This is a genomic window from Paraburkholderia sp. BL10I2N1, assembly GCF_004361815.1.
Taxonomy (GTDB): domain Bacteria; phylum Pseudomonadota; class Gammaproteobacteria; order Burkholderiales; family Burkholderiaceae; genus Paraburkholderia.
The window spans coordinates 1,656,287-1,713,161 of the sequence record NZ_SNWA01000001.1; the positions used below are offsets into that span (position 1 = coordinate 1,656,287).

General features: G+C 63.2%; 49 protein-coding genes and 2 pseudogenes (2 of these 51 cut by a window edge). 10 read left to right on the forward strand and 41 right to left on the reverse strand.

What is annotated here, in order from left to right:
• Positions 1 to 2,788: the 5' portion of an indolepyruvate ferredoxin oxidoreductase family protein gene (locus B0G77_RS07735; RefSeq protein ID WP_133661589.1), read on the reverse strand. The gene continues 833 nt to the left of window position 1, outside the view; 2,788 of the gene's 3,621 nt are visible here — the first part of the coding sequence; its start codon is at positions 2,786 to 2,788; the stop codon falls past the left edge of the window.
• Between the two features lie 232 nt (positions 2,789 to 3,020).
• Here B0G77_RS07735 and B0G77_RS07740 point away from each other — a divergent pair, with 232 nt between their 5' ends.
• Complete coding sequence (locus B0G77_RS07740; RefSeq protein WP_133661590.1) at positions 3,021 to 3,632, forward strand: glutathione S-transferase; 612 nt, start codon at positions 3,021 to 3,023, stop codon at positions 3,630 to 3,632.
• 33 nt (positions 3,633 to 3,665) lie between these two features.
• On the opposite strand, the gene B0G77_RS07745 is transcribed toward B0G77_RS07740, so the two are convergent.
• The 8 genes from B0G77_RS07745 to B0G77_RS07780 all read right to left on the reverse strand — a co-directional run bounded on the left by B0G77_RS07745 (position 3,666) and on the right by B0G77_RS07780 (position 12,252).
• Positions 3,666 to 4,640 carry an ion channel gene (locus B0G77_RS07745; protein WP_133661591.1) on the reverse strand — a complete coding sequence of 325 codons (975 nt, stop codon included), beginning with the start codon at positions 4,638 to 4,640 and terminating at the stop codon, positions 3,666 to 3,668.
• Positions 4,641 to 4,796: 156 nt separating this feature from the next.
• Entirely contained in the window at positions 4,797 to 5,042 is a 246-nt protein-coding gene (locus B0G77_RS07750; RefSeq protein WP_133661592.1) for a hypothetical protein, read from the reverse strand.
• A gap of 107 nt (positions 5,043 to 5,149) precedes the next feature.
• The gene (locus B0G77_RS07755) at positions 5,150 to 5,371 is read right to left on the reverse strand and encodes a hypothetical protein (RefSeq protein WP_133661593.1); all 222 of its coding nucleotides are present in this window, start codon (positions 5,369 to 5,371) and stop codon (positions 5,150 to 5,152) included.
• Between the two features lie 183 nt (positions 5,372 to 5,554).
• Positions 5,555 to 6,469: a carbohydrate kinase gene (locus tag B0G77_RS07760; RefSeq protein ID WP_133661594.1), complete on the reverse strand. Its 915-nt coding sequence runs from the start codon at positions 6,467 to 6,469 to the stop codon at positions 5,555 to 5,557.
• A gap of 5 nt (positions 6,470 to 6,474) precedes the next feature.
• Complete coding sequence (locus B0G77_RS07765) at positions 6,475 to 7,755, reverse strand: AGE family epimerase/isomerase (RefSeq protein WP_133661595.1); 1,281 nt, start codon at positions 7,753 to 7,755, stop codon at positions 6,475 to 6,477.
• The gene (locus tag B0G77_RS07770) at positions 7,752 to 8,738 is read right to left on the reverse strand and encodes a LacI family DNA-binding transcriptional regulator (protein WP_133661596.1); all 987 of its coding nucleotides are present in this window, start codon (positions 8,736 to 8,738) and stop codon (positions 7,752 to 7,754) included. Before B0G77_RS07770 ends, B0G77_RS07765 begins: the two co-directional genes overlap by 4 nt.
• Before the next feature lie 409 nt (positions 8,739 to 9,147).
• Entirely contained in the window at positions 9,148 to 10,995 is a 1,848-nt protein-coding gene (locus tag B0G77_RS07775) for a phosphodiesterase (protein ID WP_133661597.1), read from the reverse strand.
• Positions 10,996 to 11,226: 231 nt separating this feature from the next.
• Positions 11,227 to 12,252, reverse strand: coding sequence for a bile acid:sodium symporter family protein (locus B0G77_RS07780; protein WP_133661598.1), 1,026 nt, complete (start codon positions 12,250 to 12,252; stop codon positions 11,227 to 11,229).
• 1,687 nt (positions 12,253 to 13,939) lie between these two features.
• Here B0G77_RS07780 and B0G77_RS07790 point away from each other — a divergent pair.
• The 3 genes from B0G77_RS07790 (at position 13,940) to icmF (ending at position 19,663) form a co-directional block, all read left to right on the forward strand.
• Positions 13,940 to 15,016 (forward strand): porin, encoded by a 1,077-nt coding sequence (locus tag B0G77_RS07790; RefSeq protein ID WP_133661600.1) that lies wholly within the window; start codon positions 13,940 to 13,942, stop codon positions 15,014 to 15,016.
• Between the two features lie 198 nt (positions 15,017 to 15,214).
• Entirely contained in the window at positions 15,215 to 16,153 is a 939-nt protein-coding gene (locus B0G77_RS07795; protein ID WP_133661601.1) for a LysR family transcriptional regulator, read from the forward strand.
• Between the two features lie 156 nt (positions 16,154 to 16,309).
• Positions 16,310 to 19,663, forward strand: coding sequence for a fused isobutyryl-CoA mutase/GTPase IcmF (gene icmF, locus B0G77_RS07800; protein ID WP_133661602.1), 3,354 nt, complete (start codon positions 16,310 to 16,312; stop codon positions 19,661 to 19,663).
• 57 nt (positions 19,664 to 19,720) lie between these two features.
• Here icmF and B0G77_RS07805 read toward each other — a convergent pair whose 3' ends face one another.
• A complete protein-coding gene (locus tag B0G77_RS07805) occupies positions 19,721 to 20,674 on the reverse strand; it encodes a nitronate monooxygenase family protein (RefSeq protein WP_133661603.1) in 954 nt (317 codons plus the stop codon).
• A gap of 297 nt (positions 20,675 to 20,971) precedes the next feature.
• On the opposite strand from B0G77_RS07805, the gene B0G77_RS07810 reads away from it, so the two are divergent.
• The gene (locus B0G77_RS07810; RefSeq protein ID WP_133661604.1) at positions 20,972 to 21,859 is read left to right on the forward strand and encodes an alpha/beta hydrolase; all 888 of its coding nucleotides are present in this window, start codon (positions 20,972 to 20,974) and stop codon (positions 21,857 to 21,859) included.
• 27 nt (positions 21,860 to 21,886) lie between these two features.
• On the opposite strand, the gene B0G77_RS07815 is transcribed toward B0G77_RS07810, so the two are convergent.
• Positions 21,887 to 22,363, reverse strand: a complete 477-nt coding sequence (locus B0G77_RS07815; protein ID WP_133661605.1) for an Lrp/AsnC family transcriptional regulator — start codon at positions 22,361 to 22,363, stop codon at positions 21,887 to 21,889.
• Positions 22,364 to 22,483: 120 nt separating this feature from the next.
• On the opposite strand from B0G77_RS07815, the pseudogene B0G77_RS07820 reads away from it, so the two are divergent.
• Positions 22,484 to 23,179, forward strand: a pseudogene (locus B0G77_RS07820) (DMT family transporter); the annotation flags it as partial.
• 32 nt (positions 23,180 to 23,211) lie between these two features.
• On the opposite strand, the gene B0G77_RS07825 reads toward B0G77_RS07820, so the two are convergent.
• Entirely contained in the window at positions 23,212 to 24,111 is a 900-nt protein-coding gene (locus tag B0G77_RS07825) for an integrase core domain-containing protein (protein WP_133661607.1), read from the reverse strand.
• Positions 24,108 to 24,497 carry a transposase gene (locus tag B0G77_RS07830; RefSeq protein ID WP_133661608.1) on the reverse strand — a complete coding sequence of 130 codons (390 nt, stop codon included), beginning with the start codon at positions 24,495 to 24,497 and terminating at the stop codon, positions 24,108 to 24,110. The genes B0G77_RS07825 and B0G77_RS07830 overlap by 4 nt, the downstream gene beginning before the upstream one ends.
• 68 nt (positions 24,498 to 24,565) lie before the next feature.
• On the opposite strand from B0G77_RS07830, the pseudogene B0G77_RS07835 reads away from it, so the two are divergent.
• Positions 24,566 to 24,790 (forward strand): annotated as a pseudogene (locus B0G77_RS07835) (EamA family transporter); the annotation flags it as partial.
• Positions 24,791 to 25,132: 342 nt separating this feature from the next.
• Here the strand turns inward: B0G77_RS07835 and B0G77_RS07840 are convergent.
• From B0G77_RS07840 to B0G77_RS07870, 7 genes are read right to left on the reverse strand one after another with little or no spacing between them, the layout of a single operon-like run.
• A complete protein-coding gene (locus B0G77_RS07840) occupies positions 25,133 to 26,050 on the reverse strand; it encodes an MBL fold metallo-hydrolase (protein ID WP_133661609.1) in 918 nt (305 codons plus the stop codon).
• Positions 26,047 to 26,496, reverse strand: a complete 450-nt coding sequence (locus B0G77_RS07845; RefSeq protein ID WP_133661610.1) for a MaoC family dehydratase — start codon at positions 26,494 to 26,496, stop codon at positions 26,047 to 26,049. The genes B0G77_RS07840 and B0G77_RS07845 overlap by 4 nt, the downstream gene beginning before the upstream one ends.
• The gene (locus tag B0G77_RS07850; RefSeq protein WP_133661611.1) at positions 26,493 to 26,729 is read right to left on the reverse strand and encodes a DUF1289 domain-containing protein; all 237 of its coding nucleotides are present in this window, start codon (positions 26,727 to 26,729) and stop codon (positions 26,493 to 26,495) included. The genes B0G77_RS07845 and B0G77_RS07850 overlap by 4 nt, the downstream gene beginning before the upstream one ends.
• Positions 26,726 to 27,256 carry a YbaK/EbsC family protein gene (locus tag B0G77_RS07855; protein WP_133661612.1) on the reverse strand — a complete coding sequence of 177 codons (531 nt, stop codon included), beginning with the start codon at positions 27,254 to 27,256 and terminating at the stop codon, positions 26,726 to 26,728. The genes B0G77_RS07850 and B0G77_RS07855 overlap by 4 nt, the downstream gene beginning before the upstream one ends.
• A gap of 53 nt (positions 27,257 to 27,309) precedes the next feature.
• Positions 27,310 to 28,236, reverse strand: coding sequence for a hydroxymethylglutaryl-CoA lyase (locus B0G77_RS07860; protein WP_133661613.1), 927 nt, complete (start codon positions 28,234 to 28,236; stop codon positions 27,310 to 27,312).
• Positions 28,237 to 28,276: 40 nt separating this feature from the next.
• Entirely contained in the window at positions 28,277 to 29,218 is a 942-nt protein-coding gene (locus B0G77_RS07865) for a glyoxylate/hydroxypyruvate reductase A (protein ID WP_133661614.1), read from the reverse strand.
• 31 nt (positions 29,219 to 29,249) lie between these two features.
• Entirely contained in the window at positions 29,250 to 29,696 is a 447-nt protein-coding gene (locus B0G77_RS07870; protein ID WP_133661615.1) for a VOC family protein, read from the reverse strand.
• A gap of 289 nt (positions 29,697 to 29,985) precedes the next feature.
• On the opposite strand from B0G77_RS07870, the gene B0G77_RS07875 reads away from it, so the two are divergent.
• Positions 29,986 to 30,588: an alpha/beta hydrolase gene (locus B0G77_RS07875; protein WP_133661616.1), complete on the forward strand. Its 603-nt coding sequence runs from the start codon at positions 29,986 to 29,988 to the stop codon at positions 30,586 to 30,588.
• Between the two features lie 83 nt (positions 30,589 to 30,671).
• Here B0G77_RS07875 and B0G77_RS07880 read toward each other — a convergent pair whose 3' ends face one another.
• From B0G77_RS07880 to B0G77_RS07940, 13 genes are all read right to left on the reverse strand, one after another.
• Positions 30,672 to 30,902 (reverse strand): hypothetical protein, encoded by a 231-nt coding sequence (locus B0G77_RS07880; protein ID WP_133661617.1) that lies wholly within the window; start codon positions 30,900 to 30,902, stop codon positions 30,672 to 30,674.
• Between the two features lie 374 nt (positions 30,903 to 31,276).
• Positions 31,277 to 32,359 (reverse strand): biotin synthase BioB, encoded by a 1,083-nt coding sequence (gene bioB / locus B0G77_RS07885; protein WP_133661618.1) that lies wholly within the window; start codon positions 32,357 to 32,359, stop codon positions 31,277 to 31,279.
• Positions 32,360 to 32,395: 36 nt separating this feature from the next.
• Positions 32,396 to 33,115: a dethiobiotin synthase gene (gene bioD, locus B0G77_RS07890; protein WP_133661619.1), complete on the reverse strand. Its 720-nt coding sequence runs from the start codon at positions 33,113 to 33,115 to the stop codon at positions 32,396 to 32,398.
• Positions 33,112 to 34,302: an 8-amino-7-oxononanoate synthase gene (bioF, locus tag B0G77_RS07895; RefSeq protein WP_133661620.1), complete on the reverse strand. Its 1,191-nt coding sequence runs from the start codon at positions 34,300 to 34,302 to the stop codon at positions 33,112 to 33,114. Before bioF ends, bioD begins: the two co-directional genes overlap by 4 nt.
• Positions 34,293 to 35,657, reverse strand: coding sequence for an adenosylmethionine--8-amino-7-oxononanoate transaminase (gene bioA, locus B0G77_RS07900; protein ID WP_133661621.1), 1,365 nt, complete (start codon positions 35,655 to 35,657; stop codon positions 34,293 to 34,295). Before bioA ends, bioF begins: the two co-directional genes overlap by 10 nt.
• A gap of 853 nt (positions 35,658 to 36,510) precedes the next feature.
• Complete coding sequence (locus B0G77_RS07905) at positions 36,511 to 37,821, reverse strand: CocE/NonD family hydrolase (protein ID WP_133661622.1); 1,311 nt, start codon at positions 37,819 to 37,821, stop codon at positions 36,511 to 36,513.
• A gap of 449 nt (positions 37,822 to 38,270) precedes the next feature.
• Positions 38,271 to 38,726: a YchJ family protein gene (locus tag B0G77_RS07910; protein ID WP_133661623.1), complete on the reverse strand. Its 456-nt coding sequence runs from the start codon at positions 38,724 to 38,726 to the stop codon at positions 38,271 to 38,273.
• 7 nt (positions 38,727 to 38,733) lie between these two features.
• Positions 38,734 to 39,864, reverse strand: a complete 1,131-nt coding sequence (locus tag B0G77_RS07915; RefSeq protein WP_133661624.1) for an acyl-CoA dehydrogenase family protein — start codon at positions 39,862 to 39,864, stop codon at positions 38,734 to 38,736.
• Between the two features lie 15 nt (positions 39,865 to 39,879).
• The gene (locus B0G77_RS07920; RefSeq protein ID WP_133661625.1) at positions 39,880 to 40,557 is read right to left on the reverse strand and encodes an SDR family oxidoreductase; all 678 of its coding nucleotides are present in this window, start codon (positions 40,555 to 40,557) and stop codon (positions 39,880 to 39,882) included.
• 121 nt (positions 40,558 to 40,678) lie between these two features.
• On the reverse strand, positions 40,679 to 41,872 hold the full coding sequence (locus B0G77_RS07925; RefSeq protein ID WP_133661626.1) for an acetyl-CoA C-acetyltransferase: 1,194 nt from the start codon (positions 41,870 to 41,872) through the stop codon (positions 40,679 to 40,681).
• On the reverse strand, positions 41,865 to 42,641 hold the full coding sequence (gene can / locus B0G77_RS07930; protein WP_133661627.1) for a carbonate dehydratase: 777 nt from the start codon (positions 42,639 to 42,641) through the stop codon (positions 41,865 to 41,867). Before can ends, B0G77_RS07925 begins: the two co-directional genes overlap by 8 nt.
• 91 nt (positions 42,642 to 42,732) lie before the next feature.
• Positions 42,733 to 44,559: a bifunctional isocitrate dehydrogenase kinase/phosphatase gene (aceK, locus tag B0G77_RS07935; RefSeq protein ID WP_133664071.1), complete on the reverse strand. Its 1,827-nt coding sequence runs from the start codon at positions 44,557 to 44,559 to the stop codon at positions 42,733 to 42,735.
• Between the two features lie 193 nt (positions 44,560 to 44,752).
• The gene (locus B0G77_RS07940) at positions 44,753 to 45,205 is read right to left on the reverse strand and encodes a MerR family DNA-binding transcriptional regulator (RefSeq protein WP_133661628.1); all 453 of its coding nucleotides are present in this window, start codon (positions 45,203 to 45,205) and stop codon (positions 44,753 to 44,755) included.
• 182 nt (positions 45,206 to 45,387) lie between these two features.
• On the opposite strand from B0G77_RS07940, the gene B0G77_RS07945 reads away from it, so the two are divergent.
• The gene (locus B0G77_RS07945; protein ID WP_133661629.1) at positions 45,388 to 46,458 is read left to right on the forward strand and encodes an MBL fold metallo-hydrolase; all 1,071 of its coding nucleotides are present in this window, start codon (positions 45,388 to 45,390) and stop codon (positions 46,456 to 46,458) included.
• A gap of 83 nt (positions 46,459 to 46,541) precedes the next feature.
• Here the strand turns inward: B0G77_RS07945 and B0G77_RS07950 are convergent, their stop codons facing one another.
• From B0G77_RS07950 to argS, 6 genes are all read right to left on the reverse strand, one after another.
• Complete coding sequence (locus B0G77_RS07950; RefSeq protein WP_133661630.1) at positions 46,542 to 48,128, reverse strand: ABC transporter substrate-binding protein; 1,587 nt, start codon at positions 48,126 to 48,128, stop codon at positions 46,542 to 46,544.
• A 225-nt stretch (positions 48,129 to 48,353) separates the two neighbouring features.
• On the reverse strand, positions 48,354 to 49,169 hold the full coding sequence (locus tag B0G77_RS07955; RefSeq protein ID WP_133661631.1) for a helical backbone metal receptor: 816 nt from the start codon (positions 49,167 to 49,169) through the stop codon (positions 48,354 to 48,356).
• 3 nt (positions 49,170 to 49,172) lie between these two features.
• On the reverse strand, positions 49,173 to 49,943 hold the full coding sequence (locus tag B0G77_RS07960; RefSeq protein WP_133661632.1) for an SDR family oxidoreductase: 771 nt from the start codon (positions 49,941 to 49,943) through the stop codon (positions 49,173 to 49,175).
• A 19-nt stretch (positions 49,944 to 49,962) separates the two neighbouring features.
• Complete coding sequence (locus tag B0G77_RS07965) at positions 49,963 to 50,592, reverse strand: thiol:disulfide interchange protein DsbA/DsbL (protein WP_133661633.1); 630 nt, start codon at positions 50,590 to 50,592, stop codon at positions 49,963 to 49,965.
• Positions 50,593 to 50,745: 153 nt separating this feature from the next.
• Positions 50,746 to 51,528: an SPOR domain-containing protein gene (locus tag B0G77_RS07970; protein ID WP_133661634.1), complete on the reverse strand. Its 783-nt coding sequence runs from the start codon at positions 51,526 to 51,528 to the stop codon at positions 50,746 to 50,748.
• A gap of 84 nt (positions 51,529 to 51,612) precedes the next feature.
• The gene (gene argS / locus B0G77_RS07975) at positions 51,613 to 53,403 is read right to left on the reverse strand and encodes an arginine--tRNA ligase (protein ID WP_133661635.1); all 1,791 of its coding nucleotides are present in this window, start codon (positions 53,401 to 53,403) and stop codon (positions 51,613 to 51,615) included.
• A 404-nt stretch (positions 53,404 to 53,807) separates the two neighbouring features.
• Between argS and B0G77_RS07980 the strand changes: the two genes are divergently transcribed.
• Positions 53,808 to 54,134, forward strand: a complete 327-nt coding sequence (locus B0G77_RS07980) for a DUF1840 domain-containing protein (RefSeq protein WP_133661636.1) — start codon at positions 53,808 to 53,810, stop codon at positions 54,132 to 54,134.
• A 133-nt stretch (positions 54,135 to 54,267) separates the two neighbouring features.
• On the opposite strand, the gene B0G77_RS07985 is transcribed toward B0G77_RS07980, so the two are convergent.
• The gene (locus B0G77_RS07985; protein ID WP_133661637.1) at positions 54,268 to 54,483 is read right to left on the reverse strand and encodes an acid-shock protein; all 216 of its coding nucleotides are present in this window, start codon (positions 54,481 to 54,483) and stop codon (positions 54,268 to 54,270) included.
• 144 nt (positions 54,484 to 54,627) lie between these two features.
• Positions 54,628 to 56,875 carry the 3' portion of a methionine synthase gene (gene metH, locus B0G77_RS07990; RefSeq protein ID WP_279571346.1) on the reverse strand. It continues 509 nt past the right edge of the window, so the window shows 2,248 of its 2,757 coding nt (coding positions 510-2,757); its start codon lies off the right edge, out of view; its stop codon occupies positions 54,628 to 54,630.

A 56,875-nucleotide genomic window follows, 5' to 3' on the forward strand; every position in this document is an offset into this window, starting at 1 on the left:
CTGCTGCGACGCGACCGATCGCGAATGCCAGCTTGTTCGCTTCGACCGCGACGTTGTTCAGTTCGATCGCCCGCGTCAGCGCCTCGAACGACACCGGCACGAGGCCGAGTTGCCATGCGAAACCGAGCATCAGGATGTTCGCGCCGATTGTGTCGCCGAGGAAGCGGCTGGCGAGCGCCTGCGCATCGCAGGTCGACAGACGATCATCCCCTGCTGCATGACGCATCTTGTCGATCAGCGCGTCCGCGTGCAGGTTCGCGTCAGGGTTCTGCACGAACGACGCGTTCGGAATAGCATGCGTGTTCACGACGATGCGCGTGCGGCCGTGACGCACGGTCTGCAGTGCATCACCGCTCGCGCCGACCACCATGTCGCACGCGAGCAGCACGTCGGCCTGCTGCGTATCGATACGAACCTGATTGAGCCACTCCTCGCGGGCGGCGAAACGCACGAACGACAGCACCGAGCCACCCTTCTGCGCAAAGCCCATGAAGTCCAGCACGGAAGCGCTCTTGCCTTCGAGGTGCGCAGCCATGCTGATCAGCGCACCGACCGTCACGACCCCCGTGCCGCCGACGCCCGTCACGAGGATGTCGTACGGGGCGGCGTCGAGATGCGTCGCCGGCGTGGGTAGTGCCTCGATCTTCTTCGCGAGCGCGGCCGGGTCGAATGCGGCCCCTGCGGCCTTCTTCAGCTTGCCTCCTTCGACCGTCACAAAACTCGGGCAGAAGCCGTTCACGCACGAGTAGTCCTTGTTGCACGACGACTGATCGATGCGGCGCTTGCGGCCGAGCGTCGTCTCGAGCGGCTCGACCGACAGGCAGTTCGATTGCACGCCGCAATCGCCACAGCCTTCGCAGACGGCCTCGTTGATGAAGAGACGCTTGTCCGGATCGGGGAATTCGCCTTTCTTCCTGCGGCGACGCTTTTCCGCCGCGCAGGTCTGGTCGTAGATGAGGACCGTCACGCCGTCGATGTCGCGCAACTGGCGCTGCACGGCGTCGAGCTCGCTGCGATGGTGAAACGTCGTGCCCTTTGGAAAGAGGTCGTGGTGGCCGTCATACTTTTCTGGCTCGTCGCTTACGACGACGAACTTCGACACGCCTTCGGCTTCCACCTGCCGCGCAACCTGCGGCACCGAGATGCTGCCGTCGACCGGCTGGCCGCCCGTCATCGCGACCGCGTCGTTGTAGAGAATCTTGTAGGTGATCGTGGCCTTTGCCGCGACCGCCTGACGGATCGCAAGGATGCCTGAATGGAAGTACGTGCCGTCGCCGAGGTTCTGGAACACGTGGCGCGTCTTCGTGAACATCGAATGCGATGCCCAGTCGACGCCTTCGCCGCCCATCTGGATGAGCCCTGTCGTATCGCGCTCCATCCACGACGCCATGAAGTGACAGCCGATGCCAGCCTGTGCGATCGAACCTTCGGGCACCTTCGTCGATGTGTTGTGCGGGCAACCCGAGCAGAAGTACGGCGTGCGCTTTACTGCGTCGGCCGCGTTCGACAGAATCTGCGGCGCCACCAGATCGACCACACGCTCGCGACGGTCGAGCGCGGGCTTGTGCCGCGCGAGCCAGTTCGCGAACACCGGCAGGATGCGCGATGGCCGCAGTTCGCCTAGCGACGACAGCAGCAACGAGCCGTCTTCGGCATACTTGCCGAGCACGGCGGGACGGGCGCCTTCGCGGCGGTTGTACAGATAGTCCTTGATCTGCTGTTCGATGACGGGGCCTTTCTCCTCGATCACCAGCACTTCCGACAGGCCTTCGACGAACCTGTCGATGCGGGTCATTTCGAGCGGGAACGACAGGCCGACCTTGTAGATCCGCACGCCCGCCGTTTCGAGATCGGCGACGGTGAGGTCGAGCCGCCGCAGCGCTTCCATCAGGTCGAGGTGCGCCTTGCCGCAGGTCACGATGCCGACATTCGCATGCGGGCTGGGGGCGATCCATTTGTCGATGCTGTTGGTGCGCGCAAAGTGGCGCACGGCATTCAGCTTGGCTTCGAGCCGCGCTTCGATCGACAGGCTCGGCAGATCCGGCCAGCGGTTGTGCAGACCATCGGCGGGCGGCTGAAAATCCGCTCGAATGGTCCATTCGGTTTGCAGCGCGTCCAGGTCGACGGTCGAACCCGATTCGACCGTCTCCGAAATCGCCTTGTAGCCGACCCATGCGCCGGAGAAGCGCGACAGCGCCCAGCCATAGAGGCCGAATTCGAGCATGTCTGCGATGTTCGACGGATTCACCACCGGCATGTGCCACGCCATCAAGGCGAAGTCGCTCTGATGCGGCATCGACGAAGACACGCAGCCGTGGTCGTCGCCCGCTACCACCAGTACGCCGCCATGCTGCGATGAGCCGTACGCGTTGCCGTGCTTCAGCGCGTCACCCGCGCGGTCGACGCCCGGGCCTTTGCCGTACCACATCGCAAACACGCCTTCGACGGTGCGTTCCGGGTCCGACTCGACACGTTGCGTGCCGAGCACGGCGGTGCCGCCGAGTTCTTCGTTGATCGCGGGCAGGAAGCGGATGTCGCTGGCGGCGAGCAGTTTCGACGCCTTCCACAACTGCTGGTCGACCATGCCGAGCGGCGAGCCGCGATAGCCGCTGATAAAACCGGCGGTGTTCAGGCCATGCTCACGGTCGAGCGCGCGCTGCATCAACGCGAGGCGCACGAGCGCCTGGGTGCCGGTCAGGAAGATGCGGCCGCGAGTGGCAGTCAGATTGTCGGAAAGTCGGTAATCGGCGAGGGCGGGTGTGCCGTCGACAGGCAGTCGTGCGGTCATCGGGGAAGTCTCCTTGTTTTGTTCTCGCGCGAACGGGGCAACGCCACAGCGGCTTCGCAACGAAAGAGACTCTATTTTTCAGCGCCGATAGGAGAAATTTATTGCTAACTGAAGGGGGCAAGCCACTGATCGCGCGAGCCGCCACGCGATTCGGTGGGGTTTTGAGTGAGTTCTACCGCGGGTGCGGAGGTTGCGCTACGCTGAAGGCGTCCTAACGCATTGGGAGCCGACCATGAAACTCTATTACTGGCCGAAAACGCGCGCCTTCCGCGCGCTGTGGATGCTGGAGGAGATCGGCGCGCCGTACCACATCGAGCACGTCAACATCCGTGCGGGCGAACAGGGCTCCCCGGCGTTCCGGCAACTCAATCCGATGACCAAGCTGCCCGCGCTCGACGACAACGGCGTGCATGTCGCGGAATCCGGCGCGGTGCTGCTGTATCTTGCCGACAAATTCCCGGCGGCCGGTCTCGGCGCGACGCTCGACGATCCGTTGCGCGGCCGTTTCCTGCAGTGGCTCTTTTTCACGCCTGGTTGTCTCGAACCGGCGATGGCCGAAAAAATGACCGGGTCGCCCGGCAATACGTTCAGCTTCGGCTGGGGTGATTTCGATCGCGTGCAGCAAGCGATCGAAACCGCGCTCGAAGAAGGCGAGTGGTTGCTGGGCGAGCGTTTCAGCGCCGCCGATTTGCTGCTCGCCGGCACGTTGCAGATCGCCTTCATGGCGAAGCTGCTGGAGCCGAAGGGCCGCATCGGTGACTATGTGGAACGCGCGGTGTCGCGCGATGGACATGCGCGGGCGCTGGCGGTCGAACAAAGAGAAATCGCCGCGCTCAAGAAGTAGTGGTGGAGCCGGGCGGGCGCGGCGGGTGTGGCCTCAGGGGTGCATTGCCTGCGACTCGTCCGCTGTGCGCATTTCGTGCGGTTCGAGGGGTACGACTTCATCGAAATGCGAGTAGTCGATGTGGCTCACGCCATCCTTTTCGAGCAACACGTCCACGTAGCGATGCTGCCAGCGGATCTCGCTGTTGGGCCAGGAATACCGCGCTGCCATCGTCTGCGACGTGGTTTCGTCCGTGCCTTCGATGGTGATGAGCAGCGATGCGGCGCATTTTTCGAGCGTCTCGGCGGTTTCGCCGAATAACGGGCTTTCTTCGTCGATGATGTGCATCAGGTTCCAGCCCAGCAAAAAAATCGGATGCTGGTCGCGCACGAGCTTCAGGTCGCGGATCTTGCGCATCGAGAAGCCTTCGGACGTCGTCTCATGGCGCATCAGCCGCAGCTTGGCCTGCGCTTCCGCGATCACATTCTGGCGGGCGTTGGCGGCGCGCACCATCAGCGTCATGCGACCGTCTATCGGCCGCACGATGGCAAAGCGGGCGAACATGATTTTCGCGCGCGGCCGCGAGAAGCGGGCGAAGATCAGGCCCGTGGCGAGCGCGATGCCCGACATCCCCATGAAAATCTCCAGCGTGGCAATCAGATGCCCGTAGACGGTTTGCGGATGCATGTCGCCGTATCCGACCGTCGCCAGCGTTTCGACGCTGAAGAAGAACGCGCCTGCGAAGCCTTGCGGCGCCTGGTTGGCAATGGCCGCATGGCCGAGCAGGTAGAGCGTCGCGAAGACGGTATTGAGCAGCAGGAACAGGCAGGCCAGCGACGCAAAGAACACCGGCCAGCTGATCACCAGCGCACGGTGATAGAGATCCTGCCAGAGCGGCACTGGCAGACCATGCGCGATGACGACCCGCGAGCCGGTTAGCAGCCTGCGAGGACGTTCGCGCCCTGGGCGTCGTTGTGCGGCGGCGGTGGACTCCGGGCTGCGTGGGCGGTCTGACGTATCGAGGGCCATCGCGTTTCGGTGGGGTGGACGGTGGGGTGGCAAACGCGCAAAGCGTAGCACGCCAGGGTCCGCGCCGATCAGGCGAGCGCGATGCAGATGTCGGCGGTCTAGCCGTCACCAGCGATCAGTGAGCCGCTCAGCCAGACACGTGGCGAAACGAAACGCTCAGGGAAACGCGCGAGGTTTGGGAATGCCGGCGCCGTGATCGATGTCGGCGACAGCCTGGCGGTGCGCGGACTCGACCGCTTCGGTCGCATCGCCGTAACCGTCGTCGCCGCCGACCGTGGTCCACGTTTGCACTGGCTTGTCGCGATGCCGTATTTCGTATTCCGCGTCCCAGCGCGCGCCCTGTAGTTCGAGCGGGCGCACATGGATCGCATATACGCCATAGAGGAAGAGCTGTTCAGCCATCTTCGCCTCCAGCCGGTTTCGTCCGGGGATGGCGCCGCACGTTGACGTTAGTCGCGGCGCCGTGTCTGCATGAATTTGTGACCGGTACTGGCGCGTGGAGTTCGCGCCTAGAATTCGATTTCGCCGAGGATGCGATGCGCGAGCGCCTTGGCTTCTTCAAGCGCCTCCTCTGGAGTGGCCGAGGTGGCTTCGACCTCGTAGACGGTGTTCTCCTGCTCGTCGCCGTCGTCGCGCGCGAGAGCAACCACGCCCTGGTACAGGCCGTCGTCTACCGGCCGGACCGCCGCGGTTGCGGTGTAGATTCCTTTCGTGTAGGTGACGTCCTCCATGATGCCACTCCTGCAAGGGGGAGATTCCATCGTAGCACGCAGATTGACGGCTTACCGTCGCGCAATAAAGAACGTTTCATGACGTGTGGTGAAGGACGCGCGAGGGGCGCGTCCCGCCGTCGTCAGGGGCAGGAATTCACGCGGTGCCGTAGCCGCTTCCCACTGTGCGAGGTGACGCCGTCTTCACCCTTCCAGCAACGCGACGACCTCATCGAGCGTCGGCGAATGCGCGCCCGAATGACGGCATGCCGCCGCCCCCGCCGCCAGCGCAAACGCGAGATGCTCGGGCCACTTGCGTTGCGGCGCGCTCATCAGGCTGAACAGCAGGCCGCCGATCGACGCATCACCCGCGCCGACCGTGTCCACCACCTCGACACGCGGAGGGCGGCTTTCGAAGGTGCTGTCGCCGACGTATAGCGTCGCCGTCTCCGGGCCGCGCGTGACGAGCACGTTCGCGGCGCGATTCAGCTCACGCAGTTGCGCAAGCGCGCTGGCTTCGTCGGAGGTCTTGAACAGGAGCCGCAGGTCTTCGTCGGATACCTTGATGAGATCGGCGAGCGCGGCCATCCTGCGCAGAATCGGCTCGTAGCCGTGCTCCATGAGGTTGCGGTAATTCGGGTCGAAGCTGATCTTCACGCCGCGCGCGCGCAGGTCGGCGGCGAGTCTGGCAAGCGTATCGCCAAGCGGCTGGCGCACGAGGCTGATACAGCCGAAGTGCGCCCACCTGACCTGGTCCATCCATCCAGCCGGCAGCAGCGACGGATCGAAGGCGAGATCGGCGCTGTTGTCGCCCATGAAGAAGTAGGTCGGCGGATGTGTCTCGTGAACCACAGCGAGAAGCGGCGAACGGTCGACGCGCTGCATGAAGCGCATGTCGAGATCGGCCGCGACGCTGGCGTTCCAGATCGCGTCGGAGAAGTAGTCGCGGCCGAGCGCGCCGACCGAAGCCGTGCGCAGCCCGAGCCGCGCGACGGCGCGTGCGACGTTCCAGCCGGCGCCGCCTGGCACCGATAGCCAGCGCGAATCGTCGGTACGCACGAGGTCGGTGAGGATGTCGCCGGCCGAAACGAAAAGCGGGAATTCAGTGCTTGCGGTCATGTTGGTCACCGTGCGGAGTCAGAAGGGGCGCCCGTGCCCGGCAGTGCATGCAGCAGCACTTCGTAGCATGCGCCCATGGTGTGATAGTCGGTCTTGCCGGCGGGGCTTTTCTCATCGCTGTACTTGCGGTTGTCGCAGGTGAGGATGCGATACCACGCACCGTACCTGTGGTCGACGAAATGCGCCCAGCTATAACCCCAGATCTCGTCGTACCAGTCCCAGAAGCGTTCGTTGCCGGTGCGTTTGCCGAGCAGCGCCGCTGTCGCGAAGGTTTCGGCCTGCACCCAGAAATACTTGTCGTGGTCGCACACGGTGCGGTCCGGGCCGAAGCCGTAGTAGAGGCCGCCGTGGTCCTCGTCCCATGCGTGCGTCATCGCGGCGTCGAACAGTTCGATCGCGCGCGGCAGCAGCCACGGCAATGGACGGTGGCGCTCCAGGATCAGCAGCAGCTTCGCCCATTCGGTCTGGTGGCCCGGCTGGAAACCCCATGGACGGAAGATGTTCGAACTGTCCTCTTCGTTGTAGTGCCAGTCGACTGACCAGTCCGCGTGAAAGTGTTCCCACACGAGCTCTTGCGACAGCTTCGCCTGCCGCAACGTGATGTTCGACGCGACCCGCTCCGCGCGATCCAGGTACACGAGGTGGCCGGTCGCTTCATACGCGGCGAGGAGCGCCTCGGTCGTGTGCATGTTAGCGTTCTGGCCACGATAGCTGGACACGCGCCAGTCGGCGCTTGCCTCGTCGGCGTACAGGCCCGCGGCGGCGTCCCAGAAGCGGTGCTCCATCAGTTCGAAGGTCGCGCCGATCATCGGCCTGGCTTCTTCGATGCCGGCCATCGCCGCATGCGAATACGCGAGCAGCACGAATGCCAGGCCGTAGCAGTGGCGCGTCGAATCGAGCGCGCGCTTGTGGCCGTCGCGCCAGTCGACCTCCCAGTCATAGCCTTCGTGGTGCGCATCCCAGTGCGCATCGTGCAGGAAGCGCAGGCCGTGGCGTGCGTATTCGAGATGCTGCGGGTCGCCGAACTGACGATACGCCATCGCATAGTTGAACACGTAGCGGCAACTGCTGACGAGGTGGCGCGTCGTGCGGTTGTAGATCGAACCGTCGTCGCGGAAGAAGTGGAAGAAGCCGCCGCTCGGGTCCAGCACGTTCGGCGCATAGAAGCGCAGGGTGTCCTGGATGTGCGAGAGCAGGAAGTCGCGCTCGCGGTAACTGGCAACGGGCGGCACGGGTACAGGTTCTCCCGCATTCGGATTGGCGTGATTCAGGTCGGGCTGCTTCATGGCTTTTTCACCGAGGTGCTGGCACGGGCAATGAGACGGACAGGCAGGCGGACTTCTGTTTCGACAGGTGCGTCTTCGAGCAGCAGTTCGACGCCGCGCCGGCCAAGCGCTTCCTTGTCGATGGAGATGGTCGACAGCGGCGGCGTGGAGTGGCTTGCGGCGGGAATATCGTCGAAGCCGATGATGGCGATGTCTTCAGGGACGCGCACGCCGCGCGCGAGGCACACGCGCATGGCGGCGAGCGCGGCGGCGTCGTTGTAGGCGAACACGGCATCCGGGCGCGGCCCGGGGGCGTCGAGCAGACGCGCCATCGCGAGTGCGGCGCCGGCGTCGGGATCGAGGCCAGCGTCGATCGGCACTTCGAGCGACGGGTCGAACAGCAGCCCGGCTTCGAAGAACGCACGCCGGTAACCGAGCGCGCGCTGGGCGATGCTGAAGTGCGCGAGCGAGCCGCCGATGAAGGCAATACGCGTGCGCTTCTGCGCGAACAGATGCTGCATGGCGAGCGCGGCGCCGCCGACGTTGTCGAGATTCACCGACCGCATGCCGGGTGCCCACAGGTCGATCAGCACGAGCGGGCGCTGCATCGCGACGAGCGTCGCGAGCGTTTCCGGCTCGACGAAACCGGCGACGGCCACTGCGTCGGGCGCGTGCAGTCGCATCTGCTGGACGACGTCTTCGGTCGGCCCGGCCGTCAGTACAGACGGCACGATGCCGCGTTCGCGGCAGGCATCCTCGACGCCGTGGAGCACGTGCGAGAAGAACGGGCTGACCGCAAAGTTGTTGTGCTGGCGATGCAGGAGAAACGTGAGGCGGCGGATGCGCGGGCGCAGTTGCGCCGCGTCGTAGCCGAGCCGGCGCGCGGTCTCGACGACGCGCAGACGCGTGGCGTCCGACAGACCGGGCTGGTTCTTTAGTGCTCGTGAGACGGTGCCGATCGACACGCTGGCCGCGCGCGCGACGTCACGGATGGTTGTCCCCATGTATTCGCGTCGGCCGCCGAGGGAGGCCGCAGGTGTTTTCGAGTCCGGTGATTGTATAGTAAAAAAGACCCGAAAAAACCCTCGATACGCTTGTTTGATACGCGTAAATACCCGTACTTAGTGGCTATATTCCGTTATTATTTGTTTAGTAAAATAAACTAAACTGCGCATCGGGACCCGCTTTGTCGCGATTGGAGCGCCCTCTCGCGCATTGCCTTCGCCGCTATCCGGAAAATAGTCACCGCCTCGCGCAATGTCGTGCGGTGGCCGCGAATGGGGCGCAGGAAAGTGGATGTCCACGACCGGCCCCTACGATGCAGGAGAGTCGTGTCAGCTTGATGTTGTTCTGTCGGTCCGATGCGTTCGGCTCAGCGCTGGCGCGTGAAGCTGTCGCGGACACCTGTGCGAATCAATCGATCAGCACGTTGGCAGCGTCGATGCGTCCGCGCAGCAAGGCGTCGCTTTCGCTCTCGTCGATCAGTACGAAACCCGACGGATCCTGCTTCGCGCGGCGCTTCGCGAGCGCCGCAACCGAAGCGATCTCTTCGCTTGTGCAGTGCGCCGTGCTGTTCGTGGGATTCACGCACACACCGCCGATCGCCATCGTGACGAAGCTGAAGAACGTCGCATTGCCGCGCCTGTCTTCGCCGTGAATGCCGCCGGCTAGCCGGTCGGCCGGTGCGTAGAAACGCCGGGCGCCTTCGTTGAAAGCCTGAATCGCGCGCAGCGCGCGTTCCCGCCAGTCGTCGCTCTGGAACAGGATCAGGAAGTCGTCGCCCCCGACGTGACCGAGGAAGTCGCGCGTCGGATCGCACACGTCGGCGAGTACGGCGGCCGCGAACTTCAGTACTTCGTCGCCCTGCCAGTAGCCGTATTCGTCGTTGAATGGCTTGAAGTCGTTCAGGTCGACGTAACACGCGTAGAACACCGCGTCATTGCTGACGAGCCGCGCGATATGCGAGCTGATCGGAATGTTGCCCGGCAGGAACGTCAGCGGGTTCGCGTAGCGCGCCGCTTCGATGCGCACCTCGGTGACGGCGCGCACGAGCTTTTCTCCGGTGCCGAGGCCCGCGTATCTGCCGTTGTCCGTGATGACGAAACCGTCGGCGAGATAGCGCTGATCGTTGCTGGCGAGGAGCTTCGCCATCTGCTCGACGGTCATCGATTTCTCGATGACGACCGGTGACGCGTTCGCAAACAGCAGGCACGGACGCTTGCCGAAGAGTTCGCGATGATACGGCAGCGCGTAGCGGTCCATGAACGAACGGCGGTTGATCAGGGCGACCGGCTCGTCACGCTCCACGACCGCGACGGCGTGCAGATCCGGAAGACGGTTGAAGAGTTCGAGCACGTCGTTGTTCGTCGCCTGGCGGGGCAGCGCGGGCGCGTGCACGAGCATTTTTTCCGACGCCACGCCGCCTGAAGGCGACGCGCCCAGCGTGCGCGTCGTTTCCGGGAATACGGCGATGTGGTGGGCGCGGATGGCCTGACTGGCCTCGTCGGCGATGAGGCGCGGCGGCTGCGCGTTGGGCCTGCCGAAGAAATAGCCCTGTCCACAGCCGATGCCCATGTCGCGCACGACGATCAGGTCGGCCTCGTTCTCGATGCCTTCCGCGACGAGCTTTGCGCCGCTCGCGTTTGCGAAGTGCTGCATGGCCCGCACGGCTTCGAACTTGAGCGGATCGCTGGCGATGTCATGGATGAAGAAGCGGTCGATCTTCACGACGTCCGGCTGCAGGCGGACCCACAGGTTCATGCTGGCGTTCGCGGTGCCGTAGTCGTCGAGCGCGAACTGCGCGCCGGCCGTGCGTAACGCCGCGATCACCGGCAGAAAATTGCTGAAGTCGGGAATCGCGCTCTGCTCGGTCAGCTCGATCACGATCCGCGCCGGGTCGACGCCCACATGATGCAGCAGCGCGAGCATGCTGTCGCGCGCCGCCGCGAGGTCCCGGATAGCGCCTGCGCTGAAGTTGAGAAACAGCTTGCCTTCGCACTTCAGGAGCGCGAAGGCTTCGAGGCAGGTGCGCGCGGCCGCCCGCTCCAGCGCAATCCCGCAGCCTTCGACGGCCGCCTGCGCAAAAAGCGCGTAGGGCGCTTCGACCGACGTGCCTGCCGGCCCGCGAATCAGCCCCTCGTAGCCGAGAATCGCGCCGTCATCGAAGTCGACGATCGGCTGAAACACCGCCGACAGGCTACGCCGGGCGATCAGATCTTCGATGCTCGGTGCGGATGAGTCGGGGGACGGGCGGACGGACATGAGCGGCTGCCGAAAACGAGGGAAGTGGCCGCCTTATCGGCCGCAATGCGCACAAATTGAATGAATATTCCATGACGCGTTGCCCTGATATGGTGCGTGCACCTATGCCACCTGGCCAGGCAGACGGCGCGCGCGTTCCGGCGTGAAATAGCAAAAAAGCCGCACGAGGCGGCTTTTGTCTGATCACGCAGAGGAGAGGCTATGGATCTGTTGTTCGATGCATCCGTGCGTTCAGCGGCGCGCAACCGCAGCGGGTGTGCGTTCCTTGCGGGCGGCGCGCTGTTCGTTACCCATGTCCCGCGCGCCCCAGCGTTGCGCGAGTGCGGCGCATACCATCAGCTGGATCTGATGGAACAGCATCAGCGGCAGCACCACTGCACCCACGGCGTGCGACGCGAAGATCACCTTCGCCATCGGCACGCCCGCCGCGAGGCTCTTTTTCGAACCGCAAAAGATGATCGTGATCTGGTCAGCGCGATTGAAGCCGAGCCGTTTGCTCACGAACATGGTGATGCCGAGCGCGAGCGCCAGCAGCACCGCGCAGACCCCGAGCAGGCCGGCCAGCGCGGCGAGCGGGATGTGATGCCACAAGCCTTCGTTGACTGCCTCGCTGAACGCCGCATAGACCACAAGCAGGATCGACCCCTGGTCGACAAATTTCAGCACGCCGCGATTGCGTTCGATCCACCCGCCGATCACCGGGCGCAGCAATTGTCCGGCCACGAACGGCACCAGCAGTTGCAGCACGATGTTCCATACCGTGTGCCAGGCCGAGGTGCCGCCCGCAGCCTGATTCGTGACCACGAGGCTCACGAGCGCCGGGGTGATGAAGATGCCGAGCAGGCTCGATGCCGACGCGCTGCACACGGCGGCGGGTACGTTGCCTTTGGCAATCGAGGTGAACGCGATGGACGACTGGACCGTCGATGGCAGGGTGCAGAGGAAGAGAATCCCTGCGTAGAGCGCCGGCGTGACGAGCGGCGAAAGGAGCGGTTTAAGCGCGAGGCCGAGCAGCGGAAACAACGCGAACGTGCTGAGCAGCACAACCAGATGCAACCGCCAGTGCGTCGCGCCCGCCACGATCGCTTCGCGTGACAGCTTCGCGCCATGCAGGAAAAACAGCAGGCCGACGGCAATGTTCGTCAGCCAGTTGAACCCAACGGCGGCCTCGCCGTGAACGGGCAGCAGGCTCGCCAGGATAACGGTGCCCACGAGGCACAGGGTGAAGTTGTCGGGAAGCAGTTTTGGGCGAGCCATCTGGAAATCTCGAAGCGGTGTGTTCAGTGCGGCGTGCACTAGCTGTCATTGCACGGCTGCCGTGCGCGCCGGCCGCGCGGCTACTGGGTGTTATGAAAACACCTATTGTCCGGCGAAGTCGATTGAATATGCAAATTCATTTGAAGAATCGATTAATGCGGAATGCGCATGCGGCGTGCCACGCTTATAGTCTGCTCAATTGTTCCGATCTCGGTCTGTGCAATCGAGTCGGTCGGAATTACCGAGCGTCATTTGCGGTCGCTGCGCGCGCATCTTCTGGCAGTCCTTATCGATGACTGGCAAGTATTTTCCCGAAAAACCTAGCGGTAACATGGTGTTACAACCCTTCCCCAGGCATAACATTTTTTGGCTCGACACGATTTGGAGCCGCCCATAAATTACTGCACAAAGGCTATTGAAATATCGGACGGCGTAATTGTTGCGCGCGGGTTTCAAAGCGGATTCGTTCGCTCTTGAAGGCAGATCCGTGGCGCATCGTCGGGCAGGTTAACTATCGTGGATGCAGGGTATTCGAACAGGAGGCACTGGGTGTTGGGCGCGCTTGTCGCAGCCCTGGTTTCGTTCGCCCATGCGAAACCTGCGCCAATGCCGCATGCCGCTGACGGCATGCATGGTGGTGGCTCCGGCAACTATGCGCGGTCGCATCAGGACGCCCGGGCGGGTGGAGGCTGGTACGGCATGCGGTCTGATCGCGGTGCACCGGCGGATCGGAATGTACACGGGCAACGCGCTCCCAACGGCCCGGCTTATGGCGCGGGTCATGGCTCGTCGCCGCGAATGGCAGGTCAGGATCGATCGTGGCGCCCGGATGACGGCATGCGTTACGCTGGCCTGATCACGCCTGTAAGCACCGAAGGACACCCTGTGCCGCGACCGCCGGCGAATGCACCCGTCGTCCGCGCGGGTTCGATCCGGGCAGACGTGGCCCGCTACAACGAGGAGCGCGGCGCGGCGCGCCCGATCCCGCGTCCGCCAGATGACCTTCAAAGGCCGCCAGCGCCTTCGACCTATCGCAACTGATGCGATTGATTCGTCTGATCCTGCCTTCCCAAGCGGTTCAGCGTCGGACAACTCACCACTTCGTTACTCCGCTGCTGCTTCCATTCAGGCTGCCGCCAGGTTAGCCGCCCCGTTAGCTTCGTCCTTTCAGTCTCAGTTCCTCCCGGCCTGACGGCAATGCCGATAGCGCGTTCCTGCTAGCTGACGTCGTCATCTTTGTCGACCTCACCGTCCCGCCGCGCATTCATGTTGGCACCCCGGCCACTGGATTGACGCGCGCACGCCACACTTTCGTGAAAAATCAGGCAGTGCGGACACCTCTTGCACGAAACCGCGCCCCTGTTGCGGCGATGCGACTGCAGTCGCGCATTCAACCACCCGTAGCCGTTTCCAACCACTCCGGCCGCGACCGCAGGCGCTGGACGGCAGGTAGGCTTGCGGCCCGCCAATCGTACGGTCGTGCTTTAGCAGGACGTAATTCGACGAAACTAAGCCGGCTCATATACCGGCAATAACCAGCCATATTTCTTTTCATAAAAATGGTCCGCAAAGATGGTCTCCGCTCACTGACCCAGATCAGCTCGACGACCTGACGGATAACCACAACAGTTCGCGCGAGCCACCCGTCGCGCCAGCCACGCACACTTTTGACAAGACTGGAGAATTCATGAATACAAACGTCAGCCGCGCGCTGAAAACAACGCTCAAGGCAAGTGTCATTGCCGGCCTCCTGGCAGGCGCATCGACCGCTTTTGCGCAGTCGAGCGTTCAGCTTTATGGTCAGGTCGACGAATGGGTTGGCGCGCAGAAATTCCCCGGCGGCGAGCGTGCGTGGCAGGTGTCCGGCGGCGGGATGTCGACGTCGTACTGGGGCTTGAAAGGCGCAGAAGATCTGGGTGGCGGCTATAAGGCGATCTTTACCCTCGAAGGGTTCTTCCGCGCGCAGAACGGTCAATATGGCCGCTTCACAGGCGACACGATGTTCTCCCGCAACGCGTACGTCGGCATCGAGTCGCCCTACGGCACGTTGACGGCAGGCCGCCTGACGACAGACCTGTTCGTCTCGACGATCCTCTTCAATCCGTTCATCGACTCGTACGTCTTCTCGCCGATGGTGTACCACGTGTTCCTCGGCCTTGGCACGTTCCCGACGTACACGACGGACCAGGGCGTCGTCGGCGATTCGGGCTGGAATAACGCGGTGCAGTATTCGACACCGGACTTCAACGGCCTGAGCGGCAACGCGATGTACGCGCTCGGCAACACGGCCGGCCAGAACGGCGCGAAGAAATACAGCGCCCAGTTCCTGTACTTCCATGGTGCGTTTGCGGCGACGGGCGTCTATCAGTACGTGAACTTCAACAGCAACCCGGGGGACCTGGACAGCCTCGTGACGGGGATGAAGAGCCAGGGCGTCGGCCAGCTTGGCCTGTCGTATGACTTCAAGTTCGTGAAGCTTTACGGCCAGTACATGTACACGTCGAACAATCAGCAGATCAGCGGCTGGCACGTCAATACCGGGCAGGGCGGCGTGACCGTGCCGGCAGGACCGGGCACGATCATGGCGTCGTACGCTTACTCGCGTGACTCGGGCGGTCTCGACCAGACGCGTCAAACGGCGGCGGTCGGCTATGACTACCCGCTGTCCAAACGCACCGATGTCTACGCGGCGTACCTATATGACCACATCAGCCGTCAGTCGAGCGGCGACACGTTCGGCATCGGTATCCGCGCGAAGTTCTAGGCCCCGCTTCCCGGGCCACTTTCAGGACAGGCGCCGCGACGCCCGCGCAAAAACCCAGGCAGCAAGACAGAGGCCCCAGCGTTCTCCGGAATGCCGGGGCCTCTGTCTTCCTGCAGGCGCAGCTCAAGTACTTTCCTCACCATTCTTTGTTAAAGTCGCCACTACTGAGCCGATTAATTCTTCTTGCGCGCGATTGCCATGGATACCCTCGTCAGCATGAAAGTGTTTCGCCACGTGGTCGAAGTGGGGAGCTTCGTCGGGGCAGCGGAACGGATGGAAATGTCGGCGGCGATGGCAAGCAAGCACGTGATGCACCTTGAGCAGCAGCTCGGCGCGCGACTCCTGAACCGGACCACGCGCCGCGTCGCGCCCACCGAAGCCGGCCGCGAATACTACGAACGGCTCTCGCAGGTGCTGACCGAACTGGACGAAGCCGAACAGGCCGTCGGCGCCGCTAGCGTCGTGCCACAGGGGCGGTTGCGGGTGTCGTCGCTGTCTGCGTTCGGCTTGAGCCATGTGATGAGCGCGCTCGCCGACTACGCCGCGCAGTTTCCGCAGGTAACCGTCGAAATCACGTTGTCCGACCGCGTCGTCGAACTGATCGACGAAGGTTTCGACGTGGCGATCCGGGCATCGCCAACGGGACTGAAGTCGTCGTCCCTGATCGCGCGGCAGATTGCGACCGCGCATATCGTACTGTGCGCGTCGCCGGAATACCTGCGCTGCCACGGCACGCCGGCGACGCTCGCCGACCTCGCGAAGCACAACTTCATTCAGTACGCGGGTGTGCCGGCGCAGGAACTGGCGTCGGGCGCGGACGCCGGCGGCGCGAAAGTGCGGCTGACCGGCAACATGATCGTCAACCATCTGGAAGCGCAGCGCGTCGTGGTGCTGCAGGGCGCGGGGATCGCGATGCTCGGCACCGAAGTGATCGGGGACGATCTCGCTGCCGGCCGGCTCGTGCCGCTGCTCGTAGACGAACTCCCGCCGCGCGAATTGCCGATCCACGTCGTCTACGCGAGCCGTCGGCATCTGTCGGCGAAGGTGCGGTCGTTCGTCGATTTTCTGGCGGACCGTTTTGCCAGCCGGGAGCTGTGGCCCTCGCTCGAACAGATCCGCGCGGCCGCTGCACGCTGATCCGCGAGAGGCGGCCTTACGGGTTGCCCGCAGGTTGAGCGTCCGGGCTGCAAATGCGGACACAGCGTGAAGCGCTAATGTAAGCGCAGCCAGGCCGCCGACGCCATTTGGCTATACTGCAAAAAAGCCCGCTACGTTCGACGATCCGGGGGAGACATGACAGATCTTTCCACGCCGCAGCGCGTGGGCGGCGAGAGGCCGTCCAGCACGCCGCATCCTGTGCGGCGTCTGCGCTTCGTGACGGCCGCGGCGCTGTTCGACGGCCACGACGCCTCGATCAACATCATGCGTCGCATCCTGCAGGCAAGCGGCGTCGAAGTGATTCACCTTGGCCACAACCGTTCCGTCGAAGAGGTGGCCACCGCCGCGTTGCATGAAGATGCCGACGGTGTCGCGGTGTCGAGCTACCAGGGTGGCCACGTCGAATACTTCCGTTACCTCGTCGATCTTCTGCGTGCGCGCGGTGGCGGCCGGATCAAGGTATTCGGCGGCGGGGGCGGGGTGATCGTCCCCGATGAGATCGCTGAACTCGAACGTTACGGCGTCGAGCGCATCTACTCGCCGCGCGACGGCCAGCGACTCGGCCTGCAGGGCATGATCGACGACATGATCGCGCGCTGCGCTGACGCGGCGCAGGCGCTGCCCGAGCCATTCGAGCCGCTTGCCGAAGCGCGGGCCGGGAATGACGTCTCGCACGCCTTTCGTCAGCTTGCTCAACTCATTACCGCGCTCGAAACGGGCCGGGTGGACGCAACCTCACGCGACGCGCTGATCGCACGCGTGAAGACTGCGCCAATTCCGGTGTTAGGCATCACGGGCACCGGTGGCGCGGGCAAGTCGTCGCTGACGGACGAACTGATCCGCCGGTTTCGTCTCGACTTTGGCGATCTGCTCAGGATCGCCGTGCTCGCCATCGATCCGTCGCGCCGCAAGTCGGGCGGCGCGCTGCTTGGCGACCGCATCCGGATGAACGCGATTGGCGACTGGGGTGGCGGCGCCCGCGTGTTCATGCGTTCGATGGCGACCCGCGAGGCGGCAAGCGAACTTTCCGACGCACTGCCTGATGCAATCGTTGCGTGCAAGGCGGCGGGCTTCGACCTGATCGTCGTGGAGACCTCGGGCATCGGCCAGGGCGACGCCGCGATCGTGCGCTTCGTCGACCAGTCGCTCTATGTGATGACGCCGGAATTCGGCGCCGCGACTCAGCTCGAAAAGATCGACATGCTCGATTTCGCGGATTTCGTTGCGATCAACAAGTTCGACCGTAAGGGAGCCGCCGATGCGCTACGCGATGTCGCGAAGCAGGTGCAGCGCAATCGCGGCAGCTTTTCAGCGGCGCCCGACACGCTGCCGGTGTTCGGCACGATCGCGTCGCGCTTCAACGACGACGGCGTGACCGCGCTTTACCAGCATGTCGCAGAAGCGCTGCGTGGGCACGGTTTGCCCGGAGGCGGTGGCCTTCTGCCGAAGCTCCCGGGCGTGCGTCATTCGTCGGACCGCCACGCAATCGTGCCTCCTGCGCGCGTGCGTTACCTGGCCGACGTCGCGCAGACTGTAGAGAAGTATCGTGCCCGGGCAGAGTCGCAATCCCGCATCGCGCGCGAGCGCTGGCAGCTCACCGAAGCGCGGAGGATGCTCGACGAGCCTGACGCTTCGAAAGACAGCTTGCGGGAGGACGGTGATGACACCTCCAGCCGGCTCGATTCCCTGATTGCCCGCAAGGAAGCCCAGCTAGGCGAACCTGAAAAAGCGTTGCTGGCGGGATGGCCGGCGACCGTCGCGGCCTATTCCGGCGACGAGCACGTGGTGCGCATTCGCGAACGCGAAATTCGCACAGCCCTCACGGTATCGACGCTCTCGGGTTCGACGATTCGCAAGGTCGCCTTGCCGACCTTTGCCGACCCCGGCGCGATCCTGCGCTGGCTGATGCTGGAAAACCTGCCGGGGTATTTTCCGTTCACGGCAGGCGTGTTTCCCTTCAAGCGTGAAAACGAAGACCCGACGCGCATGTTCGCCGGCGAGGGCGACCCATTCCGCACTAACCGGCGCTTCAGGCTGCTATCGGAAGGCATGCCGGCGAAGCGCCTGTCGACGGCATTCGATTCCGTCACGCTATACGGCGAAGAACCGGACGAGCGTCCGGACATCTACGGCAAGGTGGGCAATTCGGGCGTATCGGTCGCAACGCTCGACGATCTGAAGGTGCTGTATGACGGCTTCGACCTGTGCGCGCCGGAGACGTCGGTGTCGATGACGATCAATGGCCCGGCGCCCACGATCCTCGCGATGTTCTTCAACGCCGCGATCGACCAGCAGCTTGCGCTTGTGCACGAGCGTGCCAAAGCACAAGGCCGGGCACCGACCGCAGACGAACTGGGCGAGGCGCGCCGCTACGCGCTGCAGAATGTTCGCGGCACCATTCAGGCAGATATCCTGAAGGAGGATCAAGGGCAGAACACGTGCATCTTCTCGACGGAATTCAGCCTGAAAGTGATGGGCGACATTCAGGCGTACTTCGTCGAGCACGGTGTGCGGAATTTCTATTCGGTGTCGATTTCCGGCTATCACATCGCCGAGGCCGGCGCGAATCCGATCTCGCAGCTCGCCTATACGCTTGCGAACGGCTTCACGTATGTCGAGGCGTATCTGGCGCGGGGCATGTCGATCGACGACTTCGCGCCGAACCTGTCGTTCTTTTTCTCGAACGGGATGGATCCGGAATACACGGTGCTGGGGCGCGTCGCGCGACGCATCTGGGCGATTGCAATGCGCGACCGCTACGGCGCAAACGAGCGCAGCCAGAAGCTCAAGTACCACATCCAGACGTCCGGGCGCAGCCTGCACGCACAGGAAATCGACTTCAACGATATCCGCACCACGTTGCAGGCATTGATCGCGATCTACGACAACTGCAATTCACTCCACACCAACGCATTCGATGAAGCGATCACGACGCCGACCGAAGACTCCGTGCGGCGCGCCATTGCGATCCAACTGATCATCAATCGCGAGTGGGGGCTGGCGAAGAACCAGAATCCGAATCAGGGCAGCTTCATTGTCGACGAGCTGACTGACCTGGTCGAGGCCGCGGTTCTCGCGGAATTCGATCGACTGACGGAGCGCGGCGGCGTGCTAGGTGCGATGGAGACCGGTTATCAGCGCGGACGTATCCAGGACGAGTCGATGCTGTATGAGCATCGCAAGCATGACGGGTCATATCCGATCGTTGGCGTGAACACGTTTCTGGGTTCGCATCCTCACGACGCGCCTCAGACCATCGCACTCGCGCGTTCCACGGAAGCCGAGAAGGAGGGGCAGCTTTTACGTCTGCGCGACTTTCAGACGCGACACCAGGATGCGGCGCCAGCGGCGCTCGAACGGCTAAAGCGCACGGTGATCGACGACGGGAACGTGTTTGCGGTGCTGATGGACGTGGTGCGCGTCTGCTCGCTCGGGCAGATTTCGCATGCACTTTTTGAGGTGGGTGGGCAGTATCGAAGGAACATGTGATTCCCTCTGGGGGAGACGCGACGCCCGGAGCACGTTCCGGGCGTCGCGCGCCAACCATCAGAGCCGCAGCCTGGACTTTGCCGCTTCGTATTCCTGCTTGAGCCGCGCGACCAGTTCGGCGACGCTCGGCACATCGCTCATCAAACCGACGCCCTGGCCGGCACCCCAGATGTCTTTCCACGCCTTGGCCTTGTCGCTGCCGAAGTCCATCCTGGTTTTGTCGGATTCGGGCAGCGCATCCGGGTCGAGCCCGGCATTCACGATGCTCTCGCGAATGTAGTTGCCGTGCACGCCGGTGAAGAGATTCGTGTAGATGATGTCCGACGCGGCGGAGTTCACGATCGCATGCTTGTAGCTTTCGACCGCGTGCGCTTCCTGCGTCGCGATGAAGCGCGTGCCCATGTAGGCGAGATCGGCCCCCATCGCCTGCGCCGCCAGAATCGAGCCGCCGTTGGCAATCGCGCCGGACAGCACGATCGGGCCGTCGAACATCCGTCGCACTTCACCCACCAGTGCAAACGGCGAGGTCGTGCCAGCGTGTCCGCCTGCGCCCGCCGCGACCAGAATCAGACCGTCGACTCCGGCTTCCAGCGCCTTCTGGGCATGCCGCAGGTTGATCACATCGTGCAGCACGATGCCGCCGTAGCTGTGCACGGCATCAACGATTTCCCTTTCCGGCGCCCGCAGGCTGGTAATGAAAATCGGCACCTTGTGTTCGACGCAGACGCGCACGTCGTGCTCGAGCCGGGAATTCGACTGATGCACGATCTGGTTGACCGCGATGGGCCCGATCACGGCATCCGTATGCGCCGCCTTATGCTCGGCAAGCGACGCCTGAATTTGTGTGAGCCATTCGCCGAGCAGTTCGGCGGGGCGTGCATTCAGCGCGGGAAAAGAGCCGACGATGCCCGCCTTGCACTGGGCAAGCACGAGTTCGGGGTAGCTGACGATGAACATCGGCGAAGCGACGACGGGCAAAGCAAGATTTTGCAGGACGGCGGGCAATGCCATGACGCGAGTCTCCTGATAAGCGGACCGGTGCGCGCAGCCTGAAGGCGCCCGATCCCGTGAGTGTAGCGGCTGCGAACGGCGTGCGATGAGCCAGAACCTGCGAAAGGTTTCTGTTAGCAGCCAATTCGTCGGGTGATTTTAAGAACGGTCGTTCGATTATAGGCTAACTGCGGATTTGTGCCTGTCGATTCCAGTTCGAAGGAGTGCTCGGGTTCTATGCTTCCGTGGGCTGGCACACCCCGCGCCAACCCATCTGGCACCTACAATTCCAGCACCAACAACGACAAGAGGCATGCCATGTCCTTCGAGGAGTTCACGCCTTTTCGCATCGCAGCGGGCGATGTCGACATTTTCGGGGTCAAGGGCGGAGATGGGCCGCCTTTGCTGCTGCTGCATGGCCATCCGCAGACACACATGATCTGGCATCGCTGCGTGTCGCAGCTTGCCAAGCATTTCACCGTGATTGCGACCGACCTGCGCGGCTACGGCGCATCAGGGAAGCCGCCGGGCGACCCGGCGCACTTGACCTACTCGAAGCGCGCAATGGCCGCCGACCAGGTCGCCGTGATGAAGCAATTCGGCTTCGAGCGCTTTCTCCTCTGCGCGCATGATCGTGGCGGGCGCGTCGCGCACCGGATGGCGCTCGATCATCCGGACGCAGTCGAACGGCTGATGCTGCTCGACATTGCGCCGACGCTCGCGATGTACGAAGCCACCAACCGCGAATTCGCCACCCTTTATTTCCACTGGTTCTTCCTGATCCAGCCGGAGCCGCTGCCGGAAACGCTGATCGGCGCGCACCCGGACGTCTATATCGAACGTGTGATGGGCGGCCGCCATGCAGGTCTCGCACCGTTCGCGCCGGAGGCGTTGGACGCCTACAAGCACGCGTTGCGGCAGCCGGGCGCGGTACACGCGATGTGCGAGGACTATCGCGCATCCGCGACGATCGATCTCGAGCACGATCGTGCCGATATAGAGCGCGGCCACAAGATTGGTTGCCCGATGCGCGTGCTGTGGGGGGATGAGGGCGTGATCGAGAAGTGTTTCGACCCGCTCACCGAATGGCGGCACGTGGCACGTGACGTGAGTGGCCGCTCGTTGCCATGCGGACATTACATTCCCGAGGAAGCCTCTGACCAACTGGTCATGGAGATGCTCTCGTTCTTCGAAGCAGTCGAATAAGCGCCACGCTGGCCACAGGCACCTCCGCTATTCGGCCAGCGGCGGCAGCCGCCGGCCGATCGGCGTCGATTTGACGATGGCCGTGCTTGTCTCGGCGCGCTCGGTCACCTTCGACAGAATCTCGTCGAGCTGGTCGATCGAGCGCAGATAGAGCCGGCAGATGAAGCAGTCGTCGCCGGTGACCTTGTCACACTCCACAAACTCCGGTATTCGCCGGATCACGTCTTCCACCAGATGCAACTGGCCGGGTAGCGGCTTCACGCGGACGATGGCCTGCAGCGTGTAGCCGAGCGCGCGCGGTTCGAGCTGCACCGTAAAGCGCGCGATCACACCCTGCGCGTCGAGCCGTCGCAGACGGTCCGCAGTGCCTGGCGCCGACAGGCCGACGCGGCGCGCAAGTTCGCTGACTGGTGTGCGCGCGTCTTCGGCAAGTGCGGTGATGAGCGCGCGATCGGTATCGTCGAGCGCGACCGGTGCAATATCAGATGAAAGGCGTTTTGTCATTTCAACCTTCGTTAAAAAGATGATTTCGCTTCATCGCCTGATTTTAGCCATGTATTCCGGCGGCTGGATTCAATACACTGACTTCCATTGAGTAATCGAAATCGACGGAAGGATCGAATCATGGCTTCGAACGAAATCCGGCGCGGCGCCGCCGAAATGAGCATCGCGATGCTGATGTCCGGCTCGATCGGCTGGCTGGTAGTCTCGTCGCAACAATCGACGGAAAACGTCGTCTTCTTTCGCTGTCTGTTCGGCGCAGCGACGATGGCTATCGTTTGTGCCGTGCTCGGCCTGTTCCGGCGCAAGCTGTTTTCGTGGCAGATGCTCGGGCTTATCGCACTATGCAGCGTGGCGATCGTGGGCAACTGGCTGTTGCTGTTTGCCGCGTACTCGCGTGCGTCGATTTCGATGGCGACCGCCGTCTACAACACGCAGCCGTTCATGCTGGTCGCACTAGGCGCGATCATTTTTCGCGAACGTGTCACGCCGTCGATCGTCGCGTGGCTGCTGGTGGCGTTCAGCGGGCTGGTGCTGGTCGTGAAGGTCGAGCCGGCCGTGCTGGCGGTGCCGGGGAAATATCTCGAAGGCGTTGCGTATGCGGTCGGCGCGGCGTTTCTGTACGCGGTGTCGTCGATCGTCACGAAGCGTCTGAAGGGCACGCCGCCCCATTTGATCGCGCTGATCCAGGCCGCGCTGGGCGTGCTGATGCTGCTGCCGTTCGCGCACTTCGACGCCTTGCCGACCAGCGCCGCGCAATGGCTCAAGCTGGCGACGCTCGGTATCGTCAACACGGGTGTGATGTACGTGCTGCTGTACCGGCTCCGGTTGTCTGGACACGCTTTTGCAGCTCAGGCGGCCAGCTTCATCAGCCGTTCCTGACGGGCTTCGAGGGGTGATTTGAAGCCCAACTTTTCAAGACGCCAGTCGCGATTGTATCGATCCTTGAACGCGATGGCGGCGGCACGAACTTCCTCCAGGTTTTTGAAGATGCGTCCATGAATAGCCTGTTCCTTCATTGTCCGGTTGAATCGCTCGGCGACGCCGTTGGTCTGGGGTTCGGCGACGAAGGCATAGCTCGGCGCGATGCCCCAGAACCGGATCTGGTTACGGAAGTCGTCCGACGTGTACTGCGAACCGTGATCCATACGCAGCGACAGCCCGCGGCCCGCATCGGCGAGCACGGAACCGAATTCGTCCAGCAGCCCCTGGGAGATCGGCTCGAGGGCAGCAAAGCGGTCGCCAATCTTCGCGGCATGAATGCCGGTACACATGCCGTCGCAATGATCAACGGCCGAGAAGATCCACACCATGCCGTCGTCCACGGTCGCGATGCGCACGCCGTCGGTGCCCCACATCTCATTCGGGCAATCGGTTGTGATCCGGCCATCGTGAAGGTTGGGTTCGCCTCGCGCTTGCCGGTGCGGCGACAGCAGGCTGTGCTCGCGCATCAGTCGCAGCACGCGGGTCCGGGAGACCCGGATGTCGTGCAGGATACGCAAGCGCGCCCAGACCTTGCGATGCCCCTCGCCGATGAAGGGGGAAGCCACCAGATCGTCGCGGATGGCCTTCAGCAGGTCAGCATCGGGCATCTTCGGTTTCGGGCCGCGGCGGCCCGGGATGATCGGCACCACGTTGTCCGCTGTCCTCGCGCGGACAGCATAGATCGTCGAGCGGGGGAATCCGAGCACCTGGCAAACCCGTTGCAATCCAAAGGGCTTGTTCGCACTAACGGAGATCGCGCGGCTCATGTCGACGATCTCCGAGCGGTCAAAGGGCGACGGGCCTGCAGTTCACGTTCCTTGCGCAGGATCTCGTTTTCCATAGACAACTCGCCGACGCGCCGCACGGCGTCATTGAGCCGGGCTTCCAGGGGATCGCTGGTGCGTGCCTTCAGGCCGGCCTCCATGCCGGCCAGTGCCAGCTCACGCCATTGCTTGAGCACGGCGATCGTCACACCGACTTCACGGGACACGGCGTCGACGGGTTCGCCACGCAGCAACCGAAGCACCACGCCGCGTTTGCGACCGGTCGACCAACGCTTGACTTCGGCGGCGCCAGAGGCGCTTCCAGTCGCGCTACGCGCTCCTTCCAGCGCCTCTGGCGCAACCCCGTTTACATCTGTTTTCTTCAACATCAACAACTCCAGTTTGGGACCCACGTTTTACCCCAAATCTGTGTCCAGAAAAACAGGAGGCGCGGCAGATGTACGTGCTGCTGTACGGCGCAATCCAGAAGCTGCCGACCGCGATGACGGGCGCACTGTCGTTCATCTATCCGGTGGTGGCGATCATCGTCGATCGGGTCGCATTCGGACAGAAGCTCGCGTGGGTGCAGGTGCTCGGCGCGGTGCTGATCCTGCTGGCCGCTGCTGGCGTCAACCTCGGCTGGCGGATCGTCCCGCAAAAGCGTTTGTCGTCCACCTGCTAGCGATGGCGTGGCGATCGGCTAACGGCAATCTGCATCTGTGATTTCGCCTGCGAAGGCCATGTGCGACGGTCCGTTCGGTCGAATGCACCGAAGCCGTGCAATGTTCGACATCAGCTCACGTGGCGCAGGCGGCCATTTCGTGAAAAGCCATTTCGCTGAGGGTTTTCGACAGGCGTTAAGGTTTTGTAGGGAAATCACCGATGCGTCCGAAAAGTTCGCTCGGTATGATGCGTCTCGACGCTGATCACGTCGACAAAATTCCGCCGTTCGCCATTGCTGGCGAGCGGCTTTCTTTTTTGTGGTGCGGATGTTGTGGCTACGTGCGCATCGTTGCACGCGACGTCACGCAGCTGGCGCAAGCAGGCGCGTGCCGTCGACCGTTAGCGCGCCGCTTTTCGCGAGACTTTCGATCACGCCTGTGAGCAGCGCAGACCACTCGCTGCGAGGAGCGAGCATCGATGCCGCGGCGCGCAGCACGGTCGCCTCGTCGAGCATGGCGAGCAATGCGTCGAAAGTCATCGCTCGAACTGCGAGCAGCTTGAACACGATCAGCACCTTGAGCGCATTCTTCGCATTTCGGGTGGGATCGGCCCGCAGCCATGCGACGCGCGAAAACGCGCTTTCCAACGCCCCCTGAACGTTGGTGAACGGCGCGCCATGGCCTGGAATGACGACGCGCACATCGAGCCGCGCGATCATTTCGAGGACGGCCTGTTGTTCAGCGAAACCGCTTTCGCCCTCCAGTTCCGGAAAGATCACGCCGAAGCCGTTTTCCCACAGCGCGTCGGCGCTGATCAGCAGGCGCTCGTCTGCGCAATACAGCATCAGCGAATGCGGATCGTGGCCGGGTGCGCCAAGGACATCCCACTGCAACGCGCCGAGTGTGAGTTGCGCGCCTGGCTCGATCGTTTCGGTGAAGCTGAAGCGCTCGCACGTTTGCCCCGTCGCTCGGAATGTCAGGCGCGTGTCGTCCCAGTCGCGCACCGCGTCGGCTTCAGAGGATGGAATGGCGGTGCGGCAAGGCCACGTCGCCTGCAGCAACGCGTTGCCGCCGCAGTGGTCCGAATGCAGATGCGTGTTGACGATCAGATCGAGTGGCCGAACCCCGAGCGCCTGCTGCACGAGCGCGCGTGTCTGATGGGCGTGCGTGGCGTAGCCGGTATCCACGAGTGCCGCGCACGCGTCGTCGACCAGCAGCACGTTGTTCGACGACAGCCATCCGCGCTCGAACACGCGTATCGATTTCGGCAGCGCGATCATTGTGGTGCGGCTTCCGGTTTCGGCATCACGAGAATCGTTGACGTGCCGATCAGCACGGTCTCGCCGCGCTGGTTCACGACGTTGCCGTCGAGCTGTGTCAGGTCGCCCTTCAGACTCGGCTTCCACCACGCGTCGCGGACACGCCAGTTGATCGTCAGCGTGTCGTTCGCGTGGACGGCTTTCTTCAGCTTGATATCGAACTCGAGGCCAAGCGGCTGCGCGTATGTCGAAAAGTGCGTCGCGAGCAACGCCATGAAATGCGCCGACGGCTGCGTGCCGGAGGCGATCAGCCCGCCGAAGCGGCTTTGCGCCGCGTAGGCGTCGTCGTGATGCAGCGGGTTGAGATCGTTGACGAGCGTGGCGAACGATTTGACCGAATCGGCTGACAGTGACAGCGTGGTGTTGAACGTCTCGCCGATTGTCACGACACGGGGCGGCGAGTTCATGGCGAGGCCTTTGGTTGTGCCGTCGGCTGGGCCATCAACTGCGCGTGGCGCACTTCGATCGAATCCCAGATGGCGCGCTTCTGTTCATCATCGAACGACGACCAGCCGGCGATCTCGTCGATCGTGCGCAGGCATCCGTCGCACCAACCGGTATCGGGATTCATCCTGCACACGTCAATGCACGGCGAGGGCACCGGCGCGATATCCGTTGCGTCGACTGGGCCGGCAATCATGCGGACTCGCGCAGCGCCACGTCGACGACCGGCGCGCCGGTCAGTGCGACGAGTTCCTGCGGCGACAGATTGAATACCGCGTGTGGATGGCCGGCGGCAGCCCACAGGCTGTCGAGCGTGAGCAGGTCGGCGTCGATCAGCGTGACGGGCGGGGTTGCGTGTCCGATTGGGCACACGCCGCCGATCGCGTAGCCCGTCTTTTCACGGACGAACTTTGCATCCGCGCGAGCGATTTCGCCCACCTGCGTGGCGACCTTTTTTTCGTCGACGCGGTTCACGCCGCTTGCGATGACCAGCACCGGCGCATCGTCGTCGCGGCGGCGAAACAGGATCGACTTCGCGATCTGCGCGACCGAGCAGCCGAGCCCGGCAGCGGCTTCGGCCGACGTCTTGCCGGTTTCAGGCAGCATAACGACGGGCTTCGCGTGACCGCGCTCGCGCAGCAGTGCCGCGACGCGTCGCGCGGAGTCGGGCAACGCATCGAGGTGACTGGTTTCGTCAGGTTGAAGAGAGGTGCTTTCCGTCATGTCTTCGTTTCCGATTTGCTTCGCTATCCGTGTATGGGGTAGGCCAGTGCGGCTCAAACGCACGGTGTCTGTTCGCTGCGTGCCTTGGCAAGCAACGCCTTGCCCGCGCGCGACACGTTAGGCTTGCCGGTCGCAGTCGAAATGAAATCGCCGATCGCGACCACCTGTGCGAGATCGATGCCGGTCTCGATGCCAAGGCCGTTCATCAGATACAGCACGTCTTCGGTGGCGACATTGCCGGTCGCGCCTTTCGCATACGGACAACCGCCCAGACCCGCCACGGACGCGTGGTAAATCTCGATGCCTTCCTGCAGCGCGGCGTAGATGTTCGCGAGGGCCTGGCCGTATGTGTCGTGGAAGTGGCCCGACAGACATTCGCGCGGAAACACCTTCGTCACGGCGTCGAAGACTTCGCGCGTGCGCCTCGGCGTGCCGACGCCGATCGTGTCGGCGATGTCGATCTCATCGCAGCCAAGCGCGGCGAAACGCTCGACCACATCGACCACGGACGCCACCGGCACGTCGCCCTGATACGGGCACCCGAGCGAGCAGGACACGCTGCCGCGAATCCGCAGGCCGGCCGCTTTCGCCGCCTGCGCGACGGGCACGAAACGCTCGATACTTTCGGCGATGCTGCAGTTGATGTTCTTCTGCGAGAACGCTTCGCTCGCGGCGCCGAAGATCACGATTTCGTCAGCCTGCGCAGCAAGCGCGCCTTCGAAGCCGCGCAGATTCGGCGTCAGCACCGAATAGATCGTGCCCGCGCGACGCTCGATGCCGGCCATGACCTCGGCGCCGTCGGCCATCTGTGGCACCCACTTCGGCGACACGAACGAGGCCGATTCGACGTTGCGAAAACCCGCGGCCGACAGCCGGTTGATCAAGTCGATCTTAACGTTGGTCGGCACAAATTCTTTTTCGTTCTGAAGTCCGTCGCGCGGACCGACCTCGACGATTTTCACTGCCTGGGGCATGGCCATGTCTGTCTCCTGCCGCATCGGAGCGGCTTGTTGAATGGTTTCAGTATCCGCGAGCGAGATCAACCACACCGCTGATCGCCTCGCCGCGCAGCAGCGCCTGGATCTTGTGCGAAACCTGCGCGACGCTGTCTTCACGCAGGGTCAGTGCGGAAACATGTGGCGTTATCGTGATGCGTGGCTCCCGCCAGAACAGATGATCGGGCGGCAAGGGTTCTTCTCGGAAGACGTCGAGCGTCGCGCCGGCGATCTGGCCGTGCTGGATGGCATCGAGCAGATCCGGTTCGACGAGGTGCGCGCCACGAGCCACGTTGACCAGATACGCGCCATGCGCAAGTTTGCCGAAGGTGCGTGCGTTCAGCACGTCGTTTGTGTCGGGCGTGTGCGGGAGCAGATTGACCAGCACTTTCACGTCGTCGAGGAATGCATCGAACTGCGCTTCACCGGCATAGGTTTGTACACCTTCTATCTGTTTGGCGCTGCGGCTGTAGCCGCGCACAGGCATGCCCAACGCGGCAAGCGTTCCTGCGACATGCGCGCCGAGCACGCCCAGTCCGAGCACGCCAACGGTGAAGGTCGCGCGCGGATGCGGGTCGAGCACTTGCCACCGATGTTCGGCTTGCAGACGCGCGTATTCATCGAAGCGACGCATGTAGCGCAGCACGGCATGCGTCACGTACTCTGCCATCTGCGGTGCCATGCCGGTATCTTCGAGTCGCACGACATGTGCATTGCGCGGTAGCGTGCCGGGATGCGCGCGTTCCAGCGCGAGGATCGCGTCGACACCCGCGCCGAGGTTGAACACGGCGCGCAGGTCGTCGCGGCCCGCGAACATTTCGCGCGGCGGACGCCACACGACCGCGAAATCCGCCGGCGCCGTGTCGTTCGGTTGCCACTCGCGAAGATCCGCATCGGGCAGCGCGCGCGCGAAATCGTGAAGCCACGCGGCTGCGTCGGAGTGCGGCATGTAAAAGAGAACCTTCATACGGGCATTCGCTCCGCGTGGCTGCACGCCGTTATTTGGCGAACAGCCGGCCAATGTCTTTGAACGCCTTGAATTCGAGCGCATTCCCGCAAGGGTCGAGGAAGAACATCGTTGCCTGCTCGCCTACTTCACCCTTAAAGCGGATGTGCGGCTCGATGATGAAATTCGTGCCGGCGGTCTTCAGCCGCACCGAGAGCGCGTGCCAGTCGTCCATCGTCAGTACGACGCCGAAATGGCGGACCGGGACGTCGTCGCCATCGACTGCGTTGACGCCGGCGCGGCTCACTTCGTCCGGCGCGAGATGCGCGACAAGCTGATGCCCGAAAAAATCGAAGTCAACCCATTCGGGCGAACTGCGGCCTTCCGGGCAGCCAAGCAGATCGCCGTAGAACGCGCGTGCATTTTCCAGGCTGGTCACCGGGAAAGCGAGGTGAAACGGCTGTAGCGGGCGCCGTTGTCCGGGCGATGTTTGCGACATGAGGCCTCCTCCGATTGTGGATGGGCCTCATTTTACTTTTTCGACGGTGAACGCGCGCAGTCCGGTTGTTTGACTGGGTGTGGTACGGACTGCATGCCACCTCTACCCGCTCGCGCGTGGCGCTGCGCGCCTGCGGGGGAGTGTCATGGGGTGCTTTACTACTCGGCTTTTTGACGTGGTTCTTTCGCGCCTTCCGGCGCATTCCAATAAACAAAGCACGAAAAATTGGTTCGGTGCAACGGAACGGCGAGCCACAATGAGTTTCCGGATTCCGGCAGTGAGGAGAGTCATGTTTTCGTGCAGCAAAAGCATATGGCCACCGCGGCTTGTGACGGTGCCGGGCCTGCATGGCAGCGAGGGCGCACACTGGCAGAGCTGGCTCGAGCGGCAGTTTGCCCGCTCACTGCGCGTCGAGCAGGCTGACTGGGACGCGCCGGATCTGGCAGGTTGGGCGCAGTCGGTGCGGGACCTGATCGCACGTGAGCGTGGACCGTTTGTGCTAGCCGCGCATAGTTTCGGCTGCCTCGCAACAGCACATGCATTGCAGAAGGTCACCTGTGCGGCCGATATTGCCGGCGTGCTCCTGGTTGCGCCGGCGAGCCCGGAGAAGTTCACGTTCGCGGGCGCGTTCGAAGCGCGGCGGCTGGGTGTACCTTCAATACTCGTCGGCAGCGAAACGGATCCGTGGATGCCGCTCGCAGCCGCGCGTAACCTGGCGCGGCGATTGGGTAGCGCATTCGTCAATCTGGGAGACGCGGGGCATATCAATACAGCCGCTGGTTTCGGCCCGTGGCCGCGGGCGAAGCACTTTGTCGATACGCTCGTGCATTGCGCCGCGCCCCTGCGGTTTCATGAGGAATCGTTCGATGCGGCGAGTCACGTGTTGGGTTGAACGTGCACGCGGCGCGAGGGTGCCGGTGACTACCCATGATTAACGGTAAACGCCTGCGACTGACGGGTCTGGTACGTTGCCAGTCAGATCCAGTGAAAGCCCTTTGCCATGAGCGTGCCGAGACCGAAGAACCCCGCCCACATGAGGCGGATTTCGAACCGCAGCTCACGAATGCCGGTGAGCTGTGCTCCCCTGAGTTCGCGGATATCGGTGCGCAGCACGTCTCGAAAGTCGCGGAATTCCTGCCTGACCTGATCGACGTCCTCTTTCAGAAGCTTGACCGTGGCATCGAGCCTGCTAGTGTGAATGGCCATAGGATTCCCTTGCTTGTGAACTAAGACAGGGCGCGGCTTCTCGGGCGTCCGTGTCTCGATTAACCCTGAAGCACCATCGTATAAGAATCTCATCGTCGAGTGATCCATCCTGCGAAGAACTTTGACAACTTATGCCTCTTCTCTGAGAGAAGCGAGGCGGTTTGTTTGTGCGGTGCGAGCCAGTGAGATCATCATATGGACTCCAGATCATCGTGGCGAGTCAGCCATGAGAGGTAGGATTAACCTCAAGGGTTTGGCGTCTGGACATCACGCGATTCGATTAGATCGCGCTTCGGGCCGAACGGGTGGTACCCATACGGCATGGCGGCCGCCTGATTCCAGGCGGCCTTCGTCATTTCGGCGCCGTCAAGAGATCAGTTTGCCGCCTTGTGGCCATCGCAGCCGTGTTCGCAACTGCCTTGATCGAGCGCTGTCTGATGCGCCGCCTCGGCACGGATGCCAAGACGCCCCAGCAGTTTGCGATCCGCATCGGCCTGCGGGTTGCTCGTGGTCAGCAACTGGTCGCCGTAGAAGATCGAGTTCGCGCCGGCCAGGAAGCACAGCGCCTGCAACGCTTCGTCCATCTGCTCGCGGCCGGCCGACAGACGCACCATCGCACGCGGCATCGTGATTCGCGCCACCGCGATCGTGCGGACGAACTCGAATGGATCGAGCGCTTCGGTACCCGTCAGCGGCGTGCCTTCGACCTGCACCAGATTGTTGATCGGCACCGATTCCGGATACGGCTCCATGTTCGCGAGTTGTGTGATGAGACCGGCGCGTTCGCGGCGCGATTCGCCAAGTCCGACGATCCCGCCGCAGCACACGTTGATGCCCGCGTCGCGCACCCGTTCAAGCGTGTCGAGGCGATCCTGATAGGTGCGCGTCGAAATGATCTGGCCGTAGAACTCGGGCGACGTATCCAGATTGTGGTTGTAGTAATCGAGCCCGGCTTCTCGCAGACCCTGCGCCTGATGCGTCTCGAGCATGCCGAGCGTCACGCAGGTTTCGAGACCCATCGCCTTCACGCCGCGGATCATCTCCTTGATCGGCTCGAGATGGCGGTCTTTCGGATTGCGCCACGCCGCGCCCATGCAGAAGCGCGTCGCGCCGTTTTCCTTCGCGACACGGGCGGCCGCGAGCACGTCGTCGACGGGAATCAGCTTGTCGGCCTTCAGGCCCGTGTCGTGATGCACCGATTGCGGACAGTACGCGCAGTCTTCTTCGCAGCCGCCTGTCTTGATCGACAGCAGCGTCGACAGCTGAACGGCGTTGGCATCGAAGTGCTCGCGATGAATCTGTTGCGCGCGGAACATCAGGTCGTTGAACGGCAGTTCGTACAGCGCGACGACATCGGCGACGCGCCAGCGTGCGACCGCGTTGCGTGGGTTCGCTGCATCTGCCGGGTTTGCGGCGGCCGGTTCTGCGAGGGTCGGAGCATTGTGGAGTTCGGTCATGACGTCAATCCTTGTAGACGGAGAATCGGAATGAGTTCAGGGCTGCGCCGCGCGCAGCGCCTGCAATAAGGTGGCAGTATCGAGGTGGCCGGCTGCGACTTCCGGCGAAGCGGGATCGAGACGCGGCACGACGCCGAGCAAGGGTGCGCTGTACTGGCGGTCGAGACGATCGCGGATCGTGGCGATGTTCTCGTCCGTGAAAGTCATCGCCGGGTCGATCTGGTTCGCCACCCATCCGGCAAGGCGCAGCCCGCGCGCGGCGATGGCTTCGGCGGTCAGCAGCGCGTGGCTGATGCAGCCAAGCCGCATGCCGACGACCAGCACCACCGGCAGATTCAATGCGAAGGCGAGGTCGGCGGTGTCGTGCGCATTGGTGAGCGGCACGCGAAAGCCGCCGACGCCCTCCACGACGACGATGTCCGCCAGCTTCAACGCCTGCGCATGGCAATCGACGATGCGCGCGACATCGAGCGTGATGTTTTCCTGAGCGGCCGCGATATGAGGTGCGGCGGGCTCGCGAAGCAGGAACGGCGTACGGATGTCGGGTGGTAACGGCACGCTTGCCGCTGCGTCGAGCTGATCGGCGTCTTCGTTATGCCACACACCATCGCGTTCGAATGCGCCGGCGGCGATCGGCTTCATTGCCGCCGCGCGCAAGCCATCGCGTGCGAAGGCGCGCAGCAACGCGGCGGAAACCAGCGTCTTGCCGATTTCCGTATCGGTGCCGGTGATGAAAAGGGACAGCGGCGCGCTCATGCGTGGTCCTCGCCGGGTTGCGCGAGTTTGAGCGCAGCTTCGAGCCGGTCGAGATCGTCATGCGAATGCGCTGCCGACAGCGAGACCCGCAGGCGCGAGGTGCCCGCAGGAACGGTCGGCGGGCGGATCGCCGGCACCCACAGGCCGGCGCGATCGAGCGTAGCGGCAATCGCGAGCGTCGCTTCATTCGAGCCGATGATGAGCGGTTGCACGGCCGTATGCGAATCGACCGGCAGCCAGCAGGTTTCCTTGAGCATCGCACGCGTACGTTCGATGAGCGTCTGCAGATGCGCACGCCGCGCATCGCCTTCATCGCTGCCGATGATGCGCAGGCTCGCGGACACCGCATGCGCGACCGCCGGCGGGGACGCCGTCGTGAAGATATAAGGCCGTGCGCGCTGCACCAGCCATTCGACCACAGTCTCATGCGCGACGACGAATGCGCCGGATACGCCGGCCGCCTTGCCGAGCGTGCCGACCATCACGAGATGCGGCGAACGCAGCGCTTCCCACGCAAGCGCGCCGCGCCCTTGCGGGCCTAGCACGCCGAAGCCATGCGCATCGTCGACGACGAGCCATGCGCCGTGCCGCTCGGCCAGCGCAAGGAGCGTCGCGAGCGGAGCGATGTCGCCGTCCATGCTGAATACGGTGTCGGTGACGATCATCTTGACGGCGGCGTCCGACGCTTCGAGCATCGCGCTTAGCGCCTGCGTGTCGGCATGCGGATAAACCTGGATGTCCGCGCGCGAGAGCCGGGCGCCATCGATCAGCGACGCATGATTGAGCGAATCGGAAAAGAGCGTCGTGCCGCGGCCGGCCAGTGCGGTCAGCGCCGCGAGGTTCGCCATATAGCCGGTGCTGAAGTAGAGCGCGCGCGGCGCGTCGACGAAACCGCCGGCGAACGCGGCGAGGTCGTCTTCGAGCTGGGCATGTGCGCGCGAATGACCGCCGAGCAGATGCGAGCCTCCGCTGCCTGCACCATAGCGTCGCGCGCCTTCAGCGATCGCCGTGACGAGTTGTGGATGCGCGGCGAGACCCAGGTAGTCGTTGCTGGCGAAACCGATCATCTCGCGACCGTCGACCGTCATATGTGCGGCGCATGGGGTGTCGGCCGTGCGTCGGCGACGGCGCAGCCCGCGCTCGTCGAGGTCCTTCAGGGCCTGCGTGAGGTTATCGATCAATAGCATCCGCGAACCTCCTCAAGCGTTGCATCGAAGGTCTCGCGTGTGCGCGAGGCGAGCAGCGCGAGTTCAGCATCATCGAGTATGTATGGCGGCATCAGATACACGGTCGTGCCGATCGGGCGCAGCAGCAGTTCGCGCCGCAATGCATTTTCGAAGAAGCGGCGCGAGAAGGTTTTTGCCTGCTGCGGATCGTCGATGACCGCGTCGAACGCGAAGATCGTGCCGCACTGGCGCAGATGGCGGACCTGGGGGTGTGCCGCGAGCGGTTCGAGCGCTGCACGCAGCGTCGCGGATTTCTTCGTGTTCATGGCGAGGACGCTATCGCTCGCGAACAGATCGAGTGTGGCCAGCGCGGCGCGGCACGCGAGCGGATTGCCCGTGTACGAATGCGAATGCAGGAAGCCGCGCGTGGTGTCGTCGTGGTAGAAGGCTGCGAAGATTTCATCACGCGACAGCACGATCGAAAGCGGCAGATAGCCGCCGCTGATGCCTTTCGACAGACACAGGAAATCCGGCCAAATACCTGTCGGGCCCGCCTGTTCACACGCGAAGAAAGTGCCAGTGCGGCCGCAACCGACGGCGATTTCATCCGCGATCAGATGGACATCGTACTGGTCGCAGAGCGCACGAAGGCCGGCGATGTATGACGGATCGTGCATGGCCATGCCGGCCGCGCATTGCACGAGCGGCTCGACGATCAGTGCGGCGATCTGCTTGCCGCGCGCGTCAAACAGTCTGCGAACGTCATCGAGGGCGCGGCGCGCGACATCGGCTGCCGTTTCGCCGTCGAGTGCGAGCCGCGCGTCGGGCGATGCAACGACATGGGCGTTGCGAATCAGCGGGTCGTAGGCGTCCTTGAAGAGACCAACATCGGTGACGCCGAGCGCGCCGATGGTTTCGCCGTGATAGCTGTTCGCGACGCAGACGAATTCGCGCTTGCCGTCGTGTCCGCGATTCTTCCATGAGTGGAAGCTCATCTTGAGCGCGATCTCGACCGCGGAGGCGCCATCGGACGCGAAGAACGCATGACCGAGCGCGTGTTGCGTGAGTGCCTGGAGACGCTCGGCAAGCTCGATGGCGGGCTCGTGCGTGCAGCCTGCGAGCATCGCGTGTTCGAGCGTATCGAGTTGATCCTTCAGCGCCGTGTTGATACGCGGGTTGGCGTGGCCGAACAGGTTGACCCACCAGGAGCTGATGGCGTCGAGATAGCGACGGCCTTGCTGATCGTAGAGCCACGCGCCGGCACCGCGCGCGACCGCGATGAGCGGAAGGCGCTCGTGATGTTTCATCTGGGTGCAGGGGTGCCAGACGGCACGCAGACTGCGTGTGACCCAGTCTTCGGTTGCTAGTGTGTCCAAACCAACTCCAGGGCATGAGTGCGCAAAGGCGGCGAGGCGATGGGCTCGCGCTGCCTGTTTGCGCAGGGTCATGCGAATGCTTGAGGCGAAATTCGGGACGGCTCGCATCCGCGCAGGAATGCCGCGACATGCTTGCGCGTTGTGGATCCTTTTTATGTGATCCGAAATGGCGATCGATGTGCCGAATGCTTGCTTGTGGATCGGGGGCGGTGTCGTGATTTTTGGCATCGCGACAGCGCGCCAGGCGCGATTCGGGCGCAGCGGGACTGAGATTAGCGCTTTATTTGACTGAATGCACCAGGGGCGAGGAAGGGTTTGGCTCTTACTTTTTTGTAGTTTTGGGCTGTTGCGTTAAGGAGGAATCGGTAGTGGTCAGATCGGTTCCGATGGACGGAGTTGGCGACGGCAAAGTGAGACGCTCTATTGGAAAAAATCTTTGCCTGGATCGATGGGTGGGGAACCGGCATGCAGGCTGTGTCCTGGTCGCTTGAGCCACTTTGGGTTGAGGCGGTGGGGTGCGCACCCGAATTGACGCGACCGGTACGTGCGATTGCGGACCCGAACCAGAAGGCAAAACCATCGAAGGGTGAAGAAGATGCTGAGTCAAACGGAAACGCTTCGCCTGCCGCTGCCGCGTTGAATGCCGCCGCGAAGCAAGCCGGTTCGCGACGCACATCGTGCGGAGTGGGGATGGATGCCTTTGTCACGGGCAGAATTGCGCGAGGGACGGTCTGGCGTCAGACCTGGATCGTATCCCTGCGAGGGCGACACTTCGTGGGGGGCGATCCCCTGTCAGACACACACGCCGAAGTGCGAAGTTTTCGATGCGCCTTTCTTACGCTGCCACAAACAATCACTCGCGACTGGCAATCGCGTGCCTCTCCTCGACGTCGACGGAGCCACCGGTAGATGAAGAAGAACCCGAAGCCGCACCATCAGCGGCAGTCTGAGTCCCAGTCCCATTCTTCCACACCACAGCTTCATTCACGGCATAGAGCCTGCAAGGATCGGAACTCTGCTTCTGGCAATTGGCAACGGCCACCGACATCGGATCATCGCCACCTTCAGCCCACGACCACGCGCCAGAATTGGAAACAGCAAAAGCGCGGCTGGGATACTGATGCAAAAAGTTGCGATAGCCACTGCGCCCGGCTTCATCGACAAAAGGCACAGCATCGACGGCATCTAGAGCGGCAAAGCCGCTGGGCTTCGGTGCGACCGGATCGGCAACCCGATATTGCACGCCGGTAGGCATCCCGACACGGGCAAGAAACGTTTCGACAGAGGGCCACCAGACACGCACGCCATCGCGGTCTCCAACCAGCCGGTGGGCGTCATTCTTGTACTTGCCGAAATCGACGAACTTCGCGCTGGCGCCATGCTCCACGTAAGCCGTGTACATTTGTCCGACCAGCGCCGACGGCCAGATCGTATCGTTATCGCCATAGAGCCACAGCGACGGCACACGCGTCTTCTCGCCATAAGCGTTAAACGCGTGGGTGAGATTGCCTTGCCAGTTCGCGCAGGAATCCTGTCGCAGACCACCGGAAAAGTTGATCAAAGCCCGCACGCCCGGAGCCGCATCAGGACCGTACGCCATCGTGGCAAGGCCGCCGTGCGAAGTCCCGGACACGACGATGTGCTGCGCGTCGACGTAAGAGATCTTCGACATGTAGTCGACCGTCGCTGCGACATCCGCGGCCTGCGCGACGCCATTGAGCTCGACATTGCAGCCTTCCTGCTCGTAGGTTCCGTCGGACCCCGCGAAACCGCGCCGGTTAGGCGCGACCACCACATACCCGCGCCGCACGAACTCCCGTGCGAGCGGCAGCGGATCGCTGCGCTCCTGCCGGCGCGGATCGCCCTGAATCTTGCCGTGATTGAAAACAATCATCGGAAACGGACCGGAACCGTCGGGCTTGTAGATCGTTGTTTCGAGGGTAACGGTACCGGACGCATCAACCGGGATGCGAATGATCTTTTCGTTGAGACTGGCCGCCACCGAGGGCAGATAGGTGTCGTCGTCGAGAGCGAGGCGCGGGACCTTGGCGCTGGCGAGGGGGCCTGCCTGCGCGTCAGGGAGTGGATCGGCGTGGACTGACGGCACGGCAAACACCGCACAAGCCATCACTGCCCAACCGGTCAAAATATTCCTGAACGCCATCCGCTATGCCCACCTGCTTTAAATGTCTGCTGAAAAATCCCTGGCTCTTTGCGAATCCTGACGAAATCATTTCGATGCCCTTTCGGACAACAAAAAATTCTCTCGTATGTGGCGCGTAAGCGCACGCACACGGGTCGATCTCACACGGGATTAACCGAAAGCCAGTCAGCGCGCGGACCTCACGCGCCGATATTGAGCGTCACCCGAAAAGCTGACGCTGCAAAATCCAAAAGGGGCATCCTGGCACGACAAATTTGATTTGTGCAATTCAGGAGAACCCCCTAAGCGCCCGATTTCTCGATGAATTTTTTCGGTTTGATGCAGACGCGCAGGAGGGGCGCGGCCTACCGGCGCTCTGGCCCTGGATGGCAATGTGGTGTGCGCCCAACATGGTTTTCACGCGGATTTTGAGGGCCGTATGCAGGAACGGATTCAACCGCATTGCGATGTCAGCGCTCGCTTACGTCGCCGTCGACGTAACGCCAGCGATGGTCTTCGCCGCGCAGAAAACGGCTGACTTCGTGCAGCCGTTGAGCCCGTCCGCCGACTTTGTAGCGAGCGATGAATTCGACTTCGGCGTGGGTGTCGTCGATGGGCGTGAAGCGTTTAATCTGCAGGCCGAGCCAGCGTGGGGCGTCGGCGGCGGCTTCCGGGTTCGCGTCGAGGTCGGACGGACAGGATTGTTCAGCCCATGTCGCGCGCAGGTAGGCAGTTTCCCCGAGTACATATGCGCTATAGCGCGAGCGCATCAGTTCCAGCGCGTTCGGCGCGGATTCGCCGCCGTCAATGAAGCGGCCGCAACATTGCGCGAAGCGAGGCGGCTTCGCGTCCCTACGCGCGCCCGGTGCGGCACCGCCGCACGGGCAATCGGACGGCCGTTTCGCCGCGGAAGCAGGAGCAGTCATCTAAGGGTCAGTTGAGACCGCGTGCAATCAGGATCTTCTGGATATCGCTCGTGCCTTCGTAGATCTGGCAGACGCGCACATCGCGGTAGATGCGTTCGACCGGAAAGTCGCTCAGGTAACCGTAGCCGCCATGAATCTGCAGCGCGGCTGAGCAGATCCGCTCCGCTGCTTCCGAGGCGAACAGCTTCGCCATCGCCGCCTCGGTCAGGCACGGTTGGCCGGCATCCTTCAGCGACGCAGCGTGCCAGATCAACTGCCGCGCGGCCTCGAGTTGGGTAGCCATATCGGCGAGCCGGAACTGCACCGCCTGATGCGCAAATAACGGCTGGCCGAAGCTCTCGCGCTCTTTCGCATAGGCGAGCGCCGCCTCGAACGCCGCACGCGCCATGCCGACGCTCTGCGCGGCGATGCCGATGCGTCCGCCTTCCAGCCCTGACAACGCGATGCGGTAGCCTTCACCTTCGGCGCCGATCAGGTTCGCGGCGGGCACACGGCAGTCTTCGAAGACGATCTGCGCCGTATCCGACGAGTGCTGGCCGAGCTTGTCTTCGAGCCGGGCGACGACGTAACCCGGTGTCTTCGTCGGTACGATGAATGCGCTGATGCCGCGCTTGCCGGCAGCTTTGTCGGTGACGGCCATTACGATCGCCACGTCGCCGTTCGCGCCGCTCGTGATGAACTGCTTGACCCCGTTGAGCAAGTACACGTCGCCATCGCGCGTCGCGGTGGTGCGTAGCGCCGAGGCATCCGATCCGGCCTGCGGTTCAGTCAGACAGAACGCGCCGAGCATTTCGCCGTGTGCCAGCGGCGTGAGCCAGTCGTGTTTCTGCGCTTCGTTGCCATAGGTGAGCAGAATGCTGCATACCGGGCAGTTGTTCACCGAGATCGCCGTCGATGTGCCGCCGTCGCCTGCCGCGATTTCCTCGAGGATCAACGCAAGCGCGAGTGCGTCGAGTCCCGCACCGCCGTATTCTTCCGGCACCAGCACGCCGTACGCACCGAGTTCGGCCAGTTGCCGGTGCACATCCTTCGGAAAGGTGCGGTCGCGGTCCCATTGCGCGGCGTGCGGCGTGACAGCGTCGCGCACGAACGTGCGCACCGCGTCGCGGACCATCAGGTGATCCTGGTCAAGCACCATGATTCGTCTGTCTCCTCACCACTCGAGTGGCGTACCGTCGTATTGATAGAAGCGGCCGTTGAACGCGGCATGGGCGCCGGCCGCCTGGGCGAGCACATCGCGCATACCGGCGACGCTGCGCTCCGGATCGATCGCGGCCTGTGCACCGCCCATATCCGTGCGCACCCATCCCGGATGCAGCGCGATGCACGCCGCGCTGCGTGTCTGCAGCGAGGCGATCTTGATCGCGTCGTTCAGCGCCGCCTTGCTCGCGCGATACAGCCAGCCCGTGGTGCCGGTGGCCTCATTAAGGCTGCCCATCTTGCTCGACAGCACGGCCAGCACGCCACCGGCGTCTTCGACGAGGGGCAGGAGCATCGGGATCAACTGCATCGGACCGCGCACGTTCGTGATCATCACGTGATCGAAGTCTTCGGCCGTGATCGTTTCGATGCCTTCGGTGCGCGGGCCATAGACACCGGACACGATCACCGCCGCGTTCAGCGGCTCACCGTCGAGCTTCCAGCCAAGCGCAGCGATTTCCTCGGGCTCGGTCACGTCGAGCGGGAAGGTCTCCGCGCCGAGGTCGGCGAGTGCGTCAAGCGAGGCGTCGTCGCGCGCGGTGGCGAGCACGCGCCAGCCGGCACGTTTGTACTGGCGGGCGAATTCGCGTCCAATGCCGCGGGACGCACCTACGATCAACACGGTTTTCATGGGCCTACCTCGCTCGCCTTTCGATGATGTGGATTCGGACCTTGATGTTTGCCGGGACTCGCGCAGACGTGATGAGCGAATACGCGAGCCGTGCGGAACAGGCGCGGCTCGCGCGGCGCCGTTACACCAGTTCGACACCCATCGCCGTCGCCTCGCCACCTCCGATGCACAGGCTCGCCACGCCTCGCCTCAGCCCGCGCTGCTTCAGCGCGCCGATCAGGGTAACCAGAATCCGTGCGCCGGACGCACCGATGGGATGGCCGAGCGCACAGGCTCCGCCGTTCACATTGACCTTGTCGTGCGGCAGGCTGTGTACCTTCATTGCGGCCATCGTGACGACAGCGAACGCTTCGTTGATCTCGTACAGATCGACGTCCTGCGCGCGCCAGCCGTTTTTCTCGAACAGCTTGCTGATTGCACCGACCGGCGCCGTCGTGAACTTCGCCGGTTCCTGCGCGAACGTCTTGTGACCGACGATGCGGGCAAGCGGCGTCACGCCAAGCTGCTTTGCGGTCGATTCGCGCATCATCACGAGCGCGGCTGCGCCGTCCGAAATCGATGACGAGTTGGCCGCCGTCACCGTGCCCGTCTTGCTGAAGGCGGGCTTGAGCGTCGGAATCTTGTCGAGGTTCGCCTTGAACGGCTGCTCATCGCGGTCCACGTTCACCTCGCCTTTGCGGCTTTCCACGGTGACGGGGGCGATTTCCCACGCGAACGAACCGTCCTCGTTTGCGCGCTTCGCACGTTGCAGCGATTCGACTGCGAATGCGTCCTGTGCCTCGCGTGTGAAATCGAACGAGCCGGCGCATTCCTCGGCAAACGTGCCCATCAGACGACCCTTTTCGTAGGCGTCTTCAAGGCCGTCGAGGAACATGTGATCGAGCACCTGGCCGTGGCCCATGCGCATGCCGGCGCGCGCCTTCGGCAGCAGATACGGTGCGTTCGTCATGCTCTCCATGCCGCCGGCAACCATCACGTCGACCGAGCCGGCAATCAGCATGTCGTGCGCGAACATCGCTGCGCGCATGCCGGAGCCGCACATCTTGTTGACCGTCGTGCTGCCCGTGGCGAGCGGCAGACCCGCGCCGAGCGCGGCCTGGCGCGCCGGCGCCTGGCCCTGGCCGGCTGGCAGCACGCAGCCCATCACCACTTCGTCGATCTGTTCGGGCTTCAGTCCGGCGCGCTCTACGGCGGCCTTGATTGCCACCGAGCCGAGCTGCGACGCGGTTAGCGTGGCGAAATCGCCCTGGAACGCCGCCATCGGCGTGCGGGCGACCGAAACGATCACCACGGGATCATGTTTTGTCTCACTCATGTTTCAGCTCCTTGATGACACCTTCGACCACGGCGGGCACGTCGCCGAGCTTCGCAGCGTCGGCGGCGACGACGTCGTTGTCCGCTTCATGTGCGCGGCTCGCCGATACGGCGGCCACACAATGTTCATAGGTCGCGGCCAGCGCGCCCGGTTCGTTGATCGTCATGCCGAGATTGCGAACCCGGCCGTCGTGAACCCCGTAAGCCCAGCCATGCACGGTCAGTTCCTGACCGCGCGCCCACGCGTCGTTGACGATCGTCGTGCGGCACACGTTGACCACCTGTTCGATCGTGTTGAGTTCCACGAGCCGCCGGTGCCGCGCTTCGCCCATCGGCCACTCTTCGAGGAGCGCGGCGTGCTTCGCCCGCACGTCCTGAATGTGATGCAGCCAGTTGTCCGCGAGGCCGACGCGCCGGCCGTGCAACGCCGCGCCGACGCCCGAGCAGCCGTAGTGGCCCACTACCATGATGTGCTTGACCTTCAGCAGATCGACGGCGAACTGGATCACCGACAGGCAGTTCAGATCGGAATGCACGACGACATTCGCGATGTTGCGATGGACGAACACCTCGCCCGGCGGCAAGCCGATGATCTGGTTTGCTGGCACACGCGAATCCGAGCAGCCGATCCACAGGTATTCGGGCGTCTGCTGGTCAGCGAGGCGCGAGAAATACTCGGGATCCTCCGAGAGCTTGCGTTCGACCCACGCCTCGTTGTTTTCGAACAGTTGGGCGAGCGGGTTGGCAGAAGGTTGAGCGTTCGTAGTCATGATGCGTCGTATCAGGTTCGGGGCCGAAGAAGCGGCATGTTTCGTAGCGGGAGCCGCGGAAGTAGCGGGCAATGTGCGGTGCGCATGATGCTCACGCGGCACGCATGGCGCGCTCGCTGTCCGTATCCTGCGGCGCGCCGTCCTCACCGGCAAAGCGCGCCTGGTACCGGACGCAGAAACGCATACTCCGGTCATACGGGAAAAAATCGGGCAGTTCGCCCTTCAGTAGATGATCCTTGTGCGTTTGCCAGAGCTTGGGGTCGAAGAAGTCGGCGTGATGCTTCATGAAGCTCGCCCGCACCCGCGGGTCGCCGAGCAGGAAGGTGCCGTACGTCTCAGGAAAGATGTCGTGTGGGCGGACCGTGTACCACGGCTCGTCCGACATTTCGTCTTCGTCATTGCGCGGAGGCGGCACCGCGCGCACGTTGCAGTCGGTCAGGTATTCGATTTCGTCATAGTCGTAGAACACGACGCGGCCATGGCGCGTCACGCCGAAGTTCTTGTACAGCATGTCGCCCGGGAAGATGTTTGCCTGCATCAGTTCCTTCACCGCGTCGCCGTATTCCTTGATGCCGTGGTCCACGTCGGCATCGCTGCCGTTTTGCAGGAACAGGTTGAGCGGCACCATCCGGCGTTCAATGTACAGGTGCTTGATGACGAGGTCCTCACCTTCGTATTCGAGCATCGACGGCACTTCTTTTTCGAGTTCGCACAGCAGCGCATGGTCAAGTCGCGACAGCGGCAAAGCGACGCTTGAATATTCGAGCGTGTCAGCCATCCGCCCCACGCGGTCGTGTCGTTTGACGAGCTGATACTTCTGCTGGACCTGCTCGCGCGTGGTTTCCTTGGGTAGCGGAAAGCGGTCCTTGATGAGCTTGAACACGTACGGAAACGATGGCAGCGTGAACACCAGCATCACCAGCCCGCGGATGCCCGGTGCAATGATGAACTGGTCGCTCGAATGCGACAGATGGTGCAGCAGATCGCGATAGAACAGGTTCTTGCCCTGCTTCTGCAAGCCCACCGACGTGTAGATTTCCGCCTTCGGCTTGCCCTGCATGATCGTGCCGAGAAATTCCACATACGCTGACGGCACTTCCATATCGACCAGAAAGTACGAGTGCGAAAAGCTGAAGATGATCAGCAGCTGCTCGCGCCTGAGCAGCACGGTATCGAGTGCCAGCACGCCCGGCCGCGTGTGACGCACCGCCACGGCGAACGGCAGCAACGCGTCGCCGTTGATGATGCGGCCGACGATGTAGGCCGACTTGTTCCGGTAGAACAGCGACGACAGCACGTGAATCTGGAAATTGGCGGCTTCTACGAAATTGCCGAATGCGTCGCGGATTGCCTGTATCACGCAGCCGACGTCGCGCGTCAGATCCTCGAACGGCGGCTCCAGCTGGAAGTTCGTGACGATGCGCTCGAGCGTCGCGGCAAGGCCATCCTTGCCCGGGTAATACGCGCGATAGGTCGGCTTGGCGGCGGGTTCGTCGTTCTCGATGTACTCAGTCGAAATCGCCGGCCGCACGAAGATGAAGTCGTTGTTGAAATACGAGCGATGCAGGATCTTGCAGCAGACCGAATTGAAAAACGTCTCCGCGCACTCGGGCTGGCGGTGCGTCGTCAACAGGCCGATGTAGTGCAGCTTGATCTGCTGCCAGACTTCATCGTCGATATTTTCCGCGTCGTACTCATCTTCGAGCAGAACGACGCATTCCTCGACGCGTTCGTCATACGACGTGATGCGCTCGCGCGCGAGCCTTTGGAGAGCGTGCCAGTCGCCGGCTTCGAAGAGGGCCTTGGCGTGAATCGCGGCTTCGCGAAAGATCCGGTAATGCCGGTCGAAACCTTCGAGCATGGTCTGCGCGACATCGAAGCCGATCTGCGACGAGAGCAGTTTGGGAAAGTGATTCATGTCGACCGTGCGTGCGTCCAGTGTCGTGAAGACACCCGTCATTGTATCGTCCGGGTGCGGCCGCGAGGCTATTCGGCGTCGGGCTTGCGACATGCCGCCGTCAGCATGTTCGCGGGCGTTCGCCGCCTTTCAGGCTATCTCCATTCAATGCTGCGCAATGCAGCGGTTAGTCGCGCGATCTCGCGGCAGACTTTTATTCGGAGGCGGTTTTCTCCTCGCGCCGGGAAAGTGGTCGCGGCGCGCCGTCTTCCGCTTCGGGCCGCGCGCTGCCTTCAAGCAAGCCACGCGCCTGCGCTTCGTATTGCGCCAGATCTTCGAGTGTCGCGTTCAGATCTTCCAACTGCCTTTCGAGCACTTCGCGATGGCGCGTCACCGTCGCGAGGAACGCGTTGAGCTGCGGGACGGTGTCGGTCGGCGATTCGTACAGGTCGAGCAGGTCGCGGATTTCCGACAGCGTGAAGCCGAGCCGCTTGCCGCGCAGCGTCAGCTTGAGCCGTGTGCGGTCGCGGCCCGAATACACGCGTCGCAGACCGCCTGAGCCTTCGCGGCTCGGTGAGAGTAAACCCTGGTCTTCGTAGAAGCGGATCGCGCGCGGCGTCACGTCGAATTCACGTGCCAGTTCGGTGATCGTGTATTGCGTGTTCATCAGAGATGTCCGTCGGGGTGCCCGGCCGGCTGGGCAAAAAACGAATTGGACGTAAGATCGACGTTTACGTTATCGTCAACCTGAACAAAGCGCAACTACGCGACGCACCCGGCGAGTGGCAAACCGTTTTTGTCACGCTTTTGCCGCGTGCGAATCGCGCAAGCAAGGAGAAGACATCCGCAATGAACGCACTTGAACACCAGCTCGACTATCCCTTCAGCGACACACTTCCGGAACCCGGCCAGGCGCTCGAAGTGGCGCCCGGCGTGCACTGGTTGCGCATGCCGTTACCGTTCGCACTCGATCACATCAACCTGTGGCTGCTGCGCGACCAAATCGACGGGCAAGAAGGCTGGACGATCGTCGATTGCGGGGTTGCGACCGACGCGATCAGGACGAACTGGGAAAAGGTGTTCGATACGGTGCTGGACGGCTTGCCGGTGTTGCGCGTGATCGTCACGCATTGCCATCCGGATCATCTCGGCCTCGCGGACTGGATCTGCACTGGCGGCGACAGGAAACGCTGGGAGGTACGGCTGTGGATCTCGCTGGGCGAGTACATGCTGGGCCGCGTAATGGCGGCTGGAGACGGTTCGAACGCAGGCGGGGAGGGGGCGGCCCGTCACTTCGCGCGGCACGGTTTGTCCGATCAGGCGTCGCTCGACAAGCTGCGCAATCGCACAAGCTACTACTCGAATCTTGTGCCCTCGATACCGCGCCAGTACCGGCGTATGCGCGAGGGCGATGCGCTCGCGATCGGCGGCCGTACGTGGCGGATCGTGACGGGCTACGGTCATTCACCTGAACATTGCGCACTGCATTGCGACGAGACCGGCCTGCTGATTTCCGGCGATATGGTGCTGCCGCGCATTTCGACGAACGTGTCGGTGTTCGACATCGAGCCGGAAGGCAATCCGCTTGCGCTCTATCTGGATTCGCTGAAACGCTACGAAACAATGGCCGCTGACACGCTCGTGCTGCCGTCGCACGGCAAGCCGTTTCGCGGTGTTCATACGCGTATCGGACAACTGCGCGATCACCATGATGCGCGGCTCGCCGAGGTGCGCGCCGCATGCGCAGAAAAGCCGCAGAGCGCAGCCGATATCGTGCCGTTGATGTTCAAGCGTCAACTCGATATTCACCAACTGACGTTTGCGATGGGTGAGGCGCTCGCGCACCTGCATCTGCTGTGGCTCGCGGGTGAGTTGAAGCGCACGCATGACGCGGATGGTGTGATCCGGTTTTCTTCGTAGTCGTCGCCGCGCGGCAATGCGCTGCAACGAAACAGGCCCGGTGCATCGCAACCGGGCCTGTTTTTTATGCGCAAGACATTCTTTTACTGCACGTTCACCGTCGTAAAGTTCTGCCGGCCGAACGGGCTCACGTTATATCCGCTTACGTTTGTGCGCGTGATCGCTGCCGCAGTCGGATACCCAAGAGGAATCCAAAGCGCCTGATCGTGGATGATCTTCTGCGCCGCTTCATACGCCTTCGCACGCTTTGCCTGATCCGGCGTGGCCTTGCCTTCGGCGATCAGCTTGTCGAGCTGCGGATCGCAATAGCGCGCGAAGTTGATCCCTGACTTCACCGCATTGCAGCTAAAGAGCGGCGACAGATAGTTGTCCGGATCGCCATTGTCGCCAGCCCAGCCCATGAACAGCGTGTCATGCTGGCCCTGCTTCGCTTCCTTGATCAGTTCGCCCCACTCGATCACCTTCACCTCTGCCTTCACGCCGATCTTCGCGAAGTCTGCCTGCAACAGCTCCGCGCCGGCCTTCGGATTCGGGTTCAGCACGCTGCCGTTCGGACGCACCCAGATCGTGGTCTCGAAGCCGTTTGCGAGGCCCGCATCGGCGAGCAGCTTCTTTGCCTTCGCGACATCGTACGGGTACGCCTGGATCGACGTGTCATAGCTCCAGGTGTTCGGCGGATAGGGATTGGTCGCGGGCGACGCCGTGTTGTCGAACACGGTTTTCAGGTACGTCGGGCGATCGAAAGCCATGTTCAGCGCCTGACGCACCTTGGGATTGTCGAGCGGCTTCTTCTCCGTGTTCAGGGCGACGAACGCCGTCATGAACGCCGGAGTCTGCACCACATTAAGCGCCTTGTCGGTTTTCGCATCGGCGACGTCCTGCGGCTTGGGCGACAACGCGATCTGGCATTCGCCTGCCTTCACCTTCTGCGCGCGCACCGTTGCATCCGGCGTGATCGCGTAGATCAGGCGATCGATCTTCGGCTTCGGGCCCCAGTAGGTGTGGTTCACGTCATAGCGGATCACCGCGTCTTTCGTGTAGCTCTTCAGCACGAACGGGCCGGTGCCGACCGGCTTCGCGTTCAGGTCGACCTCTTTGCCGGCCTTCAGCAACTGGTCCGCATATTCGGCGGAATAGATCGATGCGAAGCCCATCGACAGGATCGGCACGAAGGTCGCGTTCGGTTCGTTCAGTTCGAATTTGACGGTGTTGTCGTCGACCTTCGAGACGGACTTGACCAGCTTCACGAGACCCATCGACTGCGCGTGCGGGAAGCCGCTCGCGCCCGCCACCTTGTGCCACGGGTTGCTGTCGTCGAGCATGCGCGCGAAGGTGAAGACGACGTCGTCGGCATTGAGCGCGCGGGTCGGCTTGAAGTAGTCGGTAGTCTGGAACTGCACGTTCGGGCGCAGATGGAACGTGTAGGTGAGGCCATCGGCGCTGACGTCCCAGTTCCCGGCGAGCGCGGGCACGACTTTCCTTGCGGCTTCATCGTATGAAACAAGCGAGTTAAAGATCACATCGGCCGATGCGTTGGTCGTGACGAGCGAGTTGAACTGGACGACATCGAAGCCGTCCGGGCTCGATTCCGTGCAGACGGTCAGCGATTTGGCGAGGACGAGCGCGGGCGCTGTAGCGAGCAGGGCGGCAGCGAGCAGTTTGAAGCGCATAGGATCTCCGATAGCAATCGTGGTCGGGCAGTTCGTCGGATTCATTGCATGACGGCAACCGGCGCGGCTGCACATCTTTTTATTCTGGTACGTTTTTGGCTCGGGCGCTGCGTCCAGTCTGGCGCACCCGCCTGGGAGAAAGCTTATCGAAGGGTGGTTGCAGCGACAACAACTTAATCGGCATATCCATATTGGGCGCGCACTCGCGCCTGCGATCGCCCCGGCTTAACCGGCCGATGCGAGCCTCGCCAGATAAGCCACTCCTTCGATTGCCCGCACGCCGTACCAGGACACCAGTTCGCCGTCGATCAGCTCGACGCGTTTCCCTGCCAGCCGTGGGTCGCGCTCGAGCGCAGCGCGATGAGCTTCGGTGAAGCGATACGGCTCGCTCGACAGCAGCACCCGATCGACTCCGGCGAGCCATGGTGCGTCGAGATCGAAGACAGGATAGCGGTTTGCGCCTTCGCGCCCCCCATGCGCCGCCGGCAGTGTCTGCCAGTTGACAAGCCGAAGCATCGCCGAGATGTAGGTGTTGCGCGCAACCGTCATCCATGGGTCGCGCCAGATCGCGTACAGCACCTGCTCCGCAGGCCACGCGTGTTGCACGGTTTCCTGCAGCCTCAATTCGAGCGCTTCTGACAAGCGCTGCGCCTCGGCGCTGCGATCGAAGATCGTGCCGAGCAGCCTGTAGAGTGCGAAGTTGTCCTGCGGCGTCAAGGGATGCGTCACGACGACGTGCGGAACGAAGGCGCGCAGGATATCGACGGTTTCTGCTTCGTTCTCGTCGATGTTGGCGATCAGATGGGTGGGATGCAGCGCGCGGATCGCATCGACCTTGACCGCCTTCGTGCCGCCGACTTTCGGCACCCGGCGCACAAGGTCGCGCGGGTGCACGCAAAACCCGGTGCGCCCCACGATCTGCGAGTCGAGCCGTAGCGCGAACAGCAACTCCGTGATGCTTGGCACGAGCGAGACGATGCGTGCGTCGGGCGCGGCCGGTTCGTGCACGACACCTGCTGCGTCGACCGCGCACGTGCTCATCGGCTATTCGGACGCACGCGGCTTGCGGGGCGCCTTTTCGAACAGCATGTCGTAGAGCCAGCGCGGCAGCACATGCAGCACGGCCGCGGCGAAGCGCATCTGCCACGGATAGACCGCAAACGACGCCTTGCGGGCGATCGCGTTGGCGACCTTCGCCGCAAAGCGGTCGGCATCCATCAGGAAAGGCATCGGATACGGATTGCGCGCCGTCATCGGCGTGCGGATATAGCCGGGCGCGATGGTGACCACGGCGACGTCCTGTGGCCGCATTTCGACGCGCAGCGCTTCGAGATACTTCTGCGCCGCCGCCTTCGAGGCGCTGTAAGCGCCGGACCCCGGCAGCCCGCGCACGCCCGCGACGCTCGCAATGCCGACCAGCGTGCCCTTGCGCGCGGCGACCATGGCGTGCGCGAACGGCTCGAAAGTGGCGACCATGCCGAAGTAATTGACGTCCATCACGTCGCGGAACGTATGGAGATCGCCGTGGCCGGTGACCGCGCCGCGACTGATGCCGGCGTTGGCGATCACGACATCGGGGCAGCCGTATTGCGCGATGAACTGTTCTGCCGCGGCGGCAAGCGCGTCTGCGTCGCGGACATCGGCGGGATAAATGGAGATGGGATGCTGCGGGTGGGCCTGCTGAAATTCGGCGAGCGCGTCGCCGCGACGGGCGACGAGGCCGAGAACAGCGCCGCGCCGCGCGTATTCGGCGGCGAGCGCGAGGCCGATGCCGCTCGACGCGCCGGTGATGAAAACCTTCAACGGTGTACTCATGCCGGCGCGTGCTGTGTCACTACATCTTCTTGGCGCGGACCTGCGAGACGAGGGAATCCAGCACCTGGATCGTGCCCGGCAGGCTGTTCGTCGCGGCAGGACCGGTTTCGTACTTGCCCTGCACAGCGAGCGTCGGTACGCCGTCGATCTTGTAGTCTTCCATCAGCTTCTTGTCGCGTTGCAGCGCGCTCTGCGTCGAGAACGAGTTGTACGCATCCATGAACTTCTTCGGATCGACGCCGTTCTTCGCGAGGAATTTCGCCTGTTCTTCCGGCGTCAGCAGGTAGTTCTTGTTGACGTGGATCTCGTTGAAGATCTTCGGCGTCAGTTCCTGCGCGAGCCCAAGTGCGTCGAGCGCGTGGTACAGCTTCGAATGCGGAATGAAGTCGTCACGGAAGGCAACCGGCACGCGCTTGAATACGACGTCCGGACCCTGCTTCTTGACCCATGCTTCAAGGTACGGGTCGAACTCGTTGCAGTGCGGGCAGCCGTACCAGAAAAATTCGGTGACCTCGATTTTGCCTGCGGGCACTTCGACCGGCTGCGGCGTTGACAGCACGGTGTAGTCCTTGCCGGCAACCGGCGCCGCCTGCACTGCGCCTGCGACGAGGCCCAGTGAAAGGAAAAGAATGCTGAGCAGTTTCTTCATGTTCTGTTGACCTGTTAAGGCTGAGTACGGAGTAACGGTGACTGGCGCTACGCGCCTGCACCTGTTTCGACCTGGACGGCAGGCGCACCCTGCGTAAGACCCGCACCGCGCGCCGAAGGTTCGGGGGCGCAGCGGGCTTTACGTTTCGGCGGATTACTGTTTTGTGAAGCGGATCACAGCGGTATCGACGCCCGCATCCGACAGGCGCTGACGGGTTGTGTTCATGTCCTCGAATTTCGAGAACGGTCCGATGCGTACGCGATAGTACGTTACACCGCCCGCATCGCGCTCCGTGACCTTAGATTCGAAGCCCTGGAAGCCAAGGCGCGCGCGTTGCTGCTCGGCGTCCGCAGAAGTCTTGTACGCGCCGACCTGCAGGAAGTAGCCGGTGTTCGCGTCTGCCGCCGTGGGGGCGGGCGTGGGCGTTGGACCGGCCTTCGGCGCCGATGTCGCGTTGTTCGCGTACGCGGTGGCGCCACTGCCTCCCGGAGCGGTCGATGCCGTTGGCGGCTTCTTCGCCGGTGCGGCGTTGCTGCCCATGTTATCGGTCGCGGCTTTCGGCGCAACAGCGACACCGTTCGCATTCGACGGCGGCACTTCGACGATCTGCGGTTCTTCGAGCATGCCCGACGATTGCGTCTGGTTCGTCGTTTGACCCGGCGCGGTGTTCGGGGGCGCGGGCTGGGCGGCCTGCGGCACCGGCTGGCCAGGCGTCTTGCCTTGCAGCGGGCGATTCGGATCGTATTGGGGCTGGCTGGCGCCCGTGTCCGATGCGGCGGGCGGCGCGACCTTCGACACAAATGGCGTCGGCGCGCGCGTGATATAGAGCGCCACCACCACCGCGATCGCCAGGCCGACGATCAGGCCCAGCACGATACCGAGAAAAGTACCCCCGGTCTGTTTAGACTGCTTTGTTGTGCGGCGTGGTTTTGCCATCGTCTGAATCACCTGCCAAAGAAAAAAGAGTCTGGAACGACCGTCGATTATAACGACGGCCGCACCCATGCCGAACCACGGGGGTTACATCTTTTCGGGAGCAGAGACGCCGATCGTCGCAAGACCGTTCGCCAGCACCTGACGCGTCGCCGTGAGTAGCGCTGCGCGCGCGTTGCGTGCCGGTTCGTCGTCGACGAGCACGCGTTCGGCCTTGTCATTGTAGAACGAGTGAAATTCGCCCGCGAGGTCGCGCAGATAAAACGCGACCGCGTGCGGCGCCAGTTCGCTCGCCGCATGTTCGAGCATGTCCGGAAACTCCGCGAGCTTCTGCAGCAGCGCGAGCGAGCGCTCGGTCGACAGTGGCGCCAGGTCGACGGTCGGCAGCACGGCTTCGTCGGCGTTATAGCGCGATTTCCATTCGTTGAGCACCGAGCAGATCCGGGCGTGCGCGTATTGCACGTAATACACCGGGTTCTCGTCGTTCTGCTTGAGCGCGAGATCGATGTCGAACACGAACTCCGTATCGGCCTTGCGCGAGATCAGGAAGAAGCGCACCGCATCGCGACCCCGGCGGATCGTCGCTTCGTCGAGCAGGTCCGGCGACGTTTCCGTGCCCGGCGTCGCGCCGCCCGACCATTCGATCAGATCGCGCACCGTCACGTAGCTGCCCGCGCGCTTGGAGATCTTCACTTCCTGACCATCACGCATCACGGTGACCATCTTGTGCAGGATGTAGTCGGGATAGCCCTTCGGAATGCCGATGCCGAGCCCCTGCAGACCGGCGCGCACGCGCGCAATCGTGCCGTGGTGATCCGAGCCCTGCACGTTGATGACCTTCGTGAAGCCGCGTTCCCACTTCGCGACGTGATAGGCGACGTCCGGCACGAAGTACGTGTAGGTGCCGTCGGTCTTGCGCATCACGCGGTCCTTGTCGTCGCCATCGTCGGTGGTGCGCAGCCACAGCGCGCCTTCCTGCTCGTAGGTCTTGCCGGCGGCGATCAGCGCTGCGACGGTCTTCTCGACGCGGCCTTCCTCGTACAGCGACGATTCCAGATAGTACTGGTCGAAGTTCACGCCGAACGCCTGCAGATCCATGTCCTGCTCATGACGCAGATAGGCCACCGCGAAGCGGCGGATCGCGTCGAGGTCTTCGACGTCGCCCGCACCCTTGACCGGCTCGCCGTCCTTCGCGGCGACCGTTTCGCCGTTCAGGTAGTCATGCGCGATGTCGGCGATGTACTCGCCGTTGTAGGCGCTTTCCGGCCAGGCGTCATCGCCGGGCTTCAGGCCGCGCGCGCGAGCCTGGGTCGACAGGGCGAGTGTCTGGATCTGGACGCCGGCGTCGTTGTAATAGAACTCGCGATGAACGTCATAGCCCTGCGAAGCCAGCACGTTCGACAGTGCATCGCCGAGCGCCGCCTGACGGCCATGGCCGACGTGCAGCGGGCCGGTCGGATTGGCCGACACGAATTCGACCAGCACGTGCTTGCCTGCCTCGCGCGCCGAATGGCCGAACGTCTCTTTTCCGGCAAACACGGCGCGGACAACCGCCTGCTTCGACGCAGCGGACAGACGCAGGTTGATGAAGCCAGGCCCCGCCACTTCCGCGCCTTCAACCAGACCCTGAGCCGCGGGGTGCGCGAGCACGGCGTCGACGACCTGCTGGGCGAGCTGGCGCGGATTCGCGCGCAGCGGCTTGGCGAGTTGCATGGCGACGTTGCACGCGACGTCGCCATGGGCCGCGACCTTCGGCCGTTCGAGCGTAATGGCGGGCGCGACGAAGGCCGCATCGGCTGCGCCCTGGGCCGCTTCAGCGACCTGCTTTACGGCGTCGGCGAACAGTGTTTCGAGGGTTTGTTTGTGTGCAGGCAGCATGCTTGTTGCGAGTCCAGTGAGACAGTCCGTGTAATCGGGAGCGGCCCCGGCTGTACGCGGTGCGCGCAGCCAGTCCGTCAAATGGGGGAAAGCGGGCGCCGCACCGGCTCTGGGCTCGCATCCAGACTGGCATGGTGGCCGTCATCGGCGCTGTCAGGCATTCGCCTGCGACGCCGGCCGCAGCGGGGTGGGCAGGCAAGCCGGTCGTTCCGGCGATGGTTGTCCGGCGCAGCGGGGCGCGCTTTTTCCGTCCAGACGAATTTTAGCAGGTGCTAATATGTCCAATGAGATACCCGGCAAGAGCCGGGTCAGCCGGTGCATACGATCGAGCCGGTGGGGCCAGTGCGGAAGCGTCCTGATGGCCGCCGCACGCGCGGGTCCAACATAACGAAAAGGGAACTGCCATGTTGATTACGTTCAAATGCCACGCCTGCCCGGACGTGGTGATGCTGGAGAATCTCGCCCAGTATCTCGTCGGCATTGTCGGCAAGCGGCTTGGCCAACGCGGCGTCATCAGCCACGACGAACTCGAAGTCGCGATCGCGAAACTCGAAGCCGCTATCACTACCGACAAGAAGGAACGTGCCGAGCACGATGGCCACTTCCATGAAGGTGAAGAAGGCCGCGAGCGTCATGAGGTTCCAATCGGCCTCGCGCAGCGGTCGTTCCCGTTCCTCGACATGCTGCGCGCGGCGCAGAAGGAAAATACGGACGTCCTCTGGGGCGTTTGACTTCGCCGCCGGACACCGGGCGGCGCGCGAAACGCGCGGTGAGGCCGGCGTGCCGGCACCGCCTGTTTCGCTGAATCGATGAAAAAAGAGCCCGCTGCAAGCGGGCTCTTTCGTCTGGGTTGCGTCACGCTGCCTACTGGCTGGCGCCTTCCGCCGGCGCGGCCATCGGCGCTGAAGCTCCCTTCTTCGTCTGCTTTGCCTTCTTCGGCTTTTTCACATGCTTTTCCGTGGGCGCTGAGTATGAGCTGACCGCGCTCGCCTCGGTCGGTGCCGCGGGTTGCTGCGCCCGCGCCATCGAGGCGCCGAAAGCCAGCGAAAGTCCAGTCAACAACAGCGTCAGCTTCTTCATACGGGTTTCTCCGGGTCGATTGCAAGTCGTTGAGCCGACGCGTTTTTCTGTCGCGTCTGGCAGGGTCAGGCCGTTGCAGTCTACAAAGACGAAAAACCCGCTGCCGGAAATATTCAGGCTATGGCTGGCGATATAGTGGGGCGCCTATAACTGTGGCGCCAAGGCCCGCTCAGCATCGGCCTTCGACAGGTTCATCCGCTTCGCGTAGTCGTCCAGCTGGTCCTGGCCGATTTTGCCGACTGAGAAGTAGGTGCTGTCCGGATGCGCGAGGTAGAAGCCCGATACGCTCGCCGCAGGCAGCATTGCGAGCGATTCGGTCACACTCATCCCCACCTCGTCGGCGCGCAGGACGCTGAACATGTCGCGCTTCACGAGGTGATCCGGGCATGCCGGATAGCCGGGCGCCGGGCGGACGCCGCGATACTTCTCGTGGATCAGGTCTTCGTTGGACAGCGTCTCGTCGCTCGCATAGCCCCACAGGTCGCGCCGCACGCGGGCGTGCATCGCTTCGGCGAATGCTTCCGCGAAACGGTCGGCGAGCGCCTTCAGCATGATCGAGCTGTAATCGTCGTGGTCCTTTTCGAACTGCTTTTCCTTCGTTTCCACACCCAGACCGGCCGTCACCGCGAACATGCCGATGTAGTCGGCGAGGCCCGAATCCTTCGGCGCGATGAAGTCGGCGAGCGACCGGTTCGGCCGCATCACGCCGTCGACGACCGGCCGCACGCTCTGCTGGCGGAGGTTGCGCCACGTGAGCGCAACTTCGGAGCGCGATTCGTCGGTGTAGATCTCGATGTCGTCATCATTGACCGTGTTGGCGGGCAAGAGGGCGATCACGCCGTTGGCCTGCAGCCAGCGTCCCTGAATCAGGCGTGCGAGCATCGACTTCGCATCGGAAAACACGCGCCGCGCCGATTCGCCGACAACCTCGTCGTTCAGGATCGCCGGGTAGGGGCCGGCGAGGTCCCACGTCTGGAAGAACGGCCCCCAGTCGATGTAGTTCGCCAGTTCGTTCAGATCGAACTTCCTGAACACGCGGCGGCCGATGAATTTCGGCTTGGCGGGCCGGTAAGCGGCCCAGTCGATCTTCGTCTTGTTGGCGCGCGCCTCGGCAAGCGTGACCATCGGCTGAGCCTTGCGGTTCGCGTGCTGGTCGCGGATGCGGTCGTAATCGGCCTTCAGGTCTTCGAGGTACTTTGCCGCGCCCTGGTCCGACAACAGGCTCGACGCCACCGACACCGAACGCGACGCATCCGGCACGTACACCACCGGCCCTTCGTAGTTCGGTGCGATCTTGACGGCCGTATGGACGCGCGAAGTCGTGGCGCCGCCGATCAAGAGCGGAATCTTCTTCACGCGGAAGTAGTCATCGCGCTGCATTTCCGAGGCGACGTAAGCCATCTCTTCGAGGCTCGGCGTAATCAGTCCCGAGAGACCGATGATGTCCGCGCCTTCCACCTTCGCTTTCGCGAGGATGTCGTTGCACGACACCATCACGCCCATGTTGACCACTTCGAAGTTATTGCACTGGAGCACCACCGACACGATGTTCTTGCCGATATCGTGGACGTCGCCTTTCACGGTTGCAATGACGATCTTTCCCTTCGCGCGCACATCGCCGCCGGCCTCGGCCAGCAGCTTCTTCTCTTCTTCGATGAAGGGGATCAGGTGCGCGACGGCCTGCTTCATCACGCGCGCCGACTTCACGACCTGCGGCAGGAACATCTTGCCCTGCCCGAACAGGTCGCCGACGATGTTCATGCCGTCCATCAGCGGACCTTCGATCACGTTGATCGGGCGGCCACCTTCGGCGGCGATTTTTGCGCGGGCTTCCTCGGTGTCTTCGACGATGAAGTTCGTGATGCCAAGCACCAGCGCATGCGCGAGACGCTTTTCGACCGGCTGGTTGCGCCACTCGAGGTTCTCTTCCTTCTTCGCGGCGCCGGTCTTGAATCTGTCGGCGATCTCGAGCAGACGGTCGGTGCCGTCCGGACGGCGATTCAGCACCACGTCTTCGACGCGTTCGCGCAATTCCGGATCGAGGTCGGCATACACGCCGAGCTGTCCGGCGTTGACGATGCCCATGTCCATCCCCGCCTGGATCGCGTGATAGAGGAACACGGTATGGATCGCTTCGCGCACCGGATCGTTGCCGCGGAACGAGAACGACACGTTCGACACGCCGCCGCTCACCTTCGCGTACGGCAGGTTTGCCTTGATCCAGCGGGTCGCGTTGATGAAGTCGACCGCGTAGTTGTTGTGTTCTTCGATGCCCGTGGCGATCGCGAAGATGTTCGGATCGAAGATGATGTCTTCCGGCGGGAAACCGACTTCGTTCACGAGGAAGTCGTACGAGCGCTTGCAGATCTGCGTCTTGCGCTCGAACGTGTCG

Excerpts from the sequence above, each read along its gene's own strand:
- B0G77_RS07740 (WP_133661590.1), top strand. The coding sequence starts at position 3,021 with ATGAAACTCTATTACTGGCCGAAAACGCGCGCCTTCCGCGCGCTGTGG.
- B0G77_RS07745 (WP_133661591.1), bottom strand. The coding sequence starts at position 4,640 with ATGGCCCTCGATACGTCAGACCGCCCACGCAGCCCGGAGTCCACCGCC.
- B0G77_RS07750 (WP_133661592.1), bottom strand. The coding sequence starts at position 5,042 with ATGGCTGAACAGCTCTTCCTCTATGGCGTATATGCGATCCATGTGCGC.
- B0G77_RS07755 (WP_133661593.1), bottom strand. The coding sequence starts at position 5,371 with ATGGAGGACGTCACCTACACGAAAGGAATCTACACCGCAACCGCGGCG.
- B0G77_RS07760 (WP_133661594.1), bottom strand. The coding sequence starts at position 6,469 with ATGACCGCAAGCACTGAATTCCCGCTTTTCGTTTCGGCCGGCGACATC.
- B0G77_RS07765 (WP_133661595.1), bottom strand. The coding sequence starts at position 7,755 with ATGAAGCAGCCCGACCTGAATCACGCCAATCCGAATGCGGGAGAACCT.
- B0G77_RS07770 (WP_133661596.1), bottom strand. The coding sequence starts at position 8,738 with ATGGGGACAACCATCCGTGACGTCGCGCGCGCGGCCAGCGTGTCGATC.
- B0G77_RS07775 (WP_133661597.1), bottom strand. The coding sequence starts at position 10,995 with ATGTCCGTCCGCCCGTCCCCCGACTCATCCGCACCGAGCATCGAAGAT.
- B0G77_RS07780 (WP_133661598.1), bottom strand. The coding sequence starts at position 12,252 with ATGGCTCGCCCAAAACTGCTTCCCGACAACTTCACCCTGTGCCTCGTG.
- B0G77_RS07790 (WP_133661600.1), top strand. The coding sequence starts at position 13,940 with ATGAATACAAACGTCAGCCGCGCGCTGAAAACAACGCTCAAGGCAAGT.
- B0G77_RS07795 (WP_133661601.1), top strand. The coding sequence starts at position 15,215 with ATGGATACCCTCGTCAGCATGAAAGTGTTTCGCCACGTGGTCGAAGTG.
- icmF (WP_133661602.1), top strand. The coding sequence starts at position 16,310 with ATGACAGATCTTTCCACGCCGCAGCGCGTGGGCGGCGAGAGGCCGTCC.
- B0G77_RS07805 (WP_133661603.1), bottom strand. The coding sequence starts at position 20,674 with ATGGCATTGCCCGCCGTCCTGCAAAATCTTGCTTTGCCCGTCGTCGCT.
- B0G77_RS07810 (WP_133661604.1), top strand. The coding sequence starts at position 20,972 with ATGTCCTTCGAGGAGTTCACGCCTTTTCGCATCGCAGCGGGCGATGTC.
- B0G77_RS07815 (WP_133661605.1), bottom strand. The coding sequence starts at position 22,363 with ATGACAAAACGCCTTTCATCTGATATTGCACCGGTCGCGCTCGACGAT.
- B0G77_RS07825 (WP_133661607.1), bottom strand. The coding sequence starts at position 24,111 with ATGAGCCGCGCGATCTCCGTTAGTGCGAACAAGCCCTTTGGATTGCAA.
- B0G77_RS07830 (WP_133661608.1), bottom strand. The coding sequence starts at position 24,497 with ATGTTGAAGAAAACAGATGTAAACGGGGTTGCGCCAGAGGCGCTGGAA.
- B0G77_RS07840 (WP_133661609.1), bottom strand. The coding sequence starts at position 26,050 with ATGATCGCGCTGCCGAAATCGATACGCGTGTTCGAGCGCGGATGGCTG.
- B0G77_RS07845 (WP_133661610.1), bottom strand. The coding sequence starts at position 26,496 with ATGAACTCGCCGCCCCGTGTCGTGACAATCGGCGAGACGTTCAACACC.
- B0G77_RS07850 (WP_133661611.1), bottom strand. The coding sequence starts at position 26,729 with ATGATTGCCGGCCCAGTCGACGCAACGGATATCGCGCCGGTGCCCTCG.
- B0G77_RS07855 (WP_133661612.1), bottom strand. The coding sequence starts at position 27,256 with ATGACGGAAAGCACCTCTCTTCAACCTGACGAAACCAGTCACCTCGAT.
- B0G77_RS07860 (WP_133661613.1), bottom strand. The coding sequence starts at position 28,236 with ATGGCCATGCCCCAGGCAGTGAAAATCGTCGAGGTCGGTCCGCGCGAC.
- B0G77_RS07865 (WP_133661614.1), bottom strand. The coding sequence starts at position 29,218 with ATGAAGGTTCTCTTTTACATGCCGCACTCCGACGCAGCCGCGTGGCTT.
- B0G77_RS07870 (WP_133661615.1), bottom strand. The coding sequence starts at position 29,696 with ATGTCGCAAACATCGCCCGGACAACGGCGCCCGCTACAGCCGTTTCAC.
- B0G77_RS07875 (WP_133661616.1), top strand. The coding sequence starts at position 29,986 with ATGTTTTCGTGCAGCAAAAGCATATGGCCACCGCGGCTTGTGACGGTG.
- B0G77_RS07880 (WP_133661617.1), bottom strand. The coding sequence starts at position 30,902 with ATGGCCATTCACACTAGCAGGCTCGATGCCACGGTCAAGCTTCTGAAA.
- bioB (WP_133661618.1), bottom strand. The coding sequence starts at position 32,359 with ATGACCGAACTCCACAATGCTCCGACCCTCGCAGAACCGGCCGCCGCA.
- bioD (WP_133661619.1), bottom strand. The coding sequence starts at position 33,115 with ATGAGCGCGCCGCTGTCCCTTTTCATCACCGGCACCGATACGGAAATC.
- bioF (WP_133661620.1), bottom strand. The coding sequence starts at position 34,302 with ATGCTATTGATCGATAACCTCACGCAGGCCCTGAAGGACCTCGACGAG.
- B0G77_RS07905 (WP_133661622.1), bottom strand. The coding sequence starts at position 37,821 with ATGGCGTTCAGGAATATTTTGACCGGTTGGGCAGTGATGGCTTGTGCG.
- B0G77_RS07910 (WP_133661623.1), bottom strand. The coding sequence starts at position 38,726 with ATGACTGCTCCTGCTTCCGCGGCGAAACGGCCGTCCGATTGCCCGTGC.
- B0G77_RS07915 (WP_133661624.1), bottom strand. The coding sequence starts at position 39,864 with ATGGTGCTTGACCAGGATCACCTGATGGTCCGCGACGCGGTGCGCACG.
- B0G77_RS07920 (WP_133661625.1), bottom strand. The coding sequence starts at position 40,557 with ATGAAAACCGTGTTGATCGTAGGTGCGTCCCGCGGCATTGGACGCGAA.
- B0G77_RS07925 (WP_133661626.1), bottom strand. The coding sequence starts at position 41,872 with ATGAGTGAGACAAAACATGATCCCGTGGTGATCGTTTCGGTCGCCCGC.
- can (WP_133661627.1), bottom strand. The coding sequence starts at position 42,641 with ATGACTACGAACGCTCAACCTTCTGCCAACCCGCTCGCCCAACTGTTC.
- aceK (WP_133664071.1), bottom strand. The coding sequence starts at position 44,559 with ATGAATCACTTTCCCAAACTGCTCTCGTCGCAGATCGGCTTCGATGTC.
- B0G77_RS07940 (WP_133661628.1), bottom strand. The coding sequence starts at position 45,205 with ATGAACACGCAATACACGATCACCGAACTGGCACGTGAATTCGACGTG.
- B0G77_RS07945 (WP_133661629.1), top strand. The coding sequence starts at position 45,388 with ATGAACGCACTTGAACACCAGCTCGACTATCCCTTCAGCGACACACTT.
- B0G77_RS07950 (WP_133661630.1), bottom strand. The coding sequence starts at position 48,128 with ATGCGCTTCAAACTGCTCGCTGCCGCCCTGCTCGCTACAGCGCCCGCG.
- B0G77_RS07955 (WP_133661631.1), bottom strand. The coding sequence starts at position 49,169 with ATGAGCACGTGCGCGGTCGACGCAGCAGGTGTCGTGCACGAACCGGCC.
- B0G77_RS07960 (WP_133661632.1), bottom strand. The coding sequence starts at position 49,943 with ATGAGTACACCGTTGAAGGTTTTCATCACCGGCGCGTCGAGCGGCATC.
- B0G77_RS07965 (WP_133661633.1), bottom strand. The coding sequence starts at position 50,592 with ATGAAGAAACTGCTCAGCATTCTTTTCCTTTCACTGGGCCTCGTCGCA.
- B0G77_RS07970 (WP_133661634.1), bottom strand. The coding sequence starts at position 51,528 with ATGGCAAAACCACGCCGCACAACAAAGCAGTCTAAACAGACCGGGGGT.
- argS (WP_133661635.1), bottom strand. The coding sequence starts at position 53,403 with ATGCTGCCTGCACACAAACAAACCCTCGAAACACTGTTCGCCGACGCC.
- B0G77_RS07980 (WP_133661636.1), top strand. The coding sequence starts at position 53,808 with ATGTTGATTACGTTCAAATGCCACGCCTGCCCGGACGTGGTGATGCTG.
- B0G77_RS07985 (WP_133661637.1), bottom strand. The coding sequence starts at position 54,483 with ATGAAGAAGCTGACGCTGTTGTTGACTGGACTTTCGCTGGCTTTCGGC.